The organism is Methylobacterium sp. FF17 (assembly GCF_025813715.1).
Lineage (GTDB): Bacteria > Pseudomonadota > Alphaproteobacteria > Rhizobiales > Beijerinckiaceae > Methylobacterium > Methylobacterium flocculans.
In genome coordinates, this window is sequence record NZ_CP107532.1 from 4,978,915 (window position 1) to 5,036,161 (window position 57,247).

The window sequence follows — 57,247 nt, forward strand, 5'->3', positions numbered from 1 at the left end:
ACTGGACAGGTGTAACCTGGACAAAGGCAAGTCCGGGGCCCGACGATCCGGTCTCGGACGGGGCGAGCCACCGCGACCCCAGTGAGAGAAGATCATTCAGACCAGATGGTCAAACTCAGGTTCGCGAATTCAGACCGTTTGCTCAAACTCTCTCCGGTTTGCCCGTCCGGTGTGCGCGGCTTGCCCGCGCCAGCGGCGCGTGGCCCTCTCAGCGCAGGCCGAGGCCGGCGAGGATCAGGGCCTGGGTGCTGGCGACGGTGCGCTCGAAGAAGTCCGGATCGTCGAGATCGCGCCCGGTGACGGCGTCCACCTGCACGGCGAAATCCGCGTAATGCTGGGTGATGGCCCAGATCGAGAAGATGAGGTGATGGGGATCGTGCGCGGCGATCCGGCCCGCCGCGCTCCAGCCCCGGATGATCGCCGCCTTGGCCTCCACGAGGTCGCGTAAGGGACCCTCCAGCTCCGGTCGCAGCAGGGGCGCGCCCTGAACGATCTCCAGGCAGAACAGCCGTGAGGCCTCGGGCGCGTCCCGCGACAGGGTGAGCTTGGCGCGAATGTAGCCCCGGAACGCGGCGGCCGGCTCGCTGCCGGCGTCGAGGGACTGGAGCGGATCGAGCCAGACCGCGAGCACCCGGCGCAGCACCGCGACGTAGAGTTCCTCCTTGGAGGGGAAGTAGTAGAGCAGGTTGGTCTTCGAGAGCCCGGCCCGCTCGGCGATGGCGTCGACGCTCGCCCCGTGCAGCCCCAGGCTCGAGAAGAGCGCGAGCCCTGCATCGAGGATCGCCTCGCGCCGCGCCTCGCCGTCCTTGCGGCGGCGGCGCGCGGGTCGGGAGGGAGTGGCCTGCTGCACGAAGGGATTGTTCCTCAGGGTCGAGCTGCGCCGGGATCAGGCCGGCGGGTGTGTCCGGATCCAGTGCTCGGCGATATCGATGCGCCGCGCGACCCAGACCCGCTCATGGGCGGCGATATGGTCGAGGAAGCGGATCAGCGCGCCGATCCGCCCCGGCCGGCCGGCGAGCCGGCAATGCAGGCCCACCGACATCATCTTGGGCGCCTCCGCCCCCTCCGCGTAGAGCGCGTCGAAGGTGTCCCGGAGATAGGTGAAGAGGTGCTCGCCGGTGTTGAAGCCCTGCAGGGCGGCGCATTTCATGTCGTTGGCGTCCAGCGTGTAGGGCACCACAAGGCCCCGGCCGCTCGGCTCCGTGATCCAGTAGGGCAGGTCGTCGGCGTAGGAATCCGCCAGATACGTCATGCCGGCCTCGATCGCGAGGTCGAGGGTGTGGGGCGAGGAGCGCCCGGTGTACCAGCCGCGCGGGCGGGTCCCCGTGACCGCGGTGTGGATGCGGATCGCCTCGTCCATGTGCGCTTTCTCCGCCTCGCGGGCGAAGTCGCGGTAGTCGATCCACTTTAGGCCGTGGCAGGCGATCTCCCAATCCGCTTCGGCCATGGCGTCGGCCACCTCGGGATGGCGGGCGAGGGCGGTGGCGACCCCGAACACCGTCACGGGAATCTTCCGCGACCGGAACAGCCGCCACAGGCGCCAGAATCCGGCGCGCGAGCCGTACTCGAACAGCGATTCCATGCTCATGTGGCGCTGGCCCGGCCAGGGCTGCGCCCCGACGAGTTCCGACAGGAAGGCTTCCGAAGCCGCGTCCCCATGCAGGATGCAGTTCTCGCCCCCCTCCTCGTAATTGAGCACGATCTGCACCGCGATCCGCGCATCTTTCGGCCAATGCGGGTGCGGCGGGTTGCGGCCGTAGCCGACGAGGTCGCGGGGATAGGTCAACGGCCGGCCCTTGGCTCACGGGTGAGGGTCGGTCCCGCTGTTCGACCGAGGGGGCGGCCCCTGTCAACCAGAGGATGCGAGCGGATGGGTGCTTGCGCTCGGGCCCCGGGGATGCATGCATGCGCGCCGCGTTCTTCGCCGCAAGGTCCCGCCGCGCACGGTCCTTGCCTGCACCGACACGTCCGCGCGCCAACCCCGAGGTTCTCTCCGTGCTCCTGACCCCTCGCGAAAAGGATAAGCTCCTCCTCGCCATGGCCGCGCAGGTGGCCCGCAACCGGCTCGGCCGCGGGGTGAAGCTGAACTACCCGGAGGCGGTGGCGCTGATCAGCGACTTCGTGGTTGAGGGCGCCCGCGACGGGCGCTCGGTCTCGGAACTCATGCAGGCGGGCGGGCACGTGCTCACCGCCGAGCAGTGCATGGACGGCATCCCCGAGATGATCCACGACATCCAGGTCGAGGCCACCTTCCCGGACGGCACCAAGCTCGTGACCGTGCACCACCCGATTCGGGGCGCGGCCTCGGCCGAGGTGCCCGGCACCGTGACCACGCTGCCCGGCGACATCGTTTTCAACGAGGGTGCACCCCGCACCCTGCTGAGCGTGTCCAATGTCGGCGACCGGCCGATCCAGGTCGGCTCGCACTACCACTTCTACGAGGTCAACCCCGGCCTGACCTTCGAGCGTGAGAAGGCGCGCGGCCAGCGCCTCGACATCGCGCCGGGCACGGCGGTGCGCTTCGAGCCCGGCGTGACCCGCGACGTGGTCCTGGTTCCGCTCGGCGGAAACCGCACCGTGTACGGCTTCCGCGGCGACGTGATGGGAGCGCTCTGACACCATGGCCACCATGCCCCCCCGCGCCGCCCTGCCCCGCGCCGCCTATGCCGACATGTTCGGCCCCACCACCGGCGACCGCATCCGGCTCGCCGATACCTCGCTCGTGATCGAGGTCGAGCGCGACCACACCACCTACGGCGAGGAGGTGAAGTTCGGCGGCGGCAAGGTGATTCGCGATGGAATGGGGCAGTCCCAGGTCACCAACCAGGACGGGGCGGTCGACACCGTCATCACCAACGCGGTGGTCCTCGACCATTGGGGCGTGGTGAAGTGCGACGTCGGCATCGTGAAGGGCCGCATCGCCAAGCTCGGCAAGGCCGGCAACCCGGATATCCAGCCGGGCGTCGACATCGTCGTCGGCCCCGGCACGGAAGTGATCGCGGGTGAAGGCAAGATCCTCACGGCGGGCGGGTTCGACAGCCACATCCACTACATCTGCCCGCAGCAGATCGACGAGGCCCTGTGCTCCGGCGTCACCACGATGCTGGGCGGCGGCACCGGCCCGGCGCACGGCACCTTCGCCACCACCTGCACGCCCGGCCCCTGGCACCTCGCCCGGATGATCGAGGCGGCGGAGTCGTTTCCGATGAACCTCGCCTTCGCGGGCAAGGGCAACGCGGCGCGGCCCGAGAGCCTGGTGGAGATGATCCGGGCCGGGGCCTGCGCCCTCAAGCTGCACGAGGATTGGGGCACCACCCCCGCCGCCATCGACACCTGCCTCACCGTGGCCGACCTCCACGACGTGCAGGTGATGATTCACTCCGACACGCTCAACGAATCCGGCTTCGTGGAGGACACGATCCGCGCCTTCGCGGGGCGGACCATCCACGCCTTCCACACCGAGGGCGCGGGCGGCGGCCATGCGCCGGACATCATCAAGGTGGCGGGCCTCGCCAACGTCCTGCCCTCCTCGACCAACCCCACGCGCCCCTACACGAAGAACACCATCGACGAGCATCTCGACATGCTGATGGTGTGCCACCACCTCGATCCGGCCATCCCCGAGGACCTCGCCTTCGCGGAGAGCCGCATCCGCCGCGAGACCATCGCGGCCGAGGACATCCTGCACGACATCGGCGCCCTCTCGATGATGTCCTCGGACAGCCAGGCCATGGGCCGGGTCGGCGAGGTCGTCATCCGCACCTGGCAGACGGCCGACAAGATGAAGCGCCAGCGCGGCGCCCTGTCCGGCGACGCCAGCGGCAACGACAACCTGCGTGCCCGCCGCTACGTGGCGAAGTACACCATCAACCCGGCCATCGCGCACGGCGTCTCGAAGCACATCGGCTCGGTGGAGCCCGGCAAGCTCGCGGACCTCGTGCTGTGGACGCCCGCCTTCTTCGGCGTGAAGCCCGACCTCGTGATCAAGGGCGGCGCCATCGCCACCGCGCCGATGGGCGACCCCAACGCCTCGATCCCGACGCCGCAGCCGGTCCATTACCGCCCGATGTTCGGCGCCTACGGCCGGGTGCCCTTCGCCACCGCGCTGACCTTCGTGTCGAAGGCCGCCATCGAGGATGGCCTCGGCGACAGGCTCGGGCTGCAGAAGCGCCTCGTCGCCGTCGAGAACGTGCGCGGCGGCATCTCCAAGAAGAGCATGATCCTCAACGACGCCACCCCGAACATCGAGGTCGACCCCGAGACCTACGATGTCCGTGCCGACGGGGAACTGCTGGTCTGCGAGCCGGCGGATGTGCTGCCGATGGCGCAGCGGTACTTCCTGTTTTGAGCCAAAGCACTGCGTTGGGGTGTGGGGCTCCGCGGCACCCTGCCCGTGCAATGCGGCGCGGCTCCTGAACGAGGATTTTGACCCTGCCACATCGAACCCGGATTCCCATGACGCCATCGCTCCGCCGCGTGAAACGAGGCGCCACTCTGTCTTCGCAACCATGATCCGCGCGACGAAAGTCCTGCGCCGCGACGCGCTGGCGGGTGAGATCGTCGACCGCATCGTCCTCGACCACGGCGATCGGCATCGCCGGCGCATGGCGATGCGCACCGTGGGCGGCCTGTCGTTCCTGCTCGATCTGCCCGAGCCGACGGTCCTCGACGACGGCGACGCCCTGGTGCTGCAGGATGGGCGGCTGGTCTGGGTCGAGGCCGCGCCCGAACCGCTGCTGGAGATCCGCGCGCCCGACGACCGCGCCCTCAAGCGCCTGATCTGGCACATCGGCAACCGGCACATCCCGGCCGAGATCGGCGCGGACGCGGTCTATATCGGTTTCGACCACGTGCTCGCCGAGATGGTGCGGGGTCTGGGCGGCAGCGCCGAGGCGGTGGAGCGTCCGTTCCGGCCCGAGGGCGGCGCCTATGCGGGCGAGGCCGCCGGGCACCACCACCACGGCCATCACCACCACGACCACGACGATCACCACCACGGCGGTCATCATCACGGCGGTCACCATCACGACTTGCCGCCTGCCCATGATTGAGGTCCTGCGCCTGATGGCATGGCTGTGGCCGGGCTATCCGGTGGGCGCCTATGCCTATTCGCACGGGCTCGAGGGGGCGGTGGAGAGCGGCGATGTCGGCGACGAGGCCTCGCTGACGGACTGGCTGGCCGACGTGCTCGAACGCGGATCGGGCCGCAACGACCTCATCCTCTTGGCGCACGCCCATGCGGCGGCGCTGGCGGGGGATGCCGTCGCGCTCGCCGAACTCAACGACCTCGCCCTGGCGCTGGCCCCCTCGCGCGAACTCCACCTGGAAACGAGCCAGCAGGGGCGCAGCTTCCTCGACGCCACCGTGGCGGCCTGGGGCGCGCCGGGCCTCGACCGCCTCGCCGCCACCCTCGACGCGGCCGTGGCCTACCCGGTCGCAGTCGGCCTCGCGGCCGGCGCCCACCGGATGGCGCGCGCGCCGGTGCTGGCCGGCTTCGGCCTCGCCTTCCTGCAGAACCTCGTCTCGGCGGCCCTGCGCTGCGCACCCATCGGCCAGAGCGCCGGCACGCGGATCATCGCCGCCCTCACGCCACGGGTGACGGCGCTGGCCGCCACGATCCCGGCGCTGACCCTCGACGATCTCGGCAGCGCCACGTTCCGCCTCGACCTCGGCTCGTTCCGGCACGAGACCCAGTATTCCCGGATTTTTCGCTCTTGAGGAGCCTGCGATGACCTCCCCCAACGGCCCGCTCCGCGTCGGCATCGGTGGCCCCGTGGGCTCCGGCAAGACCGCGCTGATGGAGCAGCTCTGCAAGCGGTTCCGCGAGACCTACGAGATCTGCGCGATCACCAACGACATCTACACCAAGGAGGATGCCCGCCTCCTCACCGTGGCCGGGGCGCTTCCCGAAGAGCGGATCATGGGTGTCGAGACGGGGGGCTGCCCGCACACCGCGATCCGCGAGGACGCCTCGATCAACCTCGCGGCGGTGGCCGAGATGCGCCGGCGTTTCCCGAAGCTCGACCTCATCCTGATCGAGTCCGGGGGCGACAACCTCGCGGCGACCTTCTCGCCGGAGCTTGCCGACATCACCCTCTACGTCATCGATGTCGCGGGCGGCGAGAAGATCCCCCGGAAGGGGGGCCCCGGCATTACCCGCTCGGACCTCCTCATCGTCAACAAGACCGACCTCGCCCCCCTGGTGGGCGCCGATCTCGACATCATGGAATCCGACACGAAGCGCATGCGCGGCGCCCGCCCCTACGTGTTCGCCTCGCTGCGGGAGGGCCACGGGGCCGACGCCATCGCGCGCTTCGTGGTGGAGGCCGGCGGGCTGGGCTGATCCCCCGTTCGCACGGATCACGACCGAGGGGGGATCCTGTCCCCGGTTCGATTCGCCGGAGACGGGATCAGCGCGTGACGGAGGCCTGCGCGGCCTGGAGCAGATCCGTCGCCAGGGCCTCGTCGTTGACCGCACGGGCCAGGACGACGGCACCCACGAGCGTCGACAGCGTCGCCAGCGAACGCTGCCGGCGGCGCTCACGCGAAGCCTTGGGCGTCAGGTCCGCCAGGATGGAGGCCAGATGCTCGACGGCATGGCTGAAGCGCGTCCGGACCGGGCTGTCGGCCGGTTCCCGCGAGACGTCGTTCGCCAGGGCCGCCAGGGGGCACCCCTTGCCCGGCGACTGGACGTGTCCGGACGAGAGATAGTTCGCGATGATGGTGTCCACTGCACCGCGCCGGTCCTCGGCGACGGCGGAATCGAACGCCTCGGCCACCAGGGCGTCCTTGTTGGCGAACTGCCCGTAGAACCCGCCATGGGTGAGGCCGGCGGACGCCATGATGTCCGCCACACCGACGCCATGGAGACCACGCTCCCGGAACAGGGACGCGGCGACCTCGACGACGCGCTGACGGTTCAGCCTGGCCTGCTCCTGCGAAACTCTCGGCATTCCCGGATCCTTCGGCGTTCTGGGTCCCACTATAAATGCGTCGCGTCATCCAAAGAAGGGCGGGCCCGGCGGTGTTCCCGCGCGTCCGGCGCATGAGGACAATCGACCGGCCCGCGCGAGGGGGCAGGAGCGCGGGCCGGTCGTCGTACCGCACGCTCCGTTGCGGAGCGCGCGATCCTGCGGACCCCGGAGCGGGGCCGTGCGTCGTTCCGCCCGCGTCAGGGGCCGGCCGGGAGCGGCATCCCGCCGGTGTCCGGCGCAACGGCCCCTCCCCTCGGGGCCCGTGCCACCCGGAACCACAGGGCATAGAGTGCCGGCAGGAAGAGCAGCGTCAGCAGGGTGCCCACGCCGACCCCGCCGATGAGCACGTAGGCCAGCGCCCCCCAGAACACCGAGTGGGTGAGCGGAATGAAGGCCAGCATCGCGGCGGCGGCCGTCAGGATGACGGGGCGCGCCCGGCGCACCGTCGATTCCACGATGGCGTCGTAGTCGGACAGGCCCGCTTCCCGGTCGTGGTGGATCTGATCCACCAGGATCAGGGTGTTGCGCATCAGGATGCCCGACAGGGCAATGAGGCCGAGGATCGCGTTGAAGCCGAAGGGCTGGTTGAAGATCAGCAGGGTCGGCGCGGCCCCGACGAGGCCGAGCGGGGCGGTGGCGAACACCATGAACATGGTGGTGAATGAGCGCACCTGGATCATGATGACGGTCAGCGTCACGATCAGCATCAGCGGGAAGACCGCGACCAGCGACATCATCGCCTTGGCGCTCTCCTCCACCGCGCCGGCGGTGTCGATGCGATAGCCCGGCGGGAGCTTCGCCTTGATCGGGTCGAGGAGCGGCAGCACCTCGGCGTGGATGTCCGGCGGCTGACGGCCGTCGCGCACGTCACCCTGCACCCGGATGTAGGTTTCCCGGTTGTAGCGCTTCAGCACCGCGTCCTCGCTGGTGCTCTCCAGCCGTGCCACCTGGGAGACCGGCACCTGGCGCCCGTCCTTCGTCGCCAGCGTCAGGTCGCCGATCTCGCCGAGCGAGCGTCGCTCTGGGCCGGGGCTGCGCAGCAGCACGTCGACGGAGCGCAGGTTCTCGCGCACCTGGGTGGCGGGCGTGCCGTTGAGGTAGCTCTGCAGTTGCTGTCCGGCTTCCTTCGGGGTCAGGCCGATCAGGCGCAGGCGCTCCTGGTCGAGGGCGAGGCGCAGGCTCGGCGTCCTGTTGCCCCAGTCGAGGTGGACGAGGCGCATGTTGGGGTTGGCGGCCATGACCTCCCGAACCTCGGCGGCGAGCCCGCGGATGACGTCGAGGTCGGGTCCGACCACCCGGAAGGCCACGGGAAAGCGGATCGGCGGGCCGAACACGATCTGCAGCACGCGCACGCGGGCCTCGGGGAAGCGGCCCGCGTCGACGAGCTTGCGGACCTTGACCCTCAGGGCGTCGCGGGCATGGGCGTCGGCCGTCTGCACGACGATCTGCGCGAAGGCGGGGTCGGGCAGCTCGGGGTCGAAGGAGAGCACGAAGCGCGGCATGCCCTGGCCGATGTAACTCGTGATCTCGCCCGCCTCGGGCAGGTCCCGCAATGCGGATTCGACCTTCCGGACGCTGGCCTCCGTGGTGGCGAAGGCGGATCCGGTCGGCAGCGTCACCTCGACGATGAGCTCGGACCGCTCGGAATTCGGGAAGAACTGCTGCTCGACCTTGCTCATGGCGACCACGGCACCCGCGAACAGGGCCACGATGATGCCGGCGGCCATCCACTTGTGGTCGACCGACATCCGCACGATGCGGCGCAGGCGCTGGTAGTTCTTGGTGGCGTAGATCGCCTCGTGGCCGCCCTCGACCCGGCGGATGTTCGGTAGGAGCTTGACGCCGAGATAGGGCGTGAAGGTCACGGCCACGATCCACGAGATGATCAGCGAGAACGAGACCACCCAGAAGATGTTGCCGGCATACTCGCCCGCCGTGGAGGCGGCGAAGCCCACGGGGAGGAAGCCCGCGATGGTCACGAGGGTGCCGGTGAGCATCGGCGCGGCGGTGGCGCTCCAGGCATAGGTCGCCGCCTCGATCCGGTCGGCCCCCTCCTCCATGCGCACCACCATCATCTCGATGGCGATGATGGCGTCGTCGACGAGGAGCCCCAGCGAGATGATGAGGGCCCCGAGCGTGATCCGGTCGAAGTCGCGGCCGGTGACCATCATCACCACGAACACCGCCGAGAGGGTGAGCGGCACGGCGAGCGCCACCACGATGCCGACCCGGAAGCCGAGCGCCACCAGGGACACGACGATCACCACCGCCAGCGCGGTGAAGAACTTCACCATGAACTCGTGGATGGCCTCCTCGATGACCTTGGCCTGGTCGGTGATCTTGGTGAACGCGATGCCGGTGGGCATCTCGTGATGGATCGCCACCTCCTCGGCGTTCAGGGCCGCGCCGAGGGTCAGGCCGTTGAAGCCGGGCTTCATCACGAGGCCGAGCATCAGGGCGGCCTCGCCGTCGTTGCGGATCGCGAAGGTCCCGGGGTCCTCGTAGCCGCGCTTCACCTCGGCGATGTCGCCGAGCTTGAGGCTGCGGTCGCCGGCCGCCACCGGCAGGTTGCGGATCGCGTCGAGCCCGTCGATGGCGCCGTCGAGGCGCAGGTACACGCGCGGCCCCGCCGATTCCACGAAGCCGGCCGGCGTCACGTCGTTCTGGTTGGCCAGCGAGGCCAGGAGTTGCTGCCCCGTGATGCCCAGGGTCGCGAGGCGCTGGTAGGAGATCTCGACGAAGATCTTCTGGGCCTGCTCGCCCAGGATGTTGATCTTCTCGACGCCGGGCACGCGCAGCAGGCGCTGGCGCAGGTCCTCGGCGCGCAGCACGAGGTGGCGGTGCGGAAGGCCCTTGGCCTGGAGCGCGTAGAGGGCGAAGTAGATGTCCGAGAATTCGTCGTTGAACAGCGGTCCCATCACCCCGCGCGGCAGGCTGGAGGCCTGGTCGGAGAGCTTCTTGCGGGCCTGATAGAACTCCCCCTGCAGCTTGGCCGGCGGCATGTTGTCCCTGAACATCAGCTTCATCAGCATCAGTCCGGGCCGGACCGTGGTCTCGACGCGGTCGTAGTGGACGAGCTCCTGCAGGCGCTTCTCCAGCGGGTCGGCGACCTGTCGCTGCACCTCCTCGGCGGTCGCCCCGGGCCAGGCGGCCGAGACGGTCATCGCCTTGACGGTGAAGGCCGGATCCTCGGCGCGTCCGAGCTTCTCGAAGGCGAAGAAGCCCGCACCCGTGAGCGCGAGGAGGAGGAAGAGCGTGACGGCCCGCTCGCGGACCGCCAGGGCGGACAGGTTGAAGCCGGTCATCGGGCCACGCCCGTCATGCTGGCGGGGGCCAGGCGCACGCTCTGGCCGGCCTTGAGGAGGTGGGCGCCGAGCGACACGATCCGGTCGCCGGGGTTGAGCCCGGTGGCGACCTCCGCGCTCTCCTCCGACAGGCGGACGATGGCGACGGGCTGGGCCGTGACGGTTCCCGTGGCGGTGTCGAAGCGCCAGACCGCAGAGCCGGAGCCCGGGTCGAACAGGGCCCCGAGCGGCACCGAAACGCCCGAGGCATGCCCGGCCTCCGTGGACTTGAGCCTGAGCGTCACCGTCGCGCCCAGCGGCGCCCCCTCGCCGGCTTCCGAGAGGATGTAGCGTGCCCGGTAGGTGCGGGTGGCGGGGTCGGCGGTGGCGGAGAGCTCGCGCAGGCGCGCCGGATAGGTCGCCTCGCCCTCGGCATAGAGCGTGGCCGAGGCCTCGCCCCGCGCGAGGCGCCGGCTCGCCTCGGGCAGGAACACCTCCGCCTCGCGGGCGCCGTCACGGGCGAGCTTGACCACGGTCTGCCCGGCCGCGACCACCTGGCCGGGCTCGGACGGCACCTCCATCACGACGCCGTCGGCATCGGCCCGAAGCTCGGAATAGCCGGCCTGGTTCTCGATCTGGCTCGCCTGGGCCTCGGCGTTGTTGAACTGGGCGATGGCGGCATCGGCCGCGCCCCTGTTCTGGTCGTAGGTCTGCTTCGAGGTCCAACCGTCCGAGACGAGCTTGCGGCTGCGCTCCTCGTCGGCCCTGGCCCTGATCATCTGCGCACGGGCGGCCTCGACGGAGGCCCGGGCCGCGTTGAGGGCCAGCGTGAAGTCCGTCCGGTCGAGGCGCATCAGGGGCTGGCCGCGCGTCACCCGGTCCCCCGGATCGACGAGGCGCTCCAGGATCTTGCCGCCGACGCGAAAGCCGAGGTTGCTCTCGGTACGGGCCCGGACCACGCCCGTGTAGCGGCTGACGCCCCCTACCCCCGGGGCCACCGCGACGGTCTGGACCAGGGGCGGCTCCGGCGTCACCGCCGTCTCGGCCGGCGAGCAGGCCGCGAGGGCCAGGCCCGTGAGACCGATCACCCATCTCGTATCCATCGCCCGACTCCCTGTCCCGCCTCAAGCGATCTAATATGATGATCAACATCTATTAGGGCGGGAGGAGGCCGTCAATGGTTCTTCGTTCGAGGCGTGACCATCGCCCCTTCCGCGAGGGGATTCCCGGTCCCCGGGCGACGGGTACCAGGCATCATGCAGGTTGCGAGGGATGTCCCGGCGCAGGCGCAGGGGCCCTCATGCGACCGGTCTTCTCAGGAGAATCACGAGCGGTCGCGCGGTCCACGACGGGACCGGTCCTCAGATTCCCGCGTACCAGGGGAAGCCGAGTTCGGCGACCATGCTGCCGCGTCCCTTGCCCAGGCCGTCGACGCGGTCGACCGCCTCGATGGCGCTGACGTATTTCAGGCTCTTGTAGCCGAGCTGGCGCTCCACCCGCAGGCGGACGGGGGCACCGTGCGCCACCGGCAGGTCGCCGCCGTTCATGCCGTAGGCGAGGATCGTCTGCGCGTGGAGGGCGTCGAAGAGGTCGTAGCTGTCCCACCAGCCGTCGACGCTGCGGATGACGATGAAGCGGGCCTCGGGCTCGAGACCCACATGCGCCAGGAGGTGCGCCAGCGGCACGCCGGTCCAGCCGCCGATGGCCGACCAGCCCTGCTCGCAGGCATGCAGCGTGATCTGCGAGCGCGCCGGCATCGCCCTGAGGTCGGCCAGCGAGAAAGCCCCCGGCCGCGCCACGAGTCCGCTGACGGGCAGCTTCCAGTCGGCGAAGCCCAGCGCCTTCGAGCGCCGGTAGCCGGCGTCGTCCGGGTCCGTGGTGTTGATGGTCGGGAACACCGCCGAGATGGATTCCGGACCGAACTCGCGCACCAGGGGCTGGCGGCGCTGGAGCCAGCGCTGGACCGCGAAGGTGAGGCCGTTGCTCCAGTCGTAGGGGGTGGCGAGGTGTGACAGGGCCGGGGCCTCGCAGCCGCCGAGCCAGCCGGTGCCGAGGAGCGTGCCCGAGCCGATGAGGAGGCGGCGGCGCGAGAGGTCACGCATCGGGTCTCTCCACCGGGATCTCGGGAGGAACGCGGAACCGCCCGGTGATCATCGAGCGCATCAGGTTGCCGGCCCCGCCGACGAAGACCTGCGCGACGTGGACCACGAGGAACAGTACGAGGAGGCAGGCGGCCAGGAAGTGCAGCGTGCGCGCCGATTGCCGGCCCCCGAACAGAGCGAACAGTTCCGGATAGGCCGCCGTGACCCCCGGGGACATGGTGAGGCCGGTGAGCACCATCAGGGGAAACAGCAGGAGCAGGACCGCCAGGTAGGCGAATTTCTGCAGCGCGTTGTAGCGCAGGGCCTCGTGCCCGCGCGCGACCCTGAGGCGGGCATGGTCGGCGAACTCGCGGGCGAGGTGGCGCGGGGCCAGCTGGTCCCGGTCGGGTACGAGGTCGCGGGCGAAATGACCGCCGACGAAGGCGACGATGAGGTAGACGATCCCGTTGAGGACCAGCACCCAGGCCGCGAGGAAGTGGAGATTGCGGCCCCAGCCCGTCTGTTCGAGGTTCACCGGCAGGGGCAGGTCGAAGGCCGCCGGAGCGTCGTTGGCGCCGGTCTCACCCCAGAACAGGCGCGGCAGGGCGAGCAGGATCGCGATGCCGCTGACGACGAGCGCGAGGAAGGCGGCGGTGTTGATCCAGTGAGTCAGGCGCACCCAGGTGGCATGGCGCCGGACGATGTCCGGGGGCGTGGTCCGCGTCATCGGGGAACGCGCCTCACGCGCGCGCCCGCAGCACGTCGAGGCGGTAGCGGTCGGTGCGCTCCTGGCGATGGGGTTCGAGATGGTCTCGCGTCCGCGCGATGATCGTCTCCACGGCGTCGTCCGCACTGACGGGGTAGTTCGTCTCCCCGAGCCAGTGCACGAGGACGACCTCCGTGCCCGGCTTCAGGGCCGCGACGAGGTGGTCGGCGATGCCCGCGAGATCCTCCGGCGTGAAGAAGTAGAGCACCTCCGACAGGACGATGAGGTCGAACCGGCCCGGGGGCCATTCCGCCGGCACCGCCGCACGCAGGAAGGCGACCTGCGGGCAGTCCGCGCAGCGCGCCTGCGCAGCCTCGAGGGCGCTTGGCGCCACGTCGAGGGCGAGCAGGCGCCCGCAGCGTTCCGCCAGCCGCCGGGTGAGCACCCCGATGGAGCACCCCACCTCGAGGGCCTCGGCGTAGTTCGCTTGGCCGAGGCTCGCCAGGGTGGCCTCGTACTTGGCCTGCTCGTAGGCACTGGTCGTGAAGCCCCAGGGATCGGGATTCGACGCGTAGAGCTCGGTGAAATAGTCCGGCGTGAGCGAATGTGTGGAGCGTGTCATGGACCCTCGCCGCTAACGATCAGCCGGAACCTCAGGAATAAAGGGCTCCGCCGGATCGCGCCAGAGGAGGTCGGCGGGCCGCGCATCCGCCAGGACATGGGCGGCTGCGCTGGTGAGCGCCCGGTCGGGGCCGGGCTGGCGCAGGTAGGTCGCGAGATCCCGGGTCAGCCGCTCCAGGGGATGCGGCGCCAGGAACCCGGAGAGCCCCACCGAGCGCTGGGTGCGTTCCAGGACGTCGAGCCCGGCCCGCTCGACCGCCAGCCGAGTCAGGTTGACGTAGGCGATGACCCGGGCCGGATCGGCCTCGGGGTCGCTGGCGAGCCGCGCCGCCTGGGTGACGAACAGGCGAGCCGTCTCCACAGCGATCGCGGCCTCGCCGAGACGGGCCGCCTGGTGCGGGTCGCCGCCCCGTCCGGTTTGCCCGAGATGGTCCCGCAGGGCATCGAACACCGCCTCGACGCCCCCGAGCTGCACGGCGGCGAAGCGCCAAGCCCCGCCGGAGAAGTGCGGTTCGGCAAAGTAGGCGTCGGGACCGCCAACGAATCCGCCGGGGTCGGCGGGCAGCCCCGTGAAGTCGAGGATGCCCGAGTGCGAGGCGCGCATGCCCTGCGCCCGCCAGCCCGAGAGGTCGGCCCGGGTTCCGGCCTCCAGGTCCACCACCATCATCTGCTGGCGCCCGTCGGGCCGGCGCGCGGTGACGAGGGGGCGGGTGACGGAGCCGGCACCGGAGGCGAAGGACTTGACCCCGCGCAGCGTCGCTGCGCCGTCCGCCTCCTCGAGGGTGAGGCCGCCCGCCTGAGGCTGCGTGTTCCAGACCCCGAACAGGTGGCCGTCGCAGGCGTCGCCCGCCAGGCGTTCGGCCACCGCCGGCTCGGCGTAGCGGACGACGAGGGCCAGCGCGTTGACATGCCCCTCGTAGAGCCGCCCGAGGGCGAGGCTGCCGCGCCCGATCTGCGCCAGGAGATCGGCGAGAGCCGGCGCCATCTCCGGCGCATCGAGGCCGCCTCCCCCCAGGGCCACCGGCAGCGGCGCAGCGAGCAGGCCCGTCGCGTGGGCGTGGGCGATATCCTCTGCGGGAAACCCGCCCTCCCGGTCGAGGGCATCGGCACGCTCGGCCGCGCGGCGCGACACCGCGCGCGCGGCGGCCCTGATCCGGGCCGGGCCGGTCTCGATACGGTCGTGGGGGACGAAGTTCATGCGAAGGGACATGGATCACGCGCGCGCGACCGCCAGATGGCGGACGCGTACGAAACCCGACTTTGTCCCGCGTCAAAGGCGCCGGAGACGCCTCAGCTCCAGGCGTGGAAGGGTGGGTTCACCCCGTTCAGGGCGTGATTGCCGATGATCGCGTATTTCCAGCGCACGGGATCGTGGAGCGTGTGGGTGCGGGCGTTGCGCCAGTGCCGGTCGAGGTTGTGCTCGGAGAGCGTCGCGCGGGTCCCGGCCAGCTCGAACAGGGTGTTGGCGGCGGCGAGCGCCACCTCGGTGGTGAGTACCTTCGCCTCGGCCACCGCGAGTTGCGCGGCCGCGACCGTGTCGGCATCCGGGGCCACCACGGCGGTATCGATGGCGAGCCCCGCCCGGTCGAGGAGCGCTTCCGCCGCGTGCAGCCGGATCGTCAGGTCTCCGACGATCCGGATGGTGTGGGGGTCGTCGGAGGCGCGCTCCAGGCCGCTGTCGATCCAGGGCCGGGACTTGGTGCGCACGAACGCGATGGTCTCGGCCAGCGCCGCCCGGGCGATGCCCGCATCCACCGCGGCCTGGATGATCTGGAAGATCGCCCCGTCGGCGCTCGGGCGCGCGTAGCCCTTCCAGGCCGGCACCAGATGGGTCTTCGGCACGCGCACGTCCGCGATCTCGACGGTGCCGCTCGCGGTGGTGCGCTGGCCGAAGCTCGACCAGTCGTCGATCACGGTCAGGCCGGGGGCGTCGCGCTCCGCGATGGCGTACCAGGGCCGGCCCTCGCCATCGAGGGCGACGATGGGGACGAGGTGCGCCAGCAGCGCGCCGGTGGCGTAGAACTTGGTGCCCCGCACCACCACGTGGTCGCCGTCCTCCACGAAGGCCGTCCGGAAATCGGCCGCCCGCGGTGTGCCGATCTCCGAGAACGCATTGCCGAAGCGGGTGCCGGCGAGCACGAGGCCGAACAGCAGGGCCTTCTGCTCCGTGTCCGAGACCGTGTCGATGGCGGCGACGATGCCGAGGTGGTTCTGGGCGATCTGACCGATGGAGGGGTCGGCCGCCGAGATGATGGCGATCACCTGGGCCAGGGTGCGGTAGGAGACCCCCGGCCCGCCATGGACCTTCGGGACGTTGATCGACCAGAGGCCGCTCTGCGAGAATGCGTCGAGTTCGGCGTGCGGACGGCGCCCGGTGCGGTCGCGCTCGGAGGCTCCGACCTGGAACGCCGCCGCGAGGCGTTTCGCGATCTCCAGCGCTTCCGCATCGTCCCGGACGACGTGCGCCGGGTCGGACGGCCGGGCGGGGCCGGGCGCCCCGGTCGGCAGGTGGAAGGCATCGCGCGCGCCGGCGCTGATGGCGATGGTCATGGGCTCACTCCCTGCGGTCGGATGACGGAACGGCTCAGGCGGCCTCGGCCCGCTGGCGGCGTGCGGCCTCCAGCGCCCGAACCCGGGGAATGACGTGTTCCCCGAAATACGCGACCTCCTCCTGGAAGTGCAGGAAGGCGAGGAGCGCGAGGTCCACGCCGACATCCTTCAGGGCCACGATGCGCTCGGCGATCTGGTCCGGCGTGCCGATGAGGTTGGTCTTGAAGCCGTCATTGTACTGGACGAGGTCCTCGAAGCTCGATTTCGCCCAATTGCCTTCCCCTTCCGGCGAGGCCTTGCCGGCGTTCTTCGCCTCGTGGCCGAAGGCCTTCACGGCTTCAGGATCGGCGTGGTCGATGATGTCCTGCAGGACGGCACGGGCTTCCGCCTCCGTCTCACGGGCGATGACGAAGGCGTTGACGCCGACCTTCACGGAATGCCCGTTGGCGCGCGCCTTGGCCTGGATGTCGTCCACCTGGGCCGCGATGCCCTCGGGCGTGTTGCCGTTGGTGAAGTACCAGTCGGACACCCGCGCGGCCATGTCCCGCGCCGCCCGCGAGGAGCCACCCTGGAAGACCTCCGGCTGCGGGTCGGCCGGCTTCGGCTTCAGGGTGTAGTTGGTGAAGCGGTAGAAATCGCCCCGGAAGGTGAAGGCGTCCTGGGTCCAGATCCCCCGCAGGGCGCGGATGAACTCCTCCGAGCGGCGGTAGCGCTCGTCATGGTCGAGCCAGGGCTCGCCGATGGCGCGGAACTCGCCCGAGAACCAGCCCGAGACCACGTTGACGGCGATGCGCCCCTCCGTGAGCTGGCTGATCGTGGCGATCTGCTTGGCGGCGAGCGTCGGGTTCCAGGGACCGGGCAGCAGCGCCGCGATGACCTTGAGCTTGGAGGTCGCGGCCAGCAGCGCGTGGCTGAAGGCGACGGATTCGTGCTGGTACTCGGCGCCGTAGCCGGCGGTGAAGCGGATCTGCGTCAGGGCGTAGTCGAACCCGGCTGCTTCCGCGATCTGCGCCAGGCGGCGATTGTAGGGCGCGTCCCAGCTCGTGCGCTGGGGGATCTTGCTGATGACGAGGCCACCCGAGACGTTGGGCACCCAGTAGGCGAACCGGATCGGATCGCTGCGGTCGCGGTGTGACGGCGGAAAGCCCATGGTGACCCTCATGCGTTCGGACGGGACGCCAGGGAATGGCATCCCAGGATTTCGGGTTGAGCGATGGAAGACAGGTCGATGCGCAATCACGGCCACGTGATTTTCGTGCGTCGACTGGGTGTTTGCTTCGGCTTCTCAAGTCCACGCCAGGATTGCGCGGACGGCTGCCGACGTCAAAGGAAGCAAACGGCTTTTTTCGGCGCGATCGGGAAAGCCTCTTCTCCGTTTCGGGCGCACAACCGAAGGTTCGCCGCACCGCGCCGGAGCGTTCCCGTCGGCCCGGTCCGGTCGGGGCCTCCCGGCATCGCGGCGCCTCACGGGTCCGGTGCTTGAGCCTCGCGATAGGCTCCATGCGGAAACCGGGCCCGCCGCGCATGGGACGTCGGAGCATAGTCCATCACGAATGCAGATCAGGCATCGTCAGCATTCTTAATAGGCAGAGAGATGCTGATAAGGTGGGCATCTGCACCAAATCGTTGATCTCGGGAAATTGTGAAAAGAAATGGAGTTGTCTGGCGAAACTCGGTGTTTAAGGACGCGTTAACCGCTCGATTCCTACGATCGGGATCTCGTCCATCTGCGAATCGTTGCTCACCCGAAAGCCGAAGCATTCGACATCGGTTCACACAGGAACACCGTCATGCTTGTTGCGTCCCCACAGCCCCTCGTGGTCCTCCTCGCCGGGGACGAGTTGACCCGCTCCATCACGACGAGTTGCCTAGAAATGTCAGGCTTCAACGTGCTGGGCGCACGCACCGCCGGCGAGGTCGAGGCCCTGCTGCTGGCCCAGACCGGCGGGCGCCGGGTGGACGTGCTCGTGACCGATGCCGACGTGCGCGATACGGTGGACGGGCTCTCCCTCGCCGCCGTCGCGCGCTGCCTCGATCCCACGGTGGGCGTGGTCTGCACCGCCCGCTCCCCCCGTCGCCTCGATCCGGAGGCGATGGTGCCGGGTGCGCTCTGCCTGCGCACGCCCTATCACGGGCACCAGCTCGTCGCCCTCCTCGGCGAACTGCTGGCGCCGGTCCAAGGCGACCTCGACCGCGCGGCTGCCTGAGCCCGCCTCGCTTCGGTGGCCTTTCGCACGGACGGATCGGCGCGTCCGACCTAGGGTGTCTCCGGCCGGCACGGCGGGGTACGGCCGATGCCCCCGTCGCCCGGGGGCGCGTCGCGTGCGGGCTTCGCGCTCGGACGGACCTTCAAGTTCGAACGGACCTCCGAGTTCGAACAGCACACGGACCGCGATGATCAGCGCCTTCGACCTCTTCAAGATCGGGATCGGCCCGTCGAGTTCCCACACCGTCGGCCCGATGGTCGCCGCCCGCCGCTTCCGCGCGCGCACGCGCCACCTGCCCCACCTCGCCCGGATCCGGGCCGAGATCTTCGGCTCCCTGGCCTGGACGGGGCGCGGCCACGGCACCGACGCGGCGATCTTCCTCGGGCTCCTCGGCCATGAGCCGCAGAGCGTCGACCCCGACGCGGTCGCCGGAATCATCGCCGGCCTCACCGCCGGGAAGGCTCTGGCTCCCGGCGGCCCGGCCTTCGATCCGGCGGCGGATCTCGCCTTCAACTTCACCGACGTGCTGCCGCTCCACACCAACGGCCTGCGCTTCCAGGCGCTCGACGAACGCGGCGCCGTCCTCGACAGCGAGACCTACTACTCCGTGGGCGGCGGCTTCGTGGTGACGGAAGCCGAGATCGCCGCCGCGTCGCGTATCGAGTCCGCCTGCCCCCTGCCCTACGCGAGCGCGGCCGGACTCCTGGCCCTCTGCCTCGAACGGGGGCTCACGATCGCCGAGGTGCAGTTCGCCAACGAATGCGGCAGCCGCGCCCCCGAGGCGGTGGAGGCGGGGCTCGATGCCATCCGCGACGCGATGTTCGCCTGCATCGACCGGGGTCTGGCCCAGGACGGTGTGCTGCCCGGCGGACTCAAGGTGCGCCGGCGCGCCCGGCGCCTGCACGAGGACCTGACGGCGGGGCGCCGCCTCAACACGCGGCCGCCGCACGAGATCGTCGACTGGATCAGCCTCTACGCGCTGGCGGTCAACGAGGAGAACGCGGCCGGCGGGCGGGTCGTGACGGCGCCGACCAATGGCGCGGCCGGCATCGTGCCCGCGGTGCTGCGCTATGCCCGTGATTTCTGCCCCGACTGGTCGGAGGCGCGGGCCCGCGACTTCCTGCTCACCGCCGCGGCGGTGGGTGGGCTGATCAAGACCCGGGCTTCGATCTCCGGGGCCGAGGTCGGCTGCCAGGGCGAGGTCGGCTCGGCAGCCGCCATGGCGGCGGCGGGGCTGGCGGCCTTCCTCGGCGGCAGTGCCGCCCAGGTGGAGAACGCCGCCGAGATCGCGATGGAGCACCATCTCGGCATGACCTGCGACCCCATCGGCGGGCTCGTGCAGATCCCCTGCATCGAGCGCAACGCTTTCGGGGCCAACAAGGCGCTGGTGGCAGCCTCCCTGGCCCTGCGGGGCGACGGCATCCACCGCGTCAGCCTCGACGAGGTGATCGAGACCATGCGCCAGACCGGCCACGACATGCAGGCCAAGTACAAGGAGACTTCGCTCGGCGGACTCGCGGTGAACGTCGCCGCCTGCTGAGTGCGGCGGCTCCCGATCCGAAGGGGGTTCCGGGACAGACCTGCGACGATCCCGTCGATGACGCGGCGACGGTTCATGGAACGGGATCGGCCCCATGGGATTGTCTGGGCCGAGGGGACCAACCGGACGGCGGATGCTGCCAGTGCCCGATCTGCCGTTCTTCGTTCAGGACACGCCCATGAGTCTCTTTCCACGGCGCGCCGGTCTCGCGGTCGCCCTGTCGCTCGCCGGTATCGTCGGCGCCTCCGCCCAGACGGAGGGACTTCCGCAGACGCCGCGCCCCGCCCTGCTCGTCCACGGGCATTATTGTGGCCCCGGCAACGACGGCATGGATGTCGCCCCGGTCGACGCCCTCGATGCCGCCTGCCGCAAGCACGATGCCTGCACGCCGGATGGCGGCCTGCCTGCCTGCGGCTGCAACCGGACCCTGAAGCAGGATGCCGCTCGGCTCGCGGCGAGCCCGCGCGTCCCGGAAGAGGAGCGCGCCATGGCGGGCCTCGTGGCCCAGGCGACCGACCTGATGCTCTGCACCGACGACGTGGCCGGCCTCGCACAATAACCGCCCGGGCGTGGGGACCGGCGCGCCGGTCCCCGTCGGGAGGCTTATTGTCCGTCGATGCGCTGGCCGAGCAGGGCGATGGCGCGCTGGTAGACCGAGGCGGCGTTCCAGCCCTGGATCGCCGCGAAGTTCGGCTCGCCGGGCTGGTAGCCCGCGCCCGCCCGCCAGCCGTGACCCTTCAGGAAGTTCGCCGTGGAGTTCAGGGCGTTGCTCGAATTGTCGAGGCTGCCGCCGACCCCGTAGGTCAAGACGTTCCGGGGCAGGAACTGGGTGTGGCCGACCTCGCCGTGGGCGGCACCCCGCGTGTTCGCGTTGAGGACGCCGCGATCCACCAGGGTGAGGGCCGCGTAGAGCTGGTCGGTGAAGTAGGCCGAGCGCCGGCAATCATAGGCGAGGGTCGCCACGGCCGAGAGGGTGTTCACGTTGCCCTTCACCGCACCGAAGCCCGTCTCCATACCCCAGATCGCCAGGAGGGGGCCGGGCGGCACGCCGTAGCGCTGCTCGATCGCATCGAACAGGGCCGCGTTCTGGGCCTTCAGGGCCCGGCCGCGCGACACGATCGTGTTGCCGCCGCGCTTGGCGAGGAACTGGTCGAGGGAGAGCTTGAAGCTCTTCTGGCCCCGATCCGCCGAAATGGTCGCGGTCGAATAGGAGGTGCCCATCAGGGTCGCGAGGCTGGCGGCACTCGCCTTGCCCCGTGCCTCCTCGGCGAAATCCTGCTTCCAGGCTTCGAAGCCGGCGGCGGAATTGCCGCATTGCGCCGCCTGCGCCCCGCCCGTCAGGCTGGCCAGCGCCACGAAGGCCGCCGCGACCCACGGCGTCCGTTTCCCACTGCCGATCATTCCAGAACTCCTTGAGCATGCCGCGACGCTCGGTGTCGCCGCATGGACCGATCCCTGCCCCTTGGCCGGACCAAGGCTACAAACGGGGGGTTAAGTCGAGCCTCTTTGCGGCAAATTTGGTCACGCTTCGGTGTCTCGTCCCAGCCGGAGCGCAATGGGTCAACGAGCGTGTCTTCGCTGCACCCGGCCCGCCGCGTGCAGTTGATCCCGGGATACAGCCACGCATGTCCCGAGTTGAAGCACGTATGTCCCGTTTCGAAACATTCCGTGCACGATCGAGCCGGCGGCCGGCCCTGGCGCTGGTCCTGGCGCTGTGCGCGACGGCGGTTCTGCTCTGGGTGCCGATCCTGGCCCTCAACCAGGGACCGGTCTGGTTCTGGTGAGCCCTCATTTCTCCTTGTCGGGACTGGCGCGCATGCGCAGGTAGGCGCCGACGAGGTAGCCCGCCTGCAGGGCGGTGAGATGGGCAAAGAACACCAGGACGCCCACGACCGATACCTCCGCGCGGATCACCCAGACCGTGGCCGAGAGGAGCAGCACGAGGGCTGACAAGCCGAATGCGATGAGGACGTGGCTGTAGAAGCCGATGAGCCCGCCGCCGACGAACAGGATAAGGGCGATCAGCATCGGGGAGGCTTCTCGCGCTGGGACACCGCGGCATCGGGTGCGATGGTCATGCCCTCTGATCCCTGGCTTTCCAAGACGTTCGGCATTCCGAGACGTTCGACTTGTGAAGACATTCGACTTCCGAAGGCATGCAGCTCTCGGAGAATCCCAGGTTCCCCGGACCCTGCTTCCGGCGCTCCGTCCATGGCAAGACGCGGACCTTAGCGGCGCAAGAGGCAAGGATTGGTTGACGCGGCCGGGGCGGATCCCCGAGCGTGATCCCGCATCGCCCCGCGAGCGCCGGACGAAAGGACGAACCGCATGCGCCGTCGCCCCCTCGGCCTGACCGCCAGCCTTCTGACCGCCGGATACCTGGCCCTCGGCGTAGCGGCACGGGCCGAGCCCGCCGACCCCGTGGCGGCGCCCCCGGTCGCGTCCGGCTGCCCCGGCGACATCGCCCGCGAGGCTCGGGCGCGCGGCGTCCCCGAGGCCGTCGCGGGCCGGCTCTCGGAGCTCGCCCCCGATCCCGAGGTCGTCGCGGCGACGCAGAACCAGGCGGAGTTCGTCAAGCCGATCTGGGCCTACCTCGACGCCAACCTCACCGAGGCGCGCATCGAGGCCGGGCGCGCCAAGCTGCAGGCGTTGGCTCCGACCCTCGCGGCGATCGAGGCGCGCTACGGCGTCGACCGGCACGTTCTCGTGGCGTTCTGGGGCGTCGAATCGACCTACGGCAGCGTGCTCGACGATCCCGGCATCGTCCGTCCCGTGCTGCGCTCCCTGGCGACCCTCGCCTGCGCGGGCACGCCCCGCGCGCCCTACTGGCGGAGCGAACTGGTGGCGGCGCTGGAGATCCTGGCCCAGGACCGGCCGCCGGCCGAGCCGCTCACCGGGTCCTGGGCCGGCGCCATGGGGCATACGCAGTTCATGCCCACCGTCTACCAGGCCTACGCGGTGGATTTCGACGGCGACAGCCGGCGGGACATCTGGACCTCGGTGCCCGACGCCCTCGCCTCCACGGCGAACTACCTGCGGGCGATGGGGTGGCGCCCGGGCGAGCGCTGGGGCAGCGAGGCGCGCCTGCCCGAAGGCTTCGACTACGCGCTGGCCGACGAGGGTACGGAGCGCACCTTCGCCGAATGGCGCGCCCTCGGGGTGGAACCGCTGAACGAAGGGGCGGCGAACGGAGCGGCCACGGACCCGTTCGCGCGCGCGACCCTGATCGTCCCCGCCGGGGCGCGGGGGCCCGCCTTCCTGCTCCAGCCGAACTTCCGGATGATCCTGCGCTACAACACGGCCCTGGCCTACGCGCTCACGGTGGGCCACCTGTCCGACCGCCTGCGCGGTGCCCCGGCCTTCGCACGGGACTGGCCGCGCGCGGATGCCATGCCCAGCGCGGAGGCGCTCAAGGGGCTCCAGGCCCGTCTCACGGAACTCGGCTTCCCGGCGGGCGGCGCCGACGGCAAGCCGGGGCCTCGCACGCGCGCGGCCATCCGGGCCTATCAGGCCGCCCGGAGCCTGACGCCGGACGGCTACGCGGACGCGGCCCTGATGGAGCGGATCAGGGCCGAGCCTTGAGGAACCCCCGCCATCCGATCACCCGGAGGACGCAGCCAAGATGAACCCGTCTCCCACCGTGGGGCTCGATCGCGCCCGCGACCCCGCCTTCTTCGAACTCCTGGCGGACAGCCATGCCCGCGTCGTCGGCCGGCAGCTGACGCCGGTGCCCCGGGACGCGGCCTGGGCCTATGCGGAGGCCCCCTTCGCCCTTCTGGCCCACGATGGCGGCGCCGACCCGTGCTTCACCTACGCCAACCGGACGGCGCAGGCCTGCTTCGAATATGCCTGGGACGAGATCGTCGGCCTGCCCTCGCGCTTCTCCGCCGAGGCGCCGGAGCGGGCCGCGCGCCAGGCCCTCCTCGACGCGGTCACCCGCGACGGCTTCGCGTGCGGCTATCGCGGCGTCCGGATCGCGAAGTCGGGCCGCCGCTTCTGGATCGAGGACGGCGTGGTCTGGCAGCTTCGCCGCCCGGACGGGTCGGTCGCTGGCCAGGCGGCGACCTTCTCCGCCTGGCGCGATGTCTCCGCCAGCCCACGCGGCGCCTGAGTCGCGCCGAAATCCGCTCTCCCAGGGATTGCTCGGATTCAGCATGACAAATCACCGGCGCAGACACCTCCCGGCTTCGTGATCGCTGGACGCGTCGAGACGGCGCGCGGATACTGGCGACAACAACAAAGTCCATCGGGAGGACGAGATGAAACTTCGGCTTGGATTGGCCGTGCTGGCGGTCGCCTGGGCGGGTCTGGCTTGTGCCGGCCCGCTTACCTTCCAGGTCGATCCGGCCTGGCCGAAGCCGCTGCCCAACAACTGGATCATGGGGCAGGCCTCCGGCGTCGCAGTCGATGCGCAGGACCAGATCTGGGTGGTCCAGCGCCCGCGCTCGCTCACCGACGACGAGAAGGCCGCGAGCTTGAACCCGCCGCGCACCAAGTGCTGCCACCCGGCACCGCCCGTGCTCGTGTTCGACCAGGCCGGCACGCTGATCCGCAGCTGGGGCGGGCCCGGCCCGGGCTACGAGTGGCCCCAGAACGAGCACGGCATCCATATCGACCACAAGGGCTTCGTCTGGCTCGCCGGCAACGGCGAGACGGACGGGCAGATCCTGAAGTTCACGGCCGAGGGTCGGTTCGTGCTGCAGATCGGCCGCCAGGGGCCGCAGACCAACAGCCTCGACACCACCCGCCTCGGCAAGCCCGCCGCCATGCAGGTCGATCCCGAGACCAACGAACTCTACGTCGCCGACGGCTACTTCAACCACCGGGTCATCGTGTTCGACGCCGAGACCGGCGCGTTCAAGCGGATGTGGGGCGCCTACGGAAAGCCGCCGACGGACGAGACCCTGCCGGCCTACGACCCGGCCGCCGCGCCCGCGCAGCAGTTCCGCAACCCCGTCCACTGCGTGCAGGTCGCCCGCGACGGGCTGGTCTACGTCTGCGACCGCACGAACAATCGCGTGCAGGTCTTCCGCCGCGACGGCAGCTTCGTGAAGGAGTTCTTCGTGGAGAAGGGCACCCGCGCCAACGGGGCGGTCTGGGAGGTGGCCCTCTGGCCGGACCCGGACCAGAGCTACCTTCTCAACGCCGACGGCGCCAACAACGAAGTCCGTACGCTCAGCCGCCAGACCGGCGAGGTGCTCGGCGCCTTCGGCCGCAACGGACGCATGGCGGGCGAGTTCCACTGGGTCCATAACCTCGCGGTGGACAGCCGCGGCAACGTCTTCACCACCGAGGTCGACACCGGCAAGCGTGCCCAGAAGTTCCTGTTCCGGGGCGACCTGATCCTGCGCAAGCGCGCCGCCCTGCCCTGAGGGGTGCCGGTCGGGCCGGGGCTGCGCGGCCCCGGCTCGCCCGAGCGGCGCTCAGAAGACCCGCGTGACCCAGCCGTGCGGGTCGGGGGCCTGGCCGCGCTGGATGTCGACGAGCGCCGAGCGCAGGCGCTTCGTGACCGGGCCGGCGACGTTGTCCGAGACCGAGAATTCGCCCTCCGGGCCTCGCACGGTCCCGACCGGTGTGATCACGGCGGCGGTGCCGCAGGCGAAGACCTCGCGCAGGCGTCCGCTCGCGGCATCGGCTTTCCAGTCGTCGATGGAATAGGGCCGCTCGGCCACCGTGAGGCCGTCGGCCCGCGCCAGGGTCAGGATCGAGTCGCGGGTGATGCCCGACAGGATGGTGTCGCTCAGCGGCGGGGTCACCATCGATCCGTCGTCGAAGACGAAGAAGATGTTCATGCCCCCCAGTTCCTCGACCCAGCGGCGCTCGATCGCGTCGAGGAACACGACCTGGGCGCAGCCATGCTCCAGGGCGGCGGCCTGGGCGCGCAGGCTGGCGGCGTAGTTGCCGCCGCACTTCGCCGCGCCGGTGCCGCCGGGGGCGGCGCGGGTCTGGTCCTGCGAGACCCACACCGTCACGGTCTCGGAGCCGCCCTTGAAGTAGGCGCCCACCGCCGAGGCGATGACGAGGTAGAGGTATTCCGACGACGGCTTGACCCCGAGGAACACCTCGCTGGCGATCATGAAGGGGCGCAGGTACAGGCTGCCGCCCTCGCTCGACGGGATCCAGTTCCGGTCGGCGCTGACCAGTTGCTTGACCGATTCGACGAAGACCGCGTCGGGCAGCGGCGGCATCGCCAGGCGCTCGGCCGAGAGCCGGAAGCGCTGGGCGTTGGCCTCCGGCCGGAACAGGGCGGCGCCGCCGTCGGCCGTGCGATAGGCCTTCAGCCCCTCGAAGATCTCCTGGGCGTAGTGCAGCACCGCCGCCGCCGGATCGAGGGAGATCGGCGCGCGCGCCTCCACGCGGGCATCGTGCCAGCCGCGCCCTTCGACGTAGCGGATCGTCACCATGTGGTCGGTGAATACCCGGCCGAAGCCGGGATCGACCAGCAGGTCGGCCCGGCGCTCCGGCGAGACCGGACCCGGATGCGGCGAGATGGTGAAGGGGAGATCGTCGGCAGCGCTCATCGTCAGTCCTTCTTACGTCTCGTCGGATCAATCAAGGTCCGGTGCCGGCCACGGCGTGGCGGCAGGCCGCCCGACGACGAGACGCATGCCGGCATCGTGATACGACGATGTCCGCTTGCGATCAAATGGTTTGCAGCCTAACTATGCGGACGCAATTGAAGTCCGGCCCTGCCGGTCAATGGTTCCGGGAGACGCGCGTGCCGCCCAGAACGCCTGCTGGAATTCCGGCGGAAAGCCCCGGCAGGGACGTGGATCCGGACCTGGACCCGGACTTCGATCCGGACTTGGACCTGAACCGGCTCCGCCTCGCCTACACCCACACGCTCCTGCTCGCAGGCCGGCAATGGCGTCGCGCCGCCAACGCCGTCATGGAGGCGCACGGGCTCTCGGATGCCACTGCGGTTCCGCTGATCCTGATCGCCCGCCTCGACGGCCCCCGGCAGAATGCCCTGGCCGAGGCGGTGGGCATCGAGGGTCCGTCGCTGGTGCGCCTCCTCGACCAGCTCTGCGAGGCGGGCCTCGCGCTCCGCCGGGAGGACCCCACCGACCGCCGCGCCAAGGTGATCAGCCTGACGCCCGCCGGCACGGCCGTCGTGACGCGGATGGAGGCCGAACTCGCGGCCCTGCGGGCCGAAGTCTTCGCGCAGGTGAGCACCGCCGACCTCGCCGCGAGCCTGCGCGTCTTCGAGGCCCTGCAGGCCTATGGCCGCGCGGCCGGGCCCGACGCGCGGGTCGGCTGAGGGATCGTGCCCGCCCGGCAACTCGGACTTCTGAGCGCAGCGCACACTGGTCTTTCAGAGGAACGGGCGGTAGTCCGGCCGTCTCCTGCGTCATCCGCCGCCTGTGTCCGGCAACGACGAAGGAAAAACGCACTCTTTCGTCATGAGATGGGAGACGATGTTCTCTGCGCGTCTCCCATATGACTTTGCCGACGAATAAGGCCGGGCGGACAATACGCCGAACGACGTTTCATCCAAGTGTCACATGCGCGATCTATCTGCGGCGTGAGCTTGGGTGATCCTGGTGCGAAGATGTCGTCGGTCCTCTGGGATTGCGGCATCTGCGCGCCCGCCGCTCCGCCATGTGCGCGGGTGTTCGGCCATGCGGGCTCACACGACATTCGCCGGATACCGGCGCTTCACCCACCGCAGAGTGCCCGCATGACCACGACGCCGCATGTCCTCGCGACCGGTCCGCTCCTCCAGGCCTGGACCGATGCCGGTGCGATCACGACGAACGACGACTGGAGCCGGGTGCCCGGCATCGTCGGCTACCTGGGTCAGAACGTCGCCACCAGCACGGGGGCCGATCCGCAGACCCTGACCACCAGTTCGAGCGCGTCCGACGACGTCGACGTCCTCGCCAACCAGACCAATCCCAACACCCTGAGCAACGGCGGTGTGGCCGAATTCGCCCTATCCGACCCGACCATCGCCCTGCAGGGCTCCGCCACGGCGGACGCGCCGAACCTGGTGCTCTACCTCGACGCCACGGGGCGCCGGGACGTGGTGGTCGCCTTCAACGCCCGCGACATCGACGGCTCGGCGGACAACGCGGTCCAGCCCGTCGCCGTGCAGTACCGGATCGACGGCGGCGCCTGGAAGAACGTGGCCCCCGGCTTCATCGCGGATGCGAGCACGCAGAACACCGCCACGCAGGTGACCCCCGTCAGCGTCACCCTGCCGGCCGAGGCGAATGGCGCGGCGGGGCTCCAGGTCCGCATCCTGACCACCAACGCCGTGGGCAACGACGAGTGGGTCGGCATCGACGACATCGCGGTGTCGAGCGAGAGCGCGGCGGTGACCCTGCCCACCCTGTCGATCGCCGATGCGCGCGTCGTCGAGGGCAATGCCGGCAACGCCAGCCTGACCTTCACCGTCACGCTGAGCGCGCCCGCCCCGGACGGCGGCGTCAGCTTCGACGTCGCCACCGCCGATGGGACCGCGACTGCGGGCTCCGATTACTCTGCCACGGTGCTGACCGGGCGCACCATCGCGGCCGGCGCCACCACGGCCACGATCACCGTGCCGGTGACCGGCGACACACTCGCGGAGGGCAGCGAGACCCTTGCGCTCCGGGTGGCGAACGTCGTCGGCGCCACGGTGGCGGATGGCGCGGCGATCGGCACGATCGTGAACGATGACGCGTCCTTCACCGTGAACGGCGTCGCGGTGTTCGATGCGGCGGCCTCGCTCCAGGGGAACCAGGGCGCCACCGCGACCACGCCGCCCACCGGCACCGACGCGCTGCAACTCGTGCGGCTCGGGAGCTACGCCACCACCAACGACCCGGCCACGACCGCCGGCGCCAATGCCGAGGTGGTCGCCTACGACCGCACCACGGCCAGCCTCTACATCCAGAACACCAACGAGAACCGCATCGAGATCGTCGGCATCGGCGCGGACGGGCAGATGGCGAAGTCCGGCGAGATCCAGCTCGCCACCCTCGAGCAGTACGGTGCGGTGAACTCGGTGGCGGTCTCCAACGGCCTCGTCGCCGTGGCCTACGCCAACGCGACCGGCGACCAGCCCGGCCGCGTCGCCCTGTTCGACCAGTCCGGCACCCTGCTGAAGTCGGTGACGGTCGGCATCGGCCCCGACCAGATCGTTTTCACCGCAGACGGCACGAAGCTCCTCGTCGCCAACGAGGGCGAGCAGTTCACCACCGCCAGCAACCCCGTGGGCAGCGTCTCGATCCTGGATCTCTCCGGGGGCGCGGCCGCCGCGATCGTCAGCGCCACGGTGGGCTTCGGCGCCCTCGACGGCAGCGAGGCGGCCTTGCGCGCCAAGGGCCTCGCGGTCACCGCCGGCAAGGCGGCCTCCGCCGATATCGAGCCCGAATACATCACCCTCTCGCCCGACAACCGCTTCGCCTACGTGACCCTGCAGGAGGTCAACGGCCTCGCGGTGATCGACCTCGCCAACCCGGGCACCGCGCCGATCGCGATCCAGCCCCTCGGGTCGGTGAACCATTCGCTGGCCGGTAACGAGTTCGACGCTTCCGACCGCGACGGCACGGGCAATACGGCCTCGATCCGCATCGCCAGCACGCCCGCCAGTACGCCGATCTACGGGCTGCTCCAGCCCGACGCCGCCGCCAGCTTCTCGGTGAACGGCGTGAACTACGTCATCACCGCCAATGAGGGCGACCAGCGCGTCATCGGCGGCAGCGACGATTCGGCGGACGTGGCGCGCCTCTCCAGCATCGCCAACACCCGCCTCTCCCCGGAACTACAGGCGCTGAAGGCCGACCCGGCCTATGCCCGCCTCAACGTCCTGCTGCGCACCGGCGATACCAACGGCGACGGCCTTATCGACCAGCTCCACACGCTTGGCGGGCGCGGCATCTCGATCTTCCGGCAGGAGGCCGACAACTCGCTGACCAAGGTGCGCGAGACCGGCGGCGAGTTCGAGAAGATCTTCGCGGCGCTGGCGCCCGAGCGCTTCAACAACGATCAGGTCGTGGCCAACACCCCCGACGACCGCTCCGACAACAAGGGGCCCGAGCCCGAGGGCGTCACCGTCGGCACGGTCAACGGCCGCACCTACGCCTTCGTCGGCCTGGAGCGCCAGAGCGGCGTCCTCGTCTACGACGTGACCGATCCCGAGACGGCGTCCTACGTGTCCTACGTGCCGCCGCTCGCGGGCGTCACCGCCGATCTCGGCCCGGAGGTGCTGACCTTCATCGCCGCCGACCGCAACCCCACGGGCACGCCCCTCCTGGTGACCGCCAACGAGGCCGGCGGGGGCGCGACCCTCTACGCCGCCCTGCCCCAGGGCTACACCCAGACCCTGGCCTTTCAGCCGGGCTCCCTCACCCTCGCCCAGGCCGAGGGTGACACCGGCACCACGACCTTCGCCTTCACGGTGGAGCGCACGGGCGGCACGCTGGGCAGCCTCGCCTTCACGGCGAACCTCGCGGGGGCGGACAGCGCCGACTTCGCCGGTGCGCCCACTCTGCCGGCCACCGTCTCCGGCACCATCCCGGCCGGCGCGACCTCGGCCGTCGTCACCGTCACGGTCCAGGGCGACACCCTGCCGGAGGCCGACGAGGCCTTCACGGTGACGCTGACCGGCGCCACCGCCAGCCAGAGCGGCATCACCGCCGCCCTGGCGACCAGCGGGACCACCGCCACCGGCACCATCCTCAACGACGACGTCACCCTGATCTCGGCCGTGCAGGGTTCCGGGAGCGCGAGCACGCTCGTCGGTCGCACCGTCACGATCGAGGCCATCGTCGTCGGCGACTTCCAGAACGGCGATGCCGACGCCAAGCGCAATCTCGGTGGGTTCTACCTCCAGGAAGAGGCTACGGACGCGGACGGCAATCTCCTCACCTCCGAGGGCGTGTTCGTCTACGAGGGCGCGGGCACCCTGCTGAGGGACGTCCAAGAGGGCGACCGGGTCCGGATCACCGGCGTCGTCGGCGAGTTCAGCGGCGAGACGCAGATCTCGGTCACCGACGCGGCCGGCCTCCAGATCGTTCAGGCCGGCGCTGTCTCGGCGGCGGCCCTGAAGGCCTCCGCGGCCTCGGTCGACCTGCCGGCCGCCGCCACGATCGGCACCGGCACCACGGCGCAGCCCGACCTCGAGCGCTACGAGGGCATGCTGGTCAAGCTCGGCCAGACCCTGACCGTCACCGAGCAGTTCAACCTCGACCGCTTCAACGAGATCCGCCTCGCTGCGGGAGCGCGCCCCGAGACCTTCACCAACGAGTTCGAGCCCGACAGCGCCAACTACGCGGCCTACCTCGCGCAGGTGGCGGCCCGCTCGATCACCTACGATGACGGGCTCAACGTCCAGAACCAGCCTGTCGAACTCCTCGACGGCTTCGGCCCGACCTACGGGACCGCCACCGCGCCCCGGATGGGCGACACCGTGACGGGGCTGACCGGCGTGCTCGGCTACGGCCCGGCCGGTGCCTACCGTGTCCGGGCGATCGAGGACGGCGACAACGCCTTCGCGCAGGCCAACCCGCGCACCGCCGCCCCCGACGATGTCGGCGGCAGCCTGAAGGTCGGCAGCCTCAACGTGCTGAACTACTTCCGGACGCTCGACAGCGACGGCAGCGCCTCGGGCGTGAAGACCGCCATCGGCCTCGACCCGCGCGGGGCCAACACCACGGCCGAGTTCGACCGCCAGACCCAGAAGCTCGTCACCACGGTGATCGCCTCCGGCGCCGACGTGTTCGGCCTCACCGAACTCGAGAACCAGTTCCAGCCCGGCAATCCCGGCAACGCGCTCGAATACCTCGTCGGCCAGCTCAATGCCCGGGCAGGAGCCGGCACCTACGACTGGGTCCGGCCGGGCGATCAGCTCGACCAGGGCCAGTTCCTCGGCGGCGACGCCATCGCGGTGGGCTTCGTCTACAAGCCGAGCAAGGTCTCGGTGGCGCTGAACACCACCATCGAGAAGCTCGACGACACGGATGTCCAGGCCTTCGATCCGGCCCTGCTCCAGCAGAGCACGATCGGCCACATCTTCAACGGCGCCAACACCAGCCGCGCCGCGCTCGCGGTGACCTTCCGCGAGACCGCCACCGGCGAGGACTTCACCGCCGTCATCAACCACCTGAAGTCGAAGAGCGGGGCCGGCACGGGAGCCGATGCCGACCAGGGCGACGGACAGGGCGGCTGGCAGCAGCAGCGCGAACTCGCCGCCACCGCCCTCAAGGAGTGGCTCGCCCTCAAGCCCACGGGTACGCCGGACAGCGACGTCGTCCTGCTCGGCGACTTCAACGCCTACATCAAGGAAGACGCCCTCGACGTCCTCAAGGCCGGCGGCTTCACCAACCTCGCCGAGGATCGCCTCGCCAACCCCTATTCCTACGTCTTCGACGGGGCCTACGGCGCCCTCGACCACGCTCTGGCCAATGGCAGCCTGAACGGTCAGGTCACCGGCGTCACCGAGTGGCACATCAACGCCGACGAGGCCGACGCCATCGACTACAACCTCGATTTCGGCCGCTCCGCGGCCTACTTCGACGGCCTGACGCCGGCCCGCGAGTCCGACCACGACCCCATCCTCGTCGGGTTGAGCCTCGACCAGACCGCGCCCCGCCTCCTGGCGGCGACGCCGGCCGACAACACCCTGAGCGTGGCCGTCGGCGCCAACATCGGTCTGAGCTTCAGCGAGGCGGTGCGCGCCGGCACGGGCGCCATCACCCTCACGGACGGCGCCGGCGACACCCGCTCCATCGCCGTCACCGATGCCAGCCAGGTCTCGATCAGCGGCACGACCGTGACCATCAACCCAGGCACCGACCTCAAGGCCGGCACCGCCTACGACGTCATCCTCCCGGCGGGCGCTCTCCTCGACGCCGCCGGCAACACCTTCGCGGGCCTGCCCCAGGACCAGCTCGATTTCACGACGGAGACCCCGCCGGCCATGACCTATACGCTCCAGATCCTGCACGCCTCCGACTGGGAGGCGGGTCTCCTCGCGACGCAGCGCGCGGCGAACTTCGCCGCCATCGTCGACAAGCTCGAGGATTCGACCCCGAACTCCATCACCCTCTCCACGGGCGACGGCTGGATCCCGAGCCCGTTCTTCATCGCCGGCGCCGACCCGCAGCTCGCCGCGACCTATAACGGCGTCTACAACCAGCTCTTCGGGCTCAGCGGTTCGGCCGCCTACACCAAGCTCACGGCCTCGGTCGGCCGGGCCGACGTGACCATCCAGAACATCATCGGCGTCCAGGCGGCGGTGTTCGGCAACCACGAGTTCGATTCCGGGCCCACCGAAGTTGCCAACATCATCGCGGCCAACCTCGGCACCACCGCCGGGAACGCCGACGACACCTGGGTCGGCGCCCAGTTCCCCTACCTCTCCACCAACCTGAACTTCTCCCGCGAAGCCGCGCTCTCGGGCCTCGTGAACGCGAACGTCGCGAACGCCACCTTCGCGCAGACCGGCCCGACCTCGACCCAGACCGGCACGGGCGCGGACAAGATCGCCAAATCCACCATCCTCGTGGAGAACGGTGAGAAGATCGCCTTCGTTGGCGCCACCACGCAGCTCGAGCCGCTGCTGACGACGCTCGGCAACGTCACGGTGGACGGCTTCAACGGCCAGGACAACATCGCGCTGCTCGCCGAGCAGATCAACGCCGAGGTCGACCGGGTCCTCGCCGCCAACCCGGACCTGAACAAGGTCGTCGTCGGCACGCACCTGCAGCAGCTCGCCAACGAGCAGGCGCTGGCGCCCCTGCTGCGCAACGTCGACGTGCTCATCGGCGGCGGCTCGCACACCCTGCTCGCCGATGGCGACGACCGCCTGCTCTCCGGCGATACGGCCGGCGGCACCTACCCGCAATTCTTCACCAATGCCAGCGGCCAGACCCTCGCCCTGGTGAACACCGCCTCCGAGTATTCCTATGTCGGCCGCCTCACCGTCACCTTCGACGATCAGGGCAACGTCATCCGCGACTCGGTGAACTCGGCTACCAGCGGCGCCGTGGCGGTGGACGACGCCACCGTGACGCAGCTCTACGGCTCGACGGCCGCCGCCTTCACCCCCGGCAGCAAGGGCTTCCTCGTCCGCGAGGTGATCGAGGGCCTGGATGCCAACAACGACGGCGTGCAGGAGACCGCCGGCATCGCCGACGTGATCCGCCAGCAGGACGGCAACATCCTCGGGCGCAGCAGCGTCTATCTGGAGGGCCGGCGCGGCGAGGTCCGCACCGAGGAGACCAACCTCGGTGACCTCTCGTCGGACGCGAACCTCTGGTACGCCAAGCAGTTCGATGCCGGCGTCACGGTCTCGATCAAGAACGGCGGCGGCATCCGCGACTCGATCGGCTCCTTCTCCACGGCCGGTGGCGGTACCGCCGAGCTTCCCCCCGCGGCGAACCTGTCCGCGGGCAAGCAGGCCGGCGACATCTCGCAGCTCGACGTCACCAACTCGCTGCGCTTCAACAACAACCTCGCGGTCGTCACCGTGACCGCCGCGGAGCTGGAGCGCGTCCTGGAGCACGGCGTCGCCGCCGTGGCGCCGGGCGCGACGCCGGGCCAGTTCACCCAGGTGGGCGGCATCTCCTACAGCTTCGACGCTACCAAGCAGGCGCAGACGCTGGACCTGAACGGCAATGTCACCCGCGAGGGGCAGCGCATCGTCTCGGCCGCGATCATCGACGCGGACGGGCGGATCCTCGACACCCTGGTGCAGGACGGGCAGGTGGTGGGCGACGCCAGCCGCGCCATCAAGGTGGTGACCCTCGACTTCCTGGCCACCGGCACCGCCACGGCGCCGGGACTGGGCGGCGACAACTACCCCTTCCCGGCCTATGGCGAAAACAAGGTCGCGCTGCGCGACGCCAGCCCGGTCTCGCTGCCCGACACCGAGACCTTCGCGGTGAAGGGCTCGGAGCAGGACGCGCTCGCCGAGTACCTCAAGGCCTTCCACGCCACGACGCCCTACGGCACCGCCGATACCGGTCCGGCCGGTGACCTGCGCATCCAGAACCTCGCCGCCCGCACCGACGCCGTGCTCCAGCGCGGCGTCGCCAACACCGGGGCCGACGGGGCCGACACCCTGCGCGGCACGGCCTTCAGCGACGTCCTCAAGGGCGGGGCGGGCGACGACATCATCTACAACAGCCTGGGCGACGACATCCTGATCGGCGGTTCCGGCCCCGGCGGCGCCAACCAGAACGACACGCTGATCTTCGCGACCGCCCTGGCGGATGCGCAGGTGACGCAGGCGGGCGGTTTCACCATCGTCACCGGGCCGGAGGGACGCGACGCCATCAGCGGCTTCGAGCGCATCCAGTTCTCCGACACCACGGTGGTGCTCGACGACGGCAACCGGCTGGTGGACGACCTCTTCTACCTCGCCCGCAACAAGGACGTTCTCGCCGCCGGCCAGGACGCGGACGCGCACTACGCCGCCTACGGCGCCGCCGAGGGCCGCGATCCGAACGCCTACTTCTCCACCAAGGGCTATCTCGCGACCTATACCGACGTCGCCAAGGCGGGCCTCAACCCGCTGAGCCACTACGACGCGGATGGCTGGAAGGAAGGCCGTGACCCGGGCGTAAACTTCGACACCCAGTTCTATCTCGCCCGCAACACGGACGTGAAGGCGGCCGGTCTCGACCCGCTGACGCACTACCTCGAATACGGTCAGGCCGAAGGCCGCGCCATCTTCGATGCGGTCGGCCTCACCGGCAACATCAAGGGCGGGTTCGACGCCGAGTTCTACCTCCTGGCCAACGCCGACGTGGCGCAGGTCGCGACCCTCGACGGCGGCGACACCCTCGCCTTCGCGCGCCAGCACTTCGACACCTATGGCTGGAAGGAAGGCCGCGATCCGAACGCGGTGTTCGACACCAAGGGGTATCTCGCGGCCTACGGCGACGTCGCGGCGGCGGGCATCAATCCGCTCGCCCACTACGACACCTACGGCTGGAAGGAGGGCCGCGACCCCTCCGCCGACTTCGACAGCTCGGAATACCTTGCGGTCAACGGCGACGTGGCGCAGGCGGGGCTCAACCCGATGCAGCACTACCTGCAGTACGGGCTGGTCGAGAACCGTGCCGTCCTCAACGACGGCACCTTCGGCTACGGCACCATCGCCTGAACCCGAGCACCGGCGATGCAGGGGGGCCGCGCCGACTGGCGCGGCCCCTTCGCGTTTCCGGGATGAATGTCGGGCATCCTTCGCTCACGAAAACGTGATGCGGTTCGGGCCGTGGATACCGGCGGGACAGCGTGCGTCGGAAGCGACGAAAGTCTCGGAAAGACTTGTAAAACCGGGGCCTTTTTCAGTCGATCTCCGGGATCGTCAGATCGTTCCGGTCCTGCTCTGCTTCCGAACGCCGCGTCGGATCCGGCTTGAAGCGCACCTTCCGCGCGCAACGTTCCAGGTCATGACGAACCACACGCCCGATTCCCCGGTTCTTTTCGCCCTGCCTTATCTCGGCGGCAGCGCCCGCGCGTTCGACGCGGTGGCGGAGCGGCTCGCCGGCGCGGTGACCTGCATCGCCCTCGACCTGCCTGGCTTCGGCGCGGACGCGGCCGCTCCCGGTGCGGATGTCGCTGCGATGGCCGATGCGGTGGTCGCCCGCATCCGTGCGGCCGCCCCCCGGCGCTGGCTGCTCGCGGGCAACAGCATGGGCGCCAAGGTCGCTCTCGCGGTGGCCCGTCGGGCGGAGGATGAAACCGCGGGCCTCGACGGGCTGGTGGGCCTCGTGCTCCTGGCCGGCTCGCCCCCCGCGCCCGAACCGATGAGCGAGGACAGGCGCGCCGCGATGGTCGCCTGGATCGACGCGGACGTCGCGACCCGGACGCGGGAGGCGCAGGCCTTCATCGAGGCGAATGTCTCCGCTCCCCTTGAGGCTGCGCGAAAAGCCGAGGCGGTGGCGGACGTGCTGCGCGCGAATCCCGAGGCCTGGAAGGCGTGGCTCACCGGAGGCGCCCGCGAGGATTGGAGCGGCCGCATCGGAATCCTGCGCAGCCCGGCCGTCATCCTGGCGGGTGCTGAGGATGCCGACCTCGGCGCACCGGCTCAGGCCGCCCTGACCGCGCCGCACCTCGCCCGGCACCGGCTGGTCACCCTGGAGGGCACCGGCCACCTCATCCCCCTGGAGCGCCCGGAGGCGGTGGCGGAGGCCGTGCTTTCGCTCCTAGCCGGGCCGGCGCACGAGGCGGTGTCCGCCCCCGTCATCCCGGAGGCCTACGCGGCGCTGATCCGCTCGGAACGCGTCAACGCACGCCTGCGCACGGCCTTGCTGCAACGGGCGCAGCCCGACGATTCGGCCTATCAGCCCCGGGCCCTCGATCCGGTCGGTCTCGCGATCCTGCGCGCGGCCTGCGCCCGGGTGCTCCCGCAGGATGGCGCGGGGTTCATCGACCTTGCCGCCCGCATCGACGCCCGGCTGGCGAGCGGGACCGGCGACGGCTGGCGCTTCGCCAAGCTTCCGCCCGATCCGGAGGCCTACCGCCTCGCCCTGCGGACCCTGGACGATGCCGCGCGTTCCACCCATGGCAGGCCCTTCGTTGTCCTCGACGCCGACGCGCAGGATGCCGTGCTCGGCAGTCTCGATGACGGCGCCGTGGCCGGCGCTCTCGATGCCGAGCAGATGGGCCTCTGGTTCGAGGATCTGCGCGCGGATGTGGCTCGCACCTACCTCGCCCATCCGGCGGCGCTCGCCCGCATCGGCTTCAGCGGCATCGGCGCCGGCGGCGACACAGACCCCCTGCCCGGGTTTCATGCGGTCGGCATCGGCCGGCGCGAGCCGTGGGAACCGCAAGCTGCCCCGGAGTCCGCCCGATGAACCTCGATGCGATGCGTCGCCACCCAACCGCGCAGGAAGTGGACGCGGTGGTGATCGGCACGGGCGCCGGCGGCGCGCCCCTTCTGTTACGGCTGGCCGAGGCTGGGCTCACCTGCGTCGCCCTGGAGGCCGGGCCGAACTTCGATCCGAAGCATTTCGCCTTCGACGAGACGCTCGCCGACGAGATCTACTGGACCGAGGAGCGCCTCAGCGGCGGCTCGACGCCCGAGGCCTTCGGCGGCAACAACAGCGGCACCGGTGTCGGCGGCTCGACCTTGCACTGGGGCGCCTTCACGCCCCGGGCCGATGCCCGCGACCTGTGCCTGCACACCGAGACCGGCGAGGGCGTCGACTGGCCCCTCGATTACGCCGAACTGCTGCCGTTCTACGAGCGGGTCGAAGCCTTCATCGGCGTCTCCGGGCCGCAGGCCTATCCCTGGGATGCGAGCCGGAGCTATCCGTTGCACCCCGTCGCCCGCAACGCGCCGGCCGAGATCATGGCGCAAGCCTGCGAGAAGCTCGGCGTGCGCTGCGCCGATGCGCCGGCGGCGGTGGTCTCCCGGGATTTCGCGCAAGGGGGCGGCGCGACGCGGCCCGGCTGCATCAATTGCGGCTATTGCCACCAGGGTTGCCGGACTGGCGCCAAGACCAGCATGGACGTCACCTATCTGCCGCTGGCCGTCCGGCACAGCGCCGAGATCCGGGCGGATTCGCGGGTCCACGGCATCGAGCGGGCCCGGGACGGACGCATCACGGCGGTGATCTACCGGCGCGACGGGGTCGATCACCGCCAGCCCTGCCGCAACGTCTTCCTCTGCGCCGGTTCGGTCGAATCCGCCCGGCTGCTCCTGCATCTGGAGCTCTGCAACGGCAGCGGACAGGTCGGGCGCAACTACATGGGCCACGTCGCCACGCAGGTCTGGGGTACCTTCGCGCCCGAGATGCGGATGAACAAGGGCTACCCATCCGCGCTCATCACAGAGGACATGGTCCGCCCGGCGGATGCGGATTTCGCCGGCGGATACCTCGTTCAGAGTCTGGGCGTCGTGCCGCTCACCTTCGCCAATTCCCTGGCGCGGGGCCGCAAGCTCTGGGGCCGGGCGCTCGCCGACCAGCTTGCCCGCTACAACCACATGGCGGGCATCGGCATCAACGGCGAGACGCTGCCCTGCGACGCCAACGTGCTGACGCTGTCGGACGAGGTCGATGCACTGGGCATGCGCAAGGCCGCGATCAGCTTCGGCTACGGTCCCAACGAACGGCGCCTGAACGCCCACGCCACACGCTTCCTCCAGCGAATCTGGGAGGCGGCCGGCGCCACCGACATCTGGACCCTGGAGCGCGTGGCCCACACCATCGGCACCTGCCGCATGGGGCGCGACGGTGACACGGCGGTGGTCGATCCGTTCGGGCGCAGCTTCGAGGTCCCGAACCTCTGGATCTGCGATGGTTCGACGTTCCCGAGTTCGCTCGCCGCCAACCCGGCGCTGACGATCATGGCGCTGAGCCTGCGCAGCGCGGAGGCGTTCCTGAAGGATGGGCGGTGAGTCCGGGCGCTCGGCCCGAAGTGCGCAGCATGGGCTCCATTCTGCGAGCCGGACATCCGAGGATCCCGCGGGCCTTCCGCAATTCGTCTACCCGCGCAGCTTCTGTCCGAGTGCCTGCGCGTGACCATGACCGTCGATCAGGTTGTGCTATGGCAGACCGACGAGGCTGCCGAGGCGCGCGGCCTGACCCGCTCGGCCTTCATCGAATCCGGCCTGGCCACCGTCATCGACGGTCGAAATCGCCGGACATCGATGGCCGCCACGCATCTTCCGCCCTCCGGGAGCACGAACGATCATTCCCGGAAATGATCGCGGACACCGTCTCTCGTGTCCTCCCGCGCTCTCAATACATCGGCGTCCCACCCGTGACCGGCACCAGGGCGCCACTCATGTAGCTGCCCTCCCGCGAGGCCAGCAGCACGTAGGCCGGCGCGAGTTCGGCTGGCTGTCCGGCGCGGCCGAGGGGCGTGTCGGCGCCGAGCGACTCGATCTGCTCCGGGCTCTTCACGATGGGCTGGATCGGCGTCCAGACCGGGCCTGGCGCCACGCAGTTCACCCGGATGCCCTGGGGTGCCAGCAGGTTCGAGAGGCCGATGGTCAGGCTGGCGATGGCGCCCTTGGTGGCGGCGTAGACCAGCATGGTCTTGTCGGCGATCTTCGCCTGCTGACTCGTGGAATTGACGATGGCCGAGCCCGGCTTCATGTGCGGCACGGCGGCCTGGGCAAGGTAGATCATCGCGAAGACGTTGGCCTGGAACGAGCCTTCGAGGTCCTCCGGCGTCACGTCGTCGAGGGCGTCGTTCACCACCTGCGCGGCGGCGTTGTTGACCAGGATGTCGAGGCCGCCGAACTCCGCCACCGTGCGGTCCACGAGGGCCCGGCAATGTACGGGGTCGCGCAGGTCGCCGGGCAGGAGCAGAACGCGCCGGCCCGCCTTGCGCACCCATTCGGCCGTGTCCTCGGCGTCCGTCTGCTCGACGGGCAGGTAGGAGATCGCGACGTCCGCGCCCTCGCGGGCATACGCGATCGCCACCGCGCGGCCGATCCCGGAATCGCCGCCCGTCACCAGCGCGACCCGGTCGGTCAGCAACCCCTTGCCGACATAGCTCGTCTCGCCGTGGTCGGGAGCGGGGCGCATCCGCGAGGTCAGTCCCGGCCGCGCCTGCTGCTGGTCGCCGGGGAAGGGCGGCCGGGGGCCGGCGGCGCGGGGATCGATGGTCATCGGGCGGGAGCCTTGCGGATTGGGGGGACGGACGGGCCGGCTCCGTGATCGTCCGGGCGGATGACCACGGAGCCGGCGGCCGCTCAGGCCGTGGCGTCGTCGGCTTCGAGGATGCCTTCGAGGTCGCCGGTCAGGGCGTCGAGCTGGTCGGCGGTCGCCAGGATCTTGAAGGTGGTGCCGTCCTCGGCTTCCACCGCGATCTCGACGTGATCGCCGACCTTGGCGGCGAGCGCCTGCTTGAGGGTGTAGGTCGTCACATCGGCGGTCTTGTCGGTGCTTTTGGCCATGCGCTGTGCGTCTCCTGTCGTGCCCGCTGGCAACGCGGCAGGGCGGGGGTCGGATCTGCGACCAAAGCTCCCGCCCCGCGCGGTCAGAGGTCCATCCCCGACAGGGTGGCGGCGGCCTGGATCAGGGCGAGGTGGGTCAGGCCCTGGGGCAGGTTGCCGAGATAGGTGCCGCTGACGGGGTCGGCCATCTCCGCATAGGTGCCGGAATTGCGGTCGAGGGCCGCCACCACGGCCTCGAAGGCCGCCTGCGCCTCCTCCTGCTGGCCGAGCAGCGCCCGGGCCTCCACGAGCCAGAACGTGCAGGCGAGGAAGCAGCCCTCCTCCGCATCGACGCCGGTGTAGCGGTAATGGTAGGGGCCGCGCCCGAGTTCGCGGTCGATCGCCCGGCAGGTGCCCGCGAGGCGCTCCGGGTTGCCGAAGCGGAAGCGCACCGCCAGCGTCAGCGAGGCATCGAGCTTCTCCGTGCCCGGATACATGACGTAGGCCTGCTTCGCCTCCGACCAGCAATGGGCGTCGATCCAGTCCGCGACCCGGTCACGGGACCGGGCCCAGCGGTCCCGGCAGGCGCCGGGCAGATGGCCCCCGTCGGCGAGTTCCACCGCCCGCGCCAGGGCCTGCCAGCAGCTGATCTTGGAGCCCGTGTAATGCTCCGCCTGCGGCAATTCCCAGATGCCCGCATCCTTGAGCTTCCAGGATTCTGCGCATTGGTCGGCGAGTTCGGCGAGCAGTGCCCCGGTGCGCGGGTCGAGCATGTTGCCCTCCGCCACGAAGCGCGCGGCGGTCTCGAAGATGTCGCCGTAGATGCCGTGCTGGTGCTGGCCCGTGGCGGCGTTGCCGGTGCGCACGGGACGCGAGCCGCGATAGCCCGGCAGGTCGATCTCCTGCTCGGGCGGCACGCGCCCGCCGGCCAGGGTGTAGAGAACCTGCGCCCCGTGCTCGCCGATATGGCGCATCAGCCAGCCCAGGGCCGCATTCGCCTCGGCCTGCGCGCCCAGCCGCAGGAACGCCTTGATGACGTAGCCCGCATCCCGGATCCAGGCGTAGCGGTAATCGTAGTTCTTGGAGCCGCCGATGCCCTCGGGCAGGGAACTCGTGGCGGCGGCCGCGATCGCCCCGGTGGGCGAGTAGAGCAGCAGCTTGAGCGCCAGGGCGCTGCGTTCGACCTGCTCGGCGTAGCGGCCACGATAGGCCAGCCGCTCGGTCCAGTCCCGCCACTCGCCGCAGGACACGTCGATGCGCCCGTCGATCTCGGCGATCGGGGCCACCACCAGGGGCTCGTTCTCGGCCGCCACGATGGCGACCAACTCGCGCTGGCCGGCCTCCACGGTGAGGTGCCCGGAGATGGCGTGGTCGTTCTCGTCCTCGATCCGGACGCCCTCACTCGTCCGGAACAGGCCCATCAGGCCCGCGACGTGGAAGGCGGTGCCGTTGCTGTTGGCCGAGAGGTAGGGCGCCGCCGTATCGCCGCGCGTCCCGAACACCAGCGCGACCCGGAACGTCACGCGGCCCTCGATGCCCTCGACCCGGCGTGCGAGTTCCGCCCAGGGCAGGCGCCCGGCCGGGCCGCTGTTCAGGCTCTCCACGAGGCGGGCCCGCCCGGTATCCGTCGTGAAGACGGTCTCGTGGACGTTGCTGCCGGCGCGGTAGCCGATCTCGGCGGTGAAGGGCGCATCCGGGGTGATCGCGAAGTAGCCGCCCCCCTCCGGGCTGAGCAGGCGGTCGAACAGCGGCGGCGAATCGAGGTTGGGGCAGCACCACCAGTCGATGGAGCCGTCCGCTCCGGACAGCGCCACCGAACGCCCCTCCCCGATGGCCGCATAGGCTTCGATCGGCAGATGGCCGTCCATGCGCGCGACCGGACCGCCCTGGCGGGGAAAGGGTTTCAGCACGGCTGTGGCGACCTTCGGGCGTCGGGAACGGAGGCGATGTCGTCGGCCGGGCGCGAGTCGGTGAACCGGCGTGCCGGGCACGATGTTCGACGCGGATCGGCCCGGATCCTCGAAAAAGGGACGGTGCACGAACCGCTGCGGAAGACCGCCGTTCCCGGCGCGGCTTGCTTCATGTTGACACGCCATGCGGGAAGCCAATCCGCAAATGTGTCTCCCGGGCTGCAGGTGCGTGTCTCCGCGCACGCGGAGAATGAACGCTCATTGACCAGTGAATGAACATTCAATAGTGGTGGTGGCAGGGGATGGGTCGTCGTTCGGAGGATGCCATGCGGCAGATGCACCAGGAGTTCCGGTTCGAGGCCGTTGCAAGCGTACGGAGCCGCGCGGCCGCGCGCCTGATGCTGCGCCGGGCGCGGGCGTTCTGCGCGCCGGAGCATCTCCTCCTCGGCGCGGTCCTCGTGCTCGGCTGGGCCGCCCTCATCGCCTGGACCGGCAACGGCACGGTCGGCTGGCAGGCGCGCCTCTGCGCCGATGCCGACGCGACGCTGGCCGCCTGCCGCGCCGGCGCCCCGGACGGAAAGGTCCTCTAGGATGGCCGCCCCGGTCGCGACTTTCATCGACGCGCGGGGCAGTCAGGCCGCGCGCCGGGAGCAGATCCTGGACGCCGCCTGCGCCTGCTTCGTGCGTAACGGCTTCCACCGCACCACGATGCAGGACCTCGCCCGCGAGGCCGGTATGACGGCGGGCAACTTCTACCACTACTTCCGCTCGAAGGAGGCCCTGGTCCTCGGCCTCGTCCAGCGCGAGCGCGAGGGCGGCGCCCTCCTCGTCACGCAGTTGCAGCGCGAGGGTGACCGGCGCAGCGCGCTGTTCGGCGTTCTGGGGCAATATTTCGGGGCGCTGACCCGGGAGGCGGCGGTGCTGCGCCTGGAGATCTGGTCGGAGGGCACCCGCAACGCGGCCATCGCGGCCCTGACGGCGGAGACCGAGGCGGAGGCGCGGGCTTGGTTCGAGGAGACCTTCGCAGCCCTCGCCACCGCGCCGGATTGCGACCCGCCCGCCCTCTACGCCCTGGTGGCGCCTCAGCTGAAGGGACTCGTCCTCAGCCGGGCCATCCTTCCCGATTTCGACACGGGGGCCGCGATCGCGCAGATCCAGGCCCTGATCGAGGCCGGTCTGGCAGGCCGCCTCCCCCGCACGCCCGATGCCGCCCAGGAGCTCCAGCGATGATCCCGCCGCGCGTCCGTCTCGCCCTGCTGGCCCTTTCCCTGGGGCTACCGACGGGGGCATCCTTCGCGAATCCCGCTACGCCCCCCGCCCGGGCGAGCCTCGTGCCCGCGATCAGCGTGGTCGAGGCCAGGCGGCGTGAGGTCGTCGAGACGGTGGTCGTCACCGGCACCCTGGTCCCCCGCGACGAGATCCTGGTGACGCCGGAGATCGAGGGCTACCGGGTCACGGAGGTGCTGGTGGAGGAAGGCGCGCGGGTGGCGCGGGGCCAGGTGCTCGCCCGCCTCTCGCACGACCTCGTCGATCGGCAACTTGCCCAGCAGGCCGCCCTCGTGGAGAAGGCGGACGCCGCCGTTCCCCAGGCCCAGAGCAGCATCGAGCAGGCGGAGGCCGCCGAGACCGAGGCCCGCCTCGCCTTCGACCGCGCTCAGCAGCTCCTCAGGACCGGCAACGCCACCGCCGCCATCATGGAGGGCCGCACCGCGACCCTGCGTCAGGCCGAAGGCAAGCTCGCCTTCGCGCGCAATGGCTTGCGCATCGCCCGGGCGGAGCTCGCCCAGGCCCGCGCGGTGCTGGACGAACTCAAGCTGCGCCTCGCCCGCACCGAGATTCGCGCGCCGGAGGCCGGTATCGTCAACCGCCGCACCGCCCGCGTCGGGCTCGCCGCCTCGGCCGCGGCCGAGCCGCTGTTCCGCCTCATCGCACGGGGCGAGATCGAGCTGGAGGGCGAGGTCATCGAGACCAAGCTGCCGCGCCTGCGCGAGAATGCCCCGGCCTGGATCGAGCTCGGCGACGGCACCCGCATCCCCGGCACCGTGCGCACGGTCTACCCGGAGGTCGACAAGGCCACGCGCCTCGGCAAGGTCCGCGTCCGGCTCGAGGCCGATCCGCGCCTGCGCATCGGCACCTTCGCGCGGGGCGCCGTCGAACTCGCCCGCACCCGGGGCGTGACCGTTCCGCAGGCCTCCGTGCTCTACGGCGGGGGGACGCGCAGCTCCGTGCTCGTGGTCACGAACGACGTGGTGGAGGCCCGCGCGGTCCGCACCGGCCTCTCCGACGACGACGACATCGAGATCCGCTCCGGCCTGAGTGACGGCGAGCGCGTGGTCGCCCGCGCCGGCAGCTTCCTGCGCGACGGCGACCGGGTCCGCCCCGTGGCGCTCGCGGCACCGGAGCCCGCCCTCGCCGCAGGCCCCTCCCCGCGCGAGACCGCGGACGCCGGAACGCCCTGAGCAGGTGCCGCGCGCGGGTGCGTCCCTCATCCGGGAGAGGGGGACACGCGGGCCGCATCCACGACCCGTGAACCGGCGCGCCTTCCAAGAAGGGGCGGCGTGATCCGCCGGACAAGCCATGAACCCTGAACGCAATTCCCGCCGAGTCGCCGCATGCGCCTGAACATCTCCGCCTGGGCGATCCGCAATCCGATCGCACCCCTCGTCCTGTTCATGGTGCTGATCGTGCTCGGGCTGGTCAGCTTCCGCAGCCTCGCGGTGACGCGGATGCCGAACGTCGACGTGCCGATCGTGTCGGTGACGATCACGCAGTCGGGTGCCGCGCCGTCCGAGTTGCAGACCCAGGTAACGAAGTGGGTCGAGGATTCCATCGCGGGCGTGCGCGGGGTCAAGCACATCACCTCGGCGATCACCGAGGGCTCCTCCGTCACCACCGTGGAGTTCCGCCTGGAGGTGAACACGGACCGGGCCGTCAACGACGTCAAGGACGCGATCTCGAAGATTCGCATCAACCTGCCCCGCACCATCGACGAGCCGGTGATCCAGCGCGTCGAGATCACCGGCCTGCCCATCCTGATCTACGGCGTGAAGTCCCCCGGCATGAGCCCGGCCGAGCTGTCCTGGTTCGTGGAGGACAAGGTCGCGCGCAGTCTCCAGGGGGTGAAGGGGGTGGGCGGCGTCGAGCGCGTGGGCGGCGTCGCCCGCGAGATGCGCGTCACCCTGCTCCCCGACCGCCTGCTGGCCCTCGGCATCACGGCGGCCGACGTGAACCGGCAGCTGCGCCTGACCTCGGCCGACATGGCGGGCGGGCGCGGCGAGGTCGGCGGACGCGAGCAGTCGATCCGGACGCTGGCCGCATCGCGCTCGCTGCGCGATCTCAAGGCCACCTCCATCGTGCTGCCCGGCGGCCGCAAGGTCCGGCTGGACGACCTCGCCACGCTCGAGGACTCCATCGAGGAGCCCCGCACCTTCGCGCGCTTCAATGCCGAGCCGGTGGTGGCCTTCGCGGTTTCGCGCGGCTCGGGCGCCAGCGACGCTGAGGTCGCGGCCGGCGTCGAGAAGAGGATCGCCGAGTTCAAGTCGGCCTATCCCGACATCCAGTTTGAAACCATCGATTCCTCCGTTTCGGCCACCATCGGCAGCTACGACTCGGCCATGCACACCCTGATCGAGGGGGCGGCGCTCGCCGTGCTGGTGGTGTTCCTGTTCCTGCGCGACTGGCGCGCGACGCTGATCGCGGCGATCGCCCTGCCGCTCTCCGTCTTCCCGACCTTCTGGGCGATCGACGCGATGGGCTTCACCCTCAACGGCATCAGCCTGCTCGCCATCACGCTGGTGACCGGCATCCTCGTCGATGACGCCATCGTGGAGATCGAGAACATCGTCCGGCACATGCGGCTCGGCAAGTCGCCCTACCGCGCCGCCATTGAGGGGGCCGACGAGATCGGGCTCGCCGTCGTCGCCATCACCGCGACCCTGATCGCGGTGTTCGCACCGGTCTCGTTCATGGGCGGCATCGCGGGCCGCTACTTCATGCAGTTCGGGCTCACCATCGCGGTCTCGGTGTTCATGTCGCTCCTGGTGGCGCGGCTGATCACCCCCATGCTCGCGGCCTACTTCCTGCGCGACCACGAGCACCGGGAGGAGCGCGAGGGTTGGGTGATGCGCGCCTATGGACGCCTCGTCGGCTGGTCGGTGCGCCACCGCTTCATCACCCTGATCGTGGGGGTGGCGCTGTTCGCCGGCTCCCTCGCCTCCACAGGCCTGCTGCCCTCCGGCTTCGTGCCCAAGCAGGACAACGCCCGGACGCTGTTCATGGTGGAACTGGCGCCCGGCGCACGGCTGCCCGACACCATGGCGGTCTCGGACCGGGTGGTGGCGCGCATCCGCGCCCTGCCGGAGGTGGTCTCCGTCTTCGTCGACGGCGGCCGGCAGGCCGGCGGCAAGCGCGAGACGCGCCTCGCCACCCTCATCGTCAACCTGACGCCGAAGAACGCGCGCGCGCGCAAGCAGGCCGCCATCGAGACCGAGATCGCGGGTCTCCTCGCTGAGGAGCCCGACATCCGCTCCTGGACGCTGCGCGACGGCGGCCAGCGCGACCTCGCCCTGGTGGTGGGCGGCCCCGACGCCGAGGTGGTCGCGGAGGTCGCCGCGCGGCTCCAGCGCGACATGGCGGCGATCCCCCATCTCGTCTCGGTGATGTCGACCGCCCCCCTCAACCGCACGGAGGTTCGAATCCGGCCGAAGGCGGGGGCGGCGGCCGATCTCGGCGTCTCCACCGACACCATCGCGGAGACGGTACGGGTCGGCACCATCGGCGACATCGGCCTCAATCTCGCGAAGTTCAACGCCCCTGACCGGCAGGTGCCGATCCGGGTGCAACTGCCCGAGAGCGCACGGGGCGCGGTCTCGCGCCTGGAAAACCTGAAGGTGCCGGCCAAGAACGGGGCCGCGGTGCCGCTGGCGGCGGTCGCCGATATCGAACTCGACCAGGGCCCCGGCGCCATCGAGCGCTACGACCGGGTGGTGCGCGTGGCGGTGGAAGCCAACATGGAGGGCTCGGATGCGCTGGGCTCGCTGATCGCCCAGGCGCTCGCGACTCCGACCGCAAAGAATCTGCCGCCGGGCGTCACCATCCGCCAGACCGGCGACGCCGAGATCATGGCCGAGGTGTTCTCGGGCTTCCTGATGGCGATGGGGGCCGGGATCATGATGGTCTACGCGGTGCTCGTGCTGCTGTTCGGCTCGTTCCTGCAGCCGCTGACCATCCTGTTCTCGCTGCCGCTGTCCATCGGCGGCGCGATCCTGGGGCTCCTTCTCCTCAACATGCCGATCTCGATGCCCGTCGTGATCGGCATCCTGATGCTGATGGGGCTGGTGACGAAGAACGCGATCATGCTGGTGGATTTCGCCGTCGAAGAGATGGCGCGCGGCGTTGACCGGGTCACCGCCATCGTGGATGCGGGCCGCAAGCGCGCCCGGCCCATCGTGATGACCACCATCGCGATGGCCGCCGGCATGGTGCCCTCCGCCATGGCCCTCGGGGTCGGCGGCGAGTTCCGCGCCCCGATGGCCGTGGCGGTGATCTCGGGCCTGATCGTCTCGACCCTGCTCTCGCTCGTGTTCGTGCCGGCGGTGTTCCTGCTGATGGACAGCCTCGGCGCCGTCCTCGGCCGCCTGTTCGGCCGCTTCGTCGGAGCCCGCGACGAAGCCGCTCCGGACGCGCTGCCCCACGCGGCCGTCCCGCATCCCTGACGCCAGACCTCACGGAGGGGCCGATCCCGCCGGTCCCAGTCGGGGTCACGCGATGCGATCGTCCTCCGTCCGGGCTCACCCGGTCGGCTGGAGCCTCGAATCCACGAGGCCGGCCGCGACGCGCAACGACGGAGTGCCGAGGGGACCGGCCTGCAGCCGCGTGACCAGGGCCGCGAGTTCGTCGGGTGCGTCGGCGAGGTCGGGCAGGCCGAAGGCGCAGTCGAGGGCGGGCCGAATACTGCGCAGGAAGCTCGGCGGCGTCGGATCGCGCGTCGCCGCCTCCCCGTCGGCCCGCGGCCACAGGAGCGTTCCGAAGGTGTCTGTCGCGAGGGCGAGCATGGCGTCTTGTGGGGTGCGAGGCACGCCTCGGCGCAGCGGCGGTCGACCGGCTGGGATCGACCGCCTCGCGAAGGCCGCCCAAGCTAAGCCGTATCACCTGAACCGGAGTTGAAGCGGGGCGGGCTTTCGGCAGTCCGTTCCGCACGACGGGTAAAACCCGTCCCTGCAAAGGCCCGCTTGACCCGACGGTCCTCGCGCCCTCAGGCCGTGCGTCCCGCACGCGCCGAAGCCTCCGCCCGGCGGACGAGCGCCAGGGCCAGTCCCGCCGCCACGGCATCCTCGGTCAGGCCCCGCGCGAAACCGGCGGCCGTGCGGGACGTGGGCCCCCGCGCGGCGCGTCCGAGGAAGGTGCCGAGAACCGCCCCCGTCAGTCCCGCCACGGCCCCGCCGATGGGAGAGGTCCGGCGCCCGGAGAGCGCCGCCCCGCCCGCGGCGCCGATCGCCAGGCGCGCCGCGAAGGACGGGGGAATCCTGCGATCCGGCGCGAACGGCATCTTGTCGCCCGCCATCTCGCCGAGGGCAGCTGCGAGGGTCAGACCCCGGGCCACCGGACCGGCTGGAATCCACCCGGCCCGGGTCCCGCCCGGCGCAGCGGCCTGATGCGCGGCAGCGGCATGGGTCAGCACGGCGCAGGCGGTCATGCTGCGCAGGCCCGTGACGAAGCCGAGGCCGAAGGCGGTTCCGAGATCCTGCATGCTGTCGTTCCTGTCCGCCCGACGCGGAGCCGCGAGGGGGGGCCTCACGCGACCCCATGCCGGCGCAGGCCACCGGGTTTCCAACCGGCCCTCGCGGGAAAGGTTCGGCGGGCAAGGGGCGCCGCCCGTGGTCGGGACGTCCGACCTCGGCCTGTCCGGTGCCGGATCGCCCCTGTCGAATCGTGCCGCGCCCTCGGACTCTCGACGTCTTCGCTGTCATCGAGCCGCGTATCGGCTTGGCCGCCATCATCGTACGCTTCGAATGGCGAATGCTTCGCGTGAGGATCATGCCGCGGGACGGCCCTGGTCTCGCCGGTCTCGGGCATGGCCGGCGTCACGCTCGGGGTGCAAGGCTCAACCTGCAAGGCTCAATGTGCCAGGCTCAGCGAGCCTGACAGTTCATCGCCCAGATCACGCCGAAAGGGTCGCGCAGCTGCGCGTAGCGGTCGCCCCAGAACATGTCGGTCGGCGGCATCAGCGGGGTCGCGCCCGCCTCCAGGGCGCGCGCCCACCACGCCTCGATATCCTCGACCATCAGGGTCATGGTGTAGCCCTGCGGCGCCCGCAGCGGATGGCCGTGCTCCGGATAGGCATCCGACAGCATCAGCGACGAGCCGTTGACGTAGAGGTGGACGTGCATGGTCCGGCCCTGCTCGTCGGGCGGGATTGCGCTCGCGAGTTCCGCCCCGAAGGCGCGGACGTAGAAATCGGCGGCCTTCAGGGCCCCGTCCAGGGCGAGATAGGCGACGAGGCCACCTTTCACCGGGACGGGGCCGTGCTGCGCGTCGGTCGTCGTGCTCATCGGGGCGTCTCCTCGCCGCCGGTCCTGGATCGCCGGCCTTTCTGCTTGCGCAAGGACACATCAAACCGGCCGGTTCCGACAGGGGGAAGCCGCGTGTTTTTCGGGGTACGCCCCTCGCCACCGAAGACCCGCCGCCCTGCCCGCGCGTGCGCCCCCTCCCCCCGCAGGCTCCAAGGCGGCCGGGACGCGCACGGGCCGCATTAACCAAAAATCAATGTCCGGTTTGGTCCGCGTTCAGATTGGATGGACTCTAAGGTATGCAGTCAATCCCTACTGCCGCGAGTTCGATGACTGCATCCAACACCGCTCCGATCTCCATCGCGACAACCGACGAGGCCGGACCGATCGACATCAACTCCGCGATCCGGCGTCACCTGGGTGCGGAGTTGCAGGAATACTTCGGTCGATCCGCGGTCGAGGTCCTGCCCGAGCGGCTCGCGCACCTGGTCGCCCGCCTCGATGCCGCCCTCGCGGCGTCGGGTCAGGCGGACCTCGCGGGGTTTCGCGACGACATGATCCGGGCGATGCCGGCACTGCGCGCCTTCGCTTTCTCCCTGGTGGGCGAGGGCAGCCGGGCCGACGACCTTGTGCAGGAAGCCCTGGTGAAGGCCTGGGCCAACCGGGATTCGTTCCGGCCCGGCACGAACTTCAGCGCCTGGCTGTTCACGATCCTGCGCAACCAGTTCTACACGGAGATCCGCAAGCGCCGGCGTGAAATCGAGGATGCGGACGGAAGTCACGCGGCCACGCTCACCGCCCTGCCCGAGCAGGAGGGCGTCGTCACCCTCCAGGCCCTGCGCGCGAAGCTGGACCAGATCCCGGAGCTCCAGCGGGTCGCCCTCATGCTGGTGGGGGCCGAGGGCTACACCTACGAGGAGGCCGCCGAACGCCTGCAATGCAAGGTCGGCACCGTGAAGAGCCGGGTCAGCCGGGCCCGCGCCTATCTCGCGGACCTCTTCGCGCTCGACGAGACCGGCCCCTGGAAGGCCCTGCCCTGAGCCGGCCGCTCACTCCCTCGGACGGCGCACGGCCCGGCCGGCGACGATGAGCGACAGGCCGACATTCAGCACCGCGACGGCCAGCATCAGCTCCAGGAGGACGTCGAGCCCGAACCACCCCGCGAGGGTGCCGCAGGCGAGTGGCGTCGCCGCCTGCCCGAGGAGCGGCATCCGGGCGAGGCGCCCCATCACGGCGGCGTAGTCGCCCTGGCCATACAGGGTGAGCGGCAGCGTGCCCCGCACCACCGTGCGCATGCCGTTGCCCACGCCGTAGAGGACGATGCCGAGCCAGGCGAGGCCAGGCGCCGCCACGAGGATGACGAGGCCGAGGCCGACGCTCCCGCTCGACACCAGCAGCGCCCAGACCGGGTGCGCGCGGCGCCCGAACACGAGCTCGAGGATGCGCGCGCCGACCTGCGAGGGCCCGATCAGGGCGCTCAACGCCACCGCCGTGCCGGGGGCGACGCCCTTGGCCTGGAGAATGAGCAGCAGCTGCACCGAGATCGCCGTCATGATCACCGCAGCGCTGGTGAAGGTGACGGCGAGGATACGCTCGCCGGGCAGCGGCCCCTGTCCCGCGGGGCTGACGAGGGGGGCGGCCCCCGCCTTCGGCGCGGGAGCGCCCCCGGCGCCGGTCCCGCGGGGAAGTGCCCAGGCGAAGAGCGGCACCACCACGAAGGCGGCCAGACCTGCATAGACGAGGCAGGTGCCGCGCCACCCCACCGCGCCGACGAGGAAGCTCGAGGCCGGCCAGCACAGGGTGATGGCAAAGCCCGAGGCGATCGCGATCTGCGTCATCGCCCCGCGCGCCGAGGCGCCGTAGGCCTGTCCGATGGCGGCGAAGAGCGGGTCGTACAGGGCGCCCGCCATGCCGATGCCGAGCACCACCCAGGCCAGCAGGAAGGCCGGCAGGTTCGGGCTCAGCGCCAGGAGGACCAGCCCCAGGGCGATGACCAGGGCACCCGCCATCAGCACCGGGCGGCCGCCATGGCGGCGGATCCGGCGTCCGACCCAGGGCGAGAGCAGGCCCGAGACCAGGATCGCCAGGGACAGGGCACCCACCACCGCCCCCTGCGGCCAGCCCGTCCCCTGCACGATGGGGTCGGCCAGCACCGCCATCAGGAAGAAGGTGCCACCCCACAGCAGGATCTGGGTGATGCCGAGTGCCGCGTTACCCGCCAGGGTCGGGGCGTGCTGCGGCGCCGGGGATGGATGGGACACGGGGTGGATCTCCGCGTTCGGTGGCGGGGGACGGGCCCGCGTGTTTGTCGCCAATCGGGCCGTCAGGGAACCCACCCCCGGGTTCCGCGCCTCGCCGTGGAACGGTCCGGCTTCCCGGTCGCGCGGGTCCTGGGGGGCGTGGCTGCGCGACGCGGGCTGCGGCGTCCCCCGGCAGGGGAGCCATCCGGCCAGGGCGACGAGCGCCGTCCGCAGGACGGGCGGGCATGACCACGAGGCCGATCCGCATGGGCCGCCGGGTGATCGTCTGGCCCCGAGCCCTCGGTGCAGGCAGCCGAAGCAGGGTGGCGAGGCAGCCGACGGTCGTGGATCGACCCGGCCGGGCGGATGAGGCCGGGGTCCCTCGACGACCGGGTGGTGGATGTCCCCGAGGGATCGTTCCGGTGAACGCTGCTCGCACGGGAGCGGCCGACCTGCCGGCGGACCGCTACAGTGAGCGCGAAGCGCACGACCCGGATCGCCGCGCGGCGGTCGCGGCCGATAGCGGCTTCGCGCCCCGTCGAACCGGGTCTCGCCGCCCCCCGGGCCAGGGTCGGGGAAAGCGAGGTCTGGCGTCAGCCCGCCATGGCGCGCATCTCGCTCACCCCGTCGTGAAGCACGTATCCGCGTCCCCAGACGGTCTCGATGTAGTTCTTGCCGGAGGAGGCGTTGGCGAGCTTCTTGCGCAGCTTGCAGATGAACACGTCGATGATCTTGAGCTCGGGCTCGTCCATGCCGCCGTAGAGGTGGTTGAGGAACATCTCCTTGGTCAGCGTCGTACCCTTGCGGAGCGAGAGCAGCTCCAGCATCTGGTACTCCTTGCCCGTCAGGTGCACCCGCGCGCCCGAGACCTCCACGGTCTTCTGGTCGAGGTTCACGATGAGGTCGCCGGTGGTGATCACCGACTGGGCATGGCCCTTCGAGCGCCGCACGATGGCGTGGATGCGCGCGACGAGCTCGTCCTTGTGGAAGGGCTTGGTGAGATAGTCGTCGGCGCCGAAGCCGAGGCCCTTCACCTTGTCCTCGATCCCCGCCATGCCCGACAGGATCAGGATCGGCGTCTTGACCTTGGCCACGCGCAGGTTGCGCAGCACCTCGTAGCCCGACATGTCGGGCAGGTTCAGGTCGAGCAGGATGATGTCGTAATCGTAGAGCTTGCCGAGATCGATCCCCTCCTCACCCAGGTCGGTGGTGTAGGTGTTGAAGCTCTCGGACTTGAGCATCAATTCGATGCTCTGCGCGACAGAGGCATCGTCCTCAATCAGCAGCACGCGCATGGGCTAGATCCTCCAAAGATTGAGACTTCCTATACGGTCACTGGCAACAAACCGTTAATGCTCGCCGCCCACGAAGGCGGTCCGGAAGAAAGGCACGGAGGCGAGGCCGATCCCGCGTCCGGGTCTGAGTCCGAACCAGCACAGAACCCTTGGGGAAACCGAAAACCCCTGGACGTGAACAAAAAACATATCTTATCAGTTGATAATATCTTCTCTCAGGAGAAACCCTGAATCAGGGCCGGTGTATGCAGCCATTCATCATCCATGTTCGCGTCCAGACCGACGGTGGAACGCGTACGGACATCCTCCGCTATGCGGTCCTGGCGGCGAGTTCCGAGGAGGCGCTGGAGCGGGTCAGCAACGGGCTCGCCTTCGGCGACCGGGCCCTGATGTCCGACGAGTGCCTGGATCCGGACAAGGCGGCGTCCCTCTCGCTGGCGGCCGGGACGGCGCGCCTGATCGCGTGAGGCCCGAGACCTTCGCCGGGTCGAACTGAACAGGCGCGCCTGCCTCCGGTTGGCCCTCAGCGCACCGCGATTGCGACGAGAGGTCATGGATCAGCCTGTTTCCACGTCGGCCCGGGACGGAGACGTGCCTCGGCGCGACCGGGGCGGCCTGTTGCGGGTCCTCAGCAAGGGGGTGATCACGGGAGCGGCCGACGACGATCCCTCGGCCATCGGGACCTATGCGAGCGCAGGCGCCCGGTTCGGCCTGGGATTCCTCTGGATCGCCCCCGTGGTCCTGCCGATGATGTACGCCGTCGTGTACCTGTCGGCCAAGCTCGGGCAGGTCTACGGCAAGGGCCTGTTCGCCATCGTGCGCGACCGCTATCCGCGCTGGGTCCTCTACCCCCTCGTACTCGGGGCATTCACCGGCAACGTCATCGAGGCGGCGGCCAATCTGGGCGGCATCGGCGCGGCCCTGAACCTTCTGGTCCCGGTCCCGATCGGCGTCATCGTGGTGGCGGCGGCGGCCACGATCCTGGCCTTTCAGCTCTTCGGCTCCTACGCCCTCCTGCGCCGCCTCTTCCGCTGGCTGGCGCTGGCCCTCTTCGCCTATGTCGCGGCCGCCCTACTGGCCCGGCCCGATCCGCTGGAGGTCCTGCGCGGCACCTTCGTGCCGCGGATCCGATTCGATGCGGAGTTCCTGTCCATGGTCGTCGCCTGCATCGGCACCTCGCTCTCGGCCTACATCTACACCTGGCAATCGAACCAGGAGGTCGAGGAGGAGATCGCGCAGGGCCGCCACAGCCTCCGGGCGCGCAAGGGCGCGACCGACGCGGAACTGCGCGGGACCCGCCGCGACGTGATGGTCGGGATGCTGTTCTCGAACCTGATCCTCTATTTCATCATCCTTTCGACGGGGGCGACCCTGCATCCGGCCGGGCAGACCGAGATCGACAGCGCGGCCCAGGCGGCGGCGGCCCTCGAGCCCCTGGCGGGGGTCGGTGCGACGTACCTGTTCGCCCTGGGCGTGGTCGGGGTCGGCTTCCTCGCGGTGCCGGTGATGACCACGGGGGCGGCCTACGACCTCGTCCAGGGGGTCGGCCGGACGGGCAGCCTGCACGCGCGTCCGGGGCAGGCGAAGCTGTTCTACGGCACCATCGCGGCGGTGACGGTGCTCGCGGCGGCGCTCAACTTCCTCGGCTTCAACCCCATGCGCGCCCTGGTCTGGTCGGGCATCGTGCAGGGCTTCTCGGTCCCGCCCCTGCTCCTCCTGATGATGCTGATGACGAACGATCGGGCAGTCATGGGCGACCGTGTCAACGGCCGCCTCACGAACGTCCTGGGCTGGATCACCACGGCCGTGACCTTCGCCGCCAGCCTCTGCCTCATCGCGACCTGGATCGTCTGACGCCGCCCGCACCCGGTCAGAGGGCGGTACCGCGAGCCCTGCACCCGACCCGATGTCAGGCCACCGTCCGGGCCGCCGGATCCAATGCCTCGCGCAGCAGGGCGGGGGTCCGAGCCCAGGGTTCCGTCGCGGTCAGGTGCTGGATGCGGCCCTCTCCACCATCCTTGATGCGTCGAACCTGCTCCGCGCAGCCGCAGAATGCCTCCACGCAGGTCGGATCGAAGTGCCGGCCGGCATCGGCCCAGATGCAGCGCAGGGCCTCGTCGAAGGGCATCGCCGCCTTGTAGGGCCGCTGGCTCGTCAGGGCATCGAATACGTCGGCGACCGCGACGATCCGGGCCGCCAGCGGAATGCGCTCGCCGGCGAGGCCGTTGGGATAGCCGCCGCCGTCCCAGCGCTCGTGGTGCGCTTCGGCGATGGCGGCGGCCAACTGGATCAGCTCCGACGAACTGTTCCCCAGGATACGTCCGCCCACCGAGGTGTGGGTCTGGACGAGGGCGAATTCCTCGGCGTCGAGCCGGCCCGGCTTCAGCAGCACTCCGTCCGGGATGGCGACCTTGCCGACATCGTGGAGCGGGGCCGCGAGGTAGAGGGCGCGGCAGAAGCCCGGATCGAGGCCCATGGCCTCCGCGATCAGCTGGCTGTAGCGCGCGACACGCCAAGTATGCTCGCCCGTATCGTTGTCCCGGTACTCCACCGCCAGCGAGAGCCGGAAGATCAGTTCCGCTTCACGCTCCTGCAACTGCCGGGAGGCCGCTTCGATCTGGCCGTCGAGCCACGCCGCCTGCTCGGCGAGCCGCCGCACGGCGCTCGCGAGCTGAACCAGGTTGTGCAGCCGAATGCCGAGTTCGACATTCGTCATGCCCTTGCTCAGGAAGTCCGTCGCCCCCGCCTTCAGGGCGGCGATCCGCGTCGCCTCGTGGTCATCCCCCGTGATCATGACGATGGGGGCCTGCTCGTAATGTGGGATGCGCCGCATCTGCTCGATGAACGCGATGCCGTCCATCCCCGGCATCTCGTAATCGACGATGATGAAGTCGAAGGCACTCACCTGCGCCTTCGTCAGGGCGAGGTAAGGGTCCTTGACCGCTGTGACCGTCACGTCGTGCTCGCCCTCGATGATGCGGCTGAGCCACATCAGCGTCGTCGAGCTGTCATCCACCAGTAGCGCGTCCATGACCTGTTTCCGCCGTCTTGAGGCTTGGCCGCTGCCGGAACCGGCCGATGCCAGGGCTTCGCGCCGCCGCAGCGGCTGCGATGCATGTTCGATGCGCAGCGCCCGATCTGTGCGCCGGGTTCGTCCGCCGCCCGCGCGCGGGGGAGGCGGACGCCGACGGCGAGGGAAAAGGCGGAGCCGGAAGCGTGGGAGAGGCCGTGCCGGTCCGGACCACCGTGGGCGCGGTCGATCGAAGGACCGCATTCGTCCGTCGCGATCGGTACCGTCGAGGGGCCGGGAACCGGCGGACATTCAAGACCATCGTCATTCCGCGCGGGAATCGGAGTTGAGACGGGATGATCGTGCAACCCGCTTAAAGATTCGTTGTGCGGGTTCACGGACCCCTCAGTCCGCGCGGGTCGCAGGCGATGTCGGCGGGCGCGCCCTCCAGGTCCGCGAGTTCGCCCTCGGTCGCGGGACCGGACGTGGTG

At 70.4% G+C, this 57,247-nt stretch carries 46 protein-coding genes and 1 pseudogene; 24 read left to right on the top strand and 23 right to left on the bottom strand.

Annotation, left to right across the window (positions count from 1 at the left end; translation table 11 throughout):
* Nucleotides 1-208: 208 nt before the first annotated feature.
* Together rutR and puuE are read right to left on the bottom strand one after the other, a co-directional pair.
* Nucleotides 209-850, bottom strand: coding sequence for an HTH-type transcriptional regulator RutR (gene rutR / locus OF380_RS23875; protein WP_264048128.1), 642 nt, complete (start codon nt 848-850; stop codon nt 209-211).
* A gap of 45 nt (nt 851-895) precedes the next feature.
* Nucleotides 896-1,786: pseudogene (puuE, locus tag OF380_RS23880) on the bottom strand (allantoinase PuuE); the annotation flags it as partial.
* 209 nt (nt 1,787-1,995) lie between these two features.
* Between puuE and OF380_RS23885 the strand changes: the two are divergent.
* From OF380_RS23885 to ureG, 5 genes are all read left to right on the top strand, one after another.
* A complete protein-coding gene (locus tag OF380_RS23885) occupies nt 1,996-2,616 on the top strand; it encodes an urease subunit gamma (RefSeq protein WP_264048130.1) in 621 nt (206 codons plus the stop codon).
* Between the two features lie 13 nt (nt 2,617-2,629).
* The gene (gene ureC, locus OF380_RS23890) at nt 2,630-4,348 is read left to right on the top strand and encodes an urease subunit alpha (protein ID WP_264051471.1); all 1,719 of its coding nucleotides are present in this window, start codon (nt 2,630-2,632) and stop codon (nt 4,346-4,348) included.
* A 160-nt stretch (nt 4,349-4,508) separates the two neighbouring features.
* Entirely contained in the window at nt 4,509-5,051 is a 543-nt protein-coding gene (locus OF380_RS23895; RefSeq protein ID WP_264048131.1) for an urease accessory protein UreE, read from the top strand.
* Nucleotides 5,044-5,718: an urease accessory protein UreF gene (locus OF380_RS23900; protein ID WP_264051472.1), complete on the top strand. Its 675-nt coding sequence runs from the start codon at nt 5,044-5,046 to the stop codon at nt 5,716-5,718. The genes OF380_RS23895 and OF380_RS23900 overlap by 8 nt, the downstream gene beginning before the upstream one ends.
* Nucleotides 5,719-5,728: 10 nt before the next feature.
* Complete coding sequence (gene ureG, locus OF380_RS23905) at nt 5,729-6,343, top strand: urease accessory protein UreG (RefSeq protein ID WP_264048132.1); 615 nt, start codon at nt 5,729-5,731, stop codon at nt 6,341-6,343.
* 67 nt (nt 6,344-6,410) lie between these two features.
* Here the strand turns inward: ureG and OF380_RS23910 are convergent, their stop codons facing one another.
* From OF380_RS23910 to sfnG, 9 genes are all read right to left on the bottom strand, one after another.
* Nucleotides 6,411-6,953, bottom strand: coding sequence for a TetR/AcrR family transcriptional regulator (locus OF380_RS23910; RefSeq protein ID WP_264048133.1), 543 nt, complete (start codon nt 6,951-6,953; stop codon nt 6,411-6,413).
* Between the two features lie 218 nt (nt 6,954-7,171).
* Nucleotides 7,172-10,279 (bottom strand): efflux RND transporter permease subunit, encoded by a 3,108-nt coding sequence (locus OF380_RS23915; RefSeq protein WP_264048134.1) that lies wholly within the window; start codon nt 10,277-10,279, stop codon nt 7,172-7,174.
* Complete coding sequence (locus OF380_RS23920) at nt 10,276-11,361, bottom strand: efflux RND transporter periplasmic adaptor subunit (RefSeq protein WP_264048135.1); 1,086 nt, start codon at nt 11,359-11,361, stop codon at nt 10,276-10,278. The genes OF380_RS23915 and OF380_RS23920 overlap by 4 nt, the downstream gene beginning before the upstream one ends.
* Before the next feature lie 258 nt (nt 11,362-11,619).
* Nucleotides 11,620-12,360: a molybdopterin-dependent oxidoreductase gene (locus tag OF380_RS23925; RefSeq protein WP_264048136.1), complete on the bottom strand. Its 741-nt coding sequence runs from the start codon at nt 12,358-12,360 to the stop codon at nt 11,620-11,622.
* The gene (locus OF380_RS23930; RefSeq protein ID WP_264048137.1) at nt 12,353-13,066 is read right to left on the bottom strand and encodes a cytochrome b/b6 domain-containing protein; all 714 of its coding nucleotides are present in this window, start codon (nt 13,064-13,066) and stop codon (nt 12,353-12,355) included. Before OF380_RS23930 ends, OF380_RS23925 begins: the two co-directional genes overlap by 8 nt.
* A gap of 13 nt (nt 13,067-13,079) precedes the next feature.
* On the bottom strand, nt 13,080-13,667 hold the full coding sequence (locus OF380_RS23935; protein WP_264048138.1) for a nodulation S family protein: 588 nt from the start codon (nt 13,665-13,667) through the stop codon (nt 13,080-13,082).
* Between the two features lie 12 nt (nt 13,668-13,679).
* Nucleotides 13,680-14,864 (bottom strand): acyl-CoA dehydrogenase family protein, encoded by a 1,185-nt coding sequence (locus OF380_RS23940; protein ID WP_264048139.1) that lies wholly within the window; start codon nt 14,862-14,864, stop codon nt 13,680-13,682.
* A 92-nt stretch (nt 14,865-14,956) separates the two neighbouring features.
* On the bottom strand, nt 14,957-16,216 hold the full coding sequence (locus OF380_RS23945) for an SfnB family sulfur acquisition oxidoreductase (RefSeq protein ID WP_264048140.1): 1,260 nt from the start codon (nt 16,214-16,216) through the stop codon (nt 14,957-14,959).
* A 34-nt stretch (nt 16,217-16,250) separates the two neighbouring features.
* Nucleotides 16,251-17,366, bottom strand: a complete 1,116-nt coding sequence (sfnG, locus tag OF380_RS23950) for a dimethylsulfone monooxygenase SfnG (protein WP_264048141.1) — start codon at nt 17,364-17,366, stop codon at nt 16,251-16,253.
* Nucleotides 17,367-18,006: 640 nt separating this feature from the next.
* Between sfnG and OF380_RS23955 the strand changes: the two genes are divergently transcribed.
* The 3 genes from OF380_RS23955 to OF380_RS23965 all read left to right on the top strand — a co-directional run bounded on the left by OF380_RS23955 (nt 18,007) and on the right by OF380_RS23965 (nt 20,522).
* Nucleotides 18,007-18,423: a response regulator gene (locus OF380_RS23955; protein WP_264048142.1), complete on the top strand. Its 417-nt coding sequence runs from the start codon at nt 18,007-18,009 to the stop codon at nt 18,421-18,423.
* Between the two features lie 187 nt (nt 18,424-18,610).
* Nucleotides 18,611-19,963, top strand: coding sequence for an L-serine ammonia-lyase (locus tag OF380_RS23960; RefSeq protein WP_264048143.1), 1,353 nt, complete (start codon nt 18,611-18,613; stop codon nt 19,961-19,963).
* A 178-nt stretch (nt 19,964-20,141) separates the two neighbouring features.
* Nucleotides 20,142-20,522, top strand: a complete 381-nt coding sequence (locus OF380_RS23965; protein ID WP_264048144.1) for a hypothetical protein — start codon at nt 20,142-20,144, stop codon at nt 20,520-20,522.
* 44 nt (nt 20,523-20,566) lie between these two features.
* Here OF380_RS23965 and OF380_RS23970 read toward each other — a convergent pair whose 3' ends face one another.
* On the bottom strand, nt 20,567-21,364 hold the full coding sequence (locus OF380_RS23970) for a lytic murein transglycosylase (protein ID WP_264048145.1): 798 nt from the start codon (nt 21,362-21,364) through the stop codon (nt 20,567-20,569).
* Nucleotides 21,365-21,609: 245 nt separating this feature from the next.
* Here OF380_RS23970 and OF380_RS23975 point away from each other — a divergent pair, with 245 nt between their 5' ends.
* On the top strand, nt 21,610-21,747 hold the full coding sequence (locus tag OF380_RS23975) for a hypothetical protein (RefSeq protein WP_264048146.1): 138 nt from the start codon (nt 21,610-21,612) through the stop codon (nt 21,745-21,747).
* A gap of 4 nt (nt 21,748-21,751) precedes the next feature.
* Here OF380_RS23975 and OF380_RS23980 read toward each other — a convergent pair whose 3' ends face one another.
* Nucleotides 21,752-21,991 carry a hypothetical protein gene (locus OF380_RS23980; RefSeq protein WP_264048147.1) on the bottom strand — a complete coding sequence of 80 codons (240 nt, stop codon included), beginning with the start codon at nt 21,989-21,991 and terminating at the stop codon, nt 21,752-21,754.
* A gap of 300 nt (nt 21,992-22,291) precedes the next feature.
* Between OF380_RS23980 and OF380_RS23985 the strand changes: the two genes are divergently transcribed.
* From OF380_RS23985 to OF380_RS23995, 3 genes are all read left to right on the top strand, one after another.
* Nucleotides 22,292-23,545 (top strand): lytic murein transglycosylase, encoded by a 1,254-nt coding sequence (locus tag OF380_RS23985; protein ID WP_264048148.1) that lies wholly within the window; start codon nt 22,292-22,294, stop codon nt 23,543-23,545.
* A 40-nt stretch (nt 23,546-23,585) separates the two neighbouring features.
* Nucleotides 23,586-24,074 carry an MEKHLA domain-containing protein gene (locus OF380_RS23990; RefSeq protein ID WP_264048150.1) on the top strand — a complete coding sequence of 163 codons (489 nt, stop codon included), beginning with the start codon at nt 23,586-23,588 and terminating at the stop codon, nt 24,072-24,074.
* A gap of 148 nt (nt 24,075-24,222) precedes the next feature.
* Nucleotides 24,223-25,335, top strand: a complete 1,113-nt coding sequence (locus OF380_RS23995) for an NHL repeat-containing protein (protein ID WP_264048151.1) — start codon at nt 24,223-24,225, stop codon at nt 25,333-25,335.
* Nucleotides 25,336-25,386: 51 nt separating this feature from the next.
* Here the strand turns inward: OF380_RS23995 and OF380_RS24000 are convergent, their stop codons facing one another.
* Complete coding sequence (locus tag OF380_RS24000) at nt 25,387-26,484, bottom strand: branched-chain amino acid aminotransferase (protein WP_264048152.1); 1,098 nt, start codon at nt 26,482-26,484, stop codon at nt 25,387-25,389.
* 248 nt (nt 26,485-26,732) lie between these two features.
* Here OF380_RS24000 and OF380_RS24005 point away from each other — a divergent pair, with 248 nt between their 5' ends.
* The 5 genes from OF380_RS24005 to OF380_RS24025 all read left to right on the top strand — a co-directional run bounded on the left by OF380_RS24005 (nt 26,733) and on the right by OF380_RS24025 (nt 39,614).
* A complete protein-coding gene (locus OF380_RS24005) occupies nt 26,733-27,224 on the top strand; it encodes a MarR family winged helix-turn-helix transcriptional regulator (RefSeq protein ID WP_264048153.1) in 492 nt (163 codons plus the stop codon).
* A 420-nt stretch (nt 27,225-27,644) separates the two neighbouring features.
* On the top strand, nt 27,645-36,062 hold the full coding sequence (locus tag OF380_RS24010; RefSeq protein WP_264048154.1) for an ExeM/NucH family extracellular endonuclease: 8,418 nt from the start codon (nt 27,645-27,647) through the stop codon (nt 36,060-36,062).
* A 289-nt stretch (nt 36,063-36,351) separates the two neighbouring features.
* Nucleotides 36,352-37,758, top strand: a complete 1,407-nt coding sequence (locus tag OF380_RS24015) for an alpha/beta hydrolase (RefSeq protein ID WP_264048155.1) — start codon at nt 36,352-36,354, stop codon at nt 37,756-37,758.
* Complete coding sequence (locus tag OF380_RS24020) at nt 37,755-39,305, top strand: GMC family oxidoreductase (RefSeq protein WP_264048156.1); 1,551 nt, start codon at nt 37,755-37,757, stop codon at nt 39,303-39,305. The genes OF380_RS24015 and OF380_RS24020 overlap by 4 nt, the downstream gene beginning before the upstream one ends.
* 120 nt (nt 39,306-39,425) lie before the next feature.
* Nucleotides 39,426-39,614 carry a hypothetical protein gene (locus OF380_RS24025; protein ID WP_264048157.1) on the top strand — a complete coding sequence of 63 codons (189 nt, stop codon included), beginning with the start codon at nt 39,426-39,428 and terminating at the stop codon, nt 39,612-39,614.
* Between the two features lie 34 nt (nt 39,615-39,648).
* Here the strand turns inward: OF380_RS24025 and OF380_RS24030 are convergent, their stop codons facing one another.
* The 3 genes from OF380_RS24030 to OF380_RS24040 all read right to left on the bottom strand — a co-directional run bounded on the left by OF380_RS24030 (nt 39,649) and on the right by OF380_RS24040 (nt 42,703).
* Nucleotides 39,649-40,527 (bottom strand): SDR family oxidoreductase, encoded by an 879-nt coding sequence (locus OF380_RS24030; protein ID WP_264048158.1) that lies wholly within the window; start codon nt 40,525-40,527, stop codon nt 39,649-39,651.
* Between the two features lie 83 nt (nt 40,528-40,610).
* Entirely contained in the window at nt 40,611-40,814 is a 204-nt protein-coding gene (locus tag OF380_RS24035; RefSeq protein WP_264048159.1) for a hypothetical protein, read from the bottom strand.
* A gap of 83 nt (nt 40,815-40,897) precedes the next feature.
* Nucleotides 40,898-42,703 (bottom strand): glycoside hydrolase family 15 protein, encoded by a 1,806-nt coding sequence (locus OF380_RS24040; RefSeq protein WP_264048160.1) that lies wholly within the window; start codon nt 42,701-42,703, stop codon nt 40,898-40,900.
* Nucleotides 42,704-43,029: 326 nt separating this feature from the next.
* Here OF380_RS24040 and OF380_RS24045 point away from each other — a divergent pair, with 326 nt between their 5' ends.
* From OF380_RS24045 to OF380_RS24060, 4 genes are all read left to right on the top strand, one after another.
* Entirely contained in the window at nt 43,030-43,293 is a 264-nt protein-coding gene (locus tag OF380_RS24045) for a hypothetical protein (RefSeq protein WP_264048161.1), read from the top strand.
* 1 nt (nt 43,294) lies between these two features.
* The gene (locus tag OF380_RS24050; protein WP_264048162.1) at nt 43,295-43,933 is read left to right on the top strand and encodes a TetR/AcrR family transcriptional regulator; all 639 of its coding nucleotides are present in this window, start codon (nt 43,295-43,297) and stop codon (nt 43,931-43,933) included.
* Nucleotides 43,930-45,162, top strand: coding sequence for an efflux RND transporter periplasmic adaptor subunit (locus OF380_RS24055; RefSeq protein ID WP_264048163.1), 1,233 nt, complete (start codon nt 43,930-43,932; stop codon nt 45,160-45,162). The genes OF380_RS24050 and OF380_RS24055 overlap by 4 nt, the downstream gene beginning before the upstream one ends.
* Nucleotides 45,163-45,315: 153 nt before the next feature.
* Nucleotides 45,316-48,417, top strand: coding sequence for an efflux RND transporter permease subunit (locus OF380_RS24060; protein ID WP_264048164.1), 3,102 nt, complete (start codon nt 45,316-45,318; stop codon nt 48,415-48,417).
* Nucleotides 48,418-48,492: 75 nt separating this feature from the next.
* Here the strand turns inward: OF380_RS24060 and OF380_RS24065 are convergent, their stop codons facing one another.
* The 3 genes from OF380_RS24065 to OF380_RS24075 all read right to left on the bottom strand — a co-directional run bounded on the left by OF380_RS24065 (nt 48,493) and on the right by OF380_RS24075 (nt 50,253).
* Nucleotides 48,493-48,756, bottom strand: a complete 264-nt coding sequence (locus tag OF380_RS24065) for a hypothetical protein (RefSeq protein WP_264048165.1) — start codon at nt 48,754-48,756, stop codon at nt 48,493-48,495.
* A 200-nt stretch (nt 48,757-48,956) separates the two neighbouring features.
* Entirely contained in the window at nt 48,957-49,451 is a 495-nt protein-coding gene (locus OF380_RS24070; RefSeq protein ID WP_264048166.1) for a hypothetical protein, read from the bottom strand.
* Between the two features lie 382 nt (nt 49,452-49,833).
* Entirely contained in the window at nt 49,834-50,253 is a 420-nt protein-coding gene (locus OF380_RS24075) for a VOC family protein (protein WP_264048167.1), read from the bottom strand.
* A gap of 287 nt (nt 50,254-50,540) precedes the next feature.
* Here OF380_RS24075 and OF380_RS24080 point away from each other — a divergent pair, with 287 nt between their 5' ends.
* Nucleotides 50,541-51,251 carry a sigma-70 family RNA polymerase sigma factor gene (locus OF380_RS24080; RefSeq protein WP_264048168.1) on the top strand — a complete coding sequence of 237 codons (711 nt, stop codon included), beginning with the start codon at nt 50,541-50,543 and terminating at the stop codon, nt 51,249-51,251.
* Between the two features lie 9 nt (nt 51,252-51,260).
* Here OF380_RS24080 and OF380_RS24085 read toward each other — a convergent pair whose 3' ends face one another.
* Nucleotides 51,261-52,472, bottom strand: coding sequence for an MFS transporter (locus tag OF380_RS24085; protein WP_264048169.1), 1,212 nt, complete (start codon nt 52,470-52,472; stop codon nt 51,261-51,263).
* Nucleotides 52,473-53,044: 572 nt separating this feature from the next.
* Nucleotides 53,045-53,746, bottom strand: a complete 702-nt coding sequence (gene ctrA / locus OF380_RS24090) for a response regulator transcription factor CtrA (protein ID WP_264048170.1) — start codon at nt 53,744-53,746, stop codon at nt 53,045-53,047.
* Nucleotides 53,747-53,991: 245 nt separating this feature from the next.
* On the opposite strand from ctrA, the gene OF380_RS24095 reads away from it, so the two are divergent.
* Together OF380_RS24095 and OF380_RS24100 are read left to right on the top strand one after the other, a co-directional pair.
* Entirely contained in the window at nt 53,992-54,213 is a 222-nt protein-coding gene (locus OF380_RS24095; RefSeq protein WP_264048171.1) for a hypothetical protein, read from the top strand.
* Between the two features lie 85 nt (nt 54,214-54,298).
* Nucleotides 54,299-55,600, top strand: coding sequence for an NRAMP family divalent metal transporter (locus OF380_RS24100; protein WP_264048172.1), 1,302 nt, complete (start codon nt 54,299-54,301; stop codon nt 55,598-55,600).
* A gap of 55 nt (nt 55,601-55,655) precedes the next feature.
* Here the strand turns inward: OF380_RS24100 and OF380_RS24105 are convergent, their stop codons facing one another.
* Entirely contained in the window at nt 55,656-56,777 is a 1,122-nt protein-coding gene (locus OF380_RS24105) for an HD domain-containing phosphohydrolase (RefSeq protein ID WP_264048173.1), read from the bottom strand.
* Between the last annotated feature and the right edge of the window lie 470 nt (nt 56,778-57,247).

Bases quoted from the DNA above. Each gene is read 5' to 3' on its own strand.
- OF380_RS24030 (WP_264048158.1), bottom strand. From the start codon at position 40,527: ATGACCATCGATCCCCGCGCCGCCGGCCCCCGGCCGCCCTTCCCCGGC.
- ureC (WP_264051471.1), top strand. From the start codon at position 2,630: ATGCCCCCCCGCGCCGCCCTGCCCCGCGCCGCCTATGCCGACATGTTC.
- OF380_RS24015 (WP_264048155.1), top strand. From the start codon at position 36,352: ATGACGAACCACACGCCCGATTCCCCGGTTCTTTTCGCCCTGCCTTAT.
- OF380_RS24050 (WP_264048162.1), top strand. From the start codon at position 43,295: ATGGCCGCCCCGGTCGCGACTTTCATCGACGCGCGGGGCAGTCAGGCC.
- OF380_RS24055 (WP_264048163.1), top strand. From the start codon at position 43,930: ATGATCCCGCCGCGCGTCCGTCTCGCCCTGCTGGCCCTTTCCCTGGGG.
- OF380_RS23930 (WP_264048137.1), bottom strand. From the start codon at position 13,066: ATGACGCGGACCACGCCCCCGGACATCGTCCGGCGCCATGCCACCTGG.
- OF380_RS23920 (WP_264048135.1), bottom strand. From the start codon at position 11,361: ATGGATACGAGATGGGTGATCGGTCTCACGGGCCTGGCCCTCGCGGCC.
- OF380_RS23995 (WP_264048151.1), top strand. From the start codon at position 24,223: ATGAAACTTCGGCTTGGATTGGCCGTGCTGGCGGTCGCCTGGGCGGGT.
- OF380_RS23895 (WP_264048131.1), top strand. From the start codon at position 4,509: ATGATCCGCGCGACGAAAGTCCTGCGCCGCGACGCGCTGGCGGGTGAG.
- OF380_RS24075 (WP_264048167.1), bottom strand. From the start codon at position 50,253: ATGAGCACGACGACCGACGCGCAGCACGGCCCCGTCCCGGTGAAAGGT.
- OF380_RS23910 (WP_264048133.1), bottom strand. From the start codon at position 6,953: ATGCCGAGAGTTTCGCAGGAGCAGGCCAGGCTGAACCGTCAGCGCGTC.
- OF380_RS23935 (WP_264048138.1), bottom strand. From the start codon at position 13,667: ATGACACGCTCCACACATTCGCTCACGCCGGACTATTTCACCGAGCTC.
- OF380_RS23985 (WP_264048148.1), top strand. From the start codon at position 22,292: ATGCGCCGTCGCCCCCTCGGCCTGACCGCCAGCCTTCTGACCGCCGGA.
- OF380_RS24100 (WP_264048172.1), top strand. From the start codon at position 54,299: ATGGATCAGCCTGTTTCCACGTCGGCCCGGGACGGAGACGTGCCTCGG.
- OF380_RS24105 (WP_264048173.1), bottom strand. From the start codon at position 56,777: ATGGACGCGCTACTGGTGGATGACAGCTCGACGACGCTGATGTGGCTC.
- OF380_RS24020 (WP_264048156.1), top strand. From the start codon at position 37,755: ATGAACCTCGATGCGATGCGTCGCCACCCAACCGCGCAGGAAGTGGAC.
- OF380_RS23970 (WP_264048145.1), bottom strand. From the start codon at position 21,364: ATGATCGGCAGTGGGAAACGGACGCCGTGGGTCGCGGCGGCCTTCGTG.
- OF380_RS24060 (WP_264048164.1), top strand. From the start codon at position 45,316: ATGCGCCTGAACATCTCCGCCTGGGCGATCCGCAATCCGATCGCACCC.
- OF380_RS23925 (WP_264048136.1), bottom strand. From the start codon at position 12,360: ATGCGTGACCTCTCGCGCCGCCGCCTCCTCATCGGCTCGGGCACGCTC.
- OF380_RS24070 (WP_264048166.1), bottom strand. From the start codon at position 49,451: ATGCAGGATCTCGGAACCGCCTTCGGCCTCGGCTTCGTCACGGGCCTG.
- OF380_RS23960 (WP_264048143.1), top strand. From the start codon at position 18,611: ATGATCAGCGCCTTCGACCTCTTCAAGATCGGGATCGGCCCGTCGAGT.
- OF380_RS23975 (WP_264048146.1), top strand. From the start codon at position 21,610: ATGTCCCGTTTCGAAACATTCCGTGCACGATCGAGCCGGCGGCCGGCC.
- OF380_RS23940 (WP_264048139.1), bottom strand. From the start codon at position 14,864: ATGAACTTCGTCCCCCACGACCGTATCGAGACCGGCCCGGCCCGGATC.
- sfnG (WP_264048141.1), bottom strand. From the start codon at position 17,366: ATGGGCTTTCCGCCGTCACACCGCGACCGCAGCGATCCGATCCGGTTC.
- OF380_RS23900 (WP_264051472.1), top strand. From the start codon at position 5,044: ATGATTGAGGTCCTGCGCCTGATGGCATGGCTGTGGCCGGGCTATCCG.
- OF380_RS23965 (WP_264048144.1), top strand. From the start codon at position 20,142: ATGAGTCTCTTTCCACGGCGCGCCGGTCTCGCGGTCGCCCTGTCGCTC.
- ureG (WP_264048132.1), top strand. From the start codon at position 5,729: ATGACCTCCCCCAACGGCCCGCTCCGCGTCGGCATCGGTGGCCCCGTG.
- OF380_RS23980 (WP_264048147.1), bottom strand. From the start codon at position 21,991: ATGCTGATCGCCCTTATCCTGTTCGTCGGCGGCGGGCTCATCGGCTTC.
- OF380_RS23945 (WP_264048140.1), bottom strand. From the start codon at position 16,216: ATGACCATCGCCATCAGCGCCGGCGCGCGCGATGCCTTCCACCTGCCG.
- OF380_RS24095 (WP_264048171.1), top strand. From the start codon at position 53,992: ATGCAGCCATTCATCATCCATGTTCGCGTCCAGACCGACGGTGGAACG.
- OF380_RS24000 (WP_264048152.1), bottom strand. From the start codon at position 26,484: ATGAGCGCTGCCGACGATCTCCCCTTCACCATCTCGCCGCATCCGGGT.
- OF380_RS24010 (WP_264048154.1), top strand. From the start codon at position 27,645: ATGACCACGACGCCGCATGTCCTCGCGACCGGTCCGCTCCTCCAGGCC.
- ctrA (WP_264048170.1), bottom strand. From the start codon at position 53,746: ATGCGCGTGCTGCTGATTGAGGACGATGCCTCTGTCGCGCAGAGCATC.
- OF380_RS24045 (WP_264048161.1), top strand. From the start codon at position 43,030: ATGCGGCAGATGCACCAGGAGTTCCGGTTCGAGGCCGTTGCAAGCGTA.
- OF380_RS23915 (WP_264048134.1), bottom strand. From the start codon at position 10,279: ATGACCGGCTTCAACCTGTCCGCCCTGGCGGTCCGCGAGCGGGCCGTC.
- OF380_RS23990 (WP_264048150.1), top strand. From the start codon at position 23,586: ATGAACCCGTCTCCCACCGTGGGGCTCGATCGCGCCCGCGACCCCGCC.
- OF380_RS23955 (WP_264048142.1), top strand. From the start codon at position 18,007: ATGCTTGTTGCGTCCCCACAGCCCCTCGTGGTCCTCCTCGCCGGGGAC.
- OF380_RS24080 (WP_264048168.1), top strand. From the start codon at position 50,541: ATGACTGCATCCAACACCGCTCCGATCTCCATCGCGACAACCGACGAG.
- OF380_RS24035 (WP_264048159.1), bottom strand. From the start codon at position 40,814: ATGGCCAAAAGCACCGACAAGACCGCCGATGTGACGACCTACACCCTC.
- OF380_RS24065 (WP_264048165.1), bottom strand. From the start codon at position 48,756: ATGCTCGCCCTCGCGACAGACACCTTCGGAACGCTCCTGTGGCCGCGG.